The organism is Streptococcus sp. OMI750 (assembly GCF_047463895.1).
Classification (GTDB): Bacteria; Bacillota; Bacilli; order Lactobacillales; family Streptococcaceae; genus Streptococcus.
In genome coordinates this window covers 170755-228425 of record NZ_JASHCZ010000001.1, presented here as the reverse complement: position 1 = coordinate 228425, position 57671 = coordinate 170755, and the positions used below count along the sequence as shown (strand labels likewise).

Genomic DNA, 57671 nt, shown 5'->3' with positions numbered 1-57671 from the left:
GCTGCGTCGTTGGTGCTATGCATAGTTTCGCTGATTTCTTGGATTTTTTGATCCAGCTCTTCCATCTCCGCTTCCAATTGCTCAATGCGACGGGTGATTTTCCGGAGTTCCTTCTGGTTTTGCTTCTGCAAGTGATAATCATTGCTGGTGCCTTCTTCGGTCGAAGAAACAGGCACAGCTTCTGCTTGTGCTGCAGCAAGGGCCTCTAACTCTGCTTTCTTCTCCAGATAATAATCGTAGTCTCCTAGATAAAGGGTCGAGCCCTCTTCTGAGAGTTCCAAGACTTGTGTAGCCACCCGATTGATAAAGTAACGGTCGTGGCTGACAAAGAGCAGGGTCCCGTCAAAGTCAATCAAGGCATTTTCTAGCACTTCCTTGCTATCGATATCCAAATGGTTAGTCGGCTCATCGAGAATCAAAAAATTGTTATTTTCCATGGACAGCTTGGCTAGAAGCAAGCGGGCCCGCTCTCCACCCGACAGCATGCCGACGGTTTTCTTGACATCATCCCCAGAGAAAAGAAAGGCTCCCAGTCGATTGCGAATTTCTACTTCTGGCGTCAGTTTAAAGTCATTCCAGAGCTCATCCAAGACACTGTTGTGAGGCGTTAGTTTACTTTGGGTCTGGTCATAGTAACCCACCTCGACATTTGCCCCAAAACGAGCTTCTCCCTTGATAAAAGGAATCTGCCCGACGATGGACTTGATTAAGGTCGATTTCCCGATCCCATTTGGTCCCACAATAGCGACCGCATTCATCTTGCGGATATCCAGATTGATGGGCTCTGACAGGATTTGATCGTCATAGCCGACGGCTGCCTCTTCTACTGTCAGGACGACATTTCCCGAGGTCTTATCAGAATGGAAGGTCATATGGGCAGACTTACTTCCAGCTTCCGGCTTGTCTAGACGCTCCATTTTTTCCAACTGCTTGCGCCGAGACTGGGCTCGCTTGGTAGTCGAAGCCCGCACCAAATTACGATTAACAAAGTCTTCCAGAGCTGCAATTTCTTTTTGTTGCTTCTCGTAGTTCTTGGCTTCGGTCAACAGTTTTTGCTCCTTTTGCTCCACAAAACTCGAGTAATTACCGACATAGCGGTCCAAGGAATGCTTGGTCAAATCCAAGGTAATAGTTGCGACCTTATCGAGGAAATACCGGTCGTGGCTGACAATGAGAAGGGCCCCGCTATAATTGACCAAATAGTTTTCCAACCAGGCGATGGTCTCAATATCCAAGTGGTTGGTCGGCTCGTCCAGTACCAAGAGATTTGGTTTTTCTAGAAGCATCTTGGCCAGAGCTAGACGGGTATTTTGCCCTCCTGATAGCTCTTCAATCTTCATCTGCCACATGGACTCATCGAACTTAAAGCCGTTGAGAATCGCGCGGATATCTGCTTCATAGGTGAAGCCACCTGCCTGACGGAATTCTTCCGAGAGACGGTCATAGTCCTGCATGAGTTTTTCTAAGTCAGCCCCAGTTTTTTCCCCCATCTCAAGCTCCATCTGCCGCAAAGTTTTCTCCGTTTTACGGAGGTCGTCAAAGACATGGAGCATCTCATCGTAGATGGTATTGGACGACTCAAAGCGGCTATCCTGGGCCAGATAGGAGAGGGAAAGGTCGCGCTTTTTATTGATTTCCCCAGAAGTTGGTTCTTCTTCTCCCACCAAGATTTTCAAGAGCGTAGACTTGCCGGCTCCGTTCTTTCCTACCAGGGCAATCCGGTCCCGTTCATCCACTTGCAGGCTGATATTATCAAAAAGAACCTCCCCTGCAAAAGAGCGTTCAATTTTGTTGGCTTGTAAAATAATCATGTCCTTATTTTACTATCTTTTTTCAGATTAAACAAGGAAAGACGAGCCATCAAAAAAATCCTGAGCCCCTTGAGGCTCAGAACTTTTCAATGATAGATTGTATTTTATTCTTCCTTGTACAATTGTCGAACTGCCTCTACATCGGAATCTTGAATACTATAGAAAGAGCCAGCCGGTTGCATAACCGATTCTCCATCAGTGTGGTCCAAACCAATGGCATGGCCTAGCTCATGCTCAGCTGTATTAACAATTCGTTCATAACTGTAGTTATAAACGTAATTTAACAGATAATGGCGATTAAGACGAATCGTGATATGGGTGAATCGGTTGGTTAAGAGGTTAGTCTGTGATGCAGACTCTCCTGCAGCAGAAACCGTAGCATTGTCCATCTCAGTCAAGACGACATTGGCTTCTTTTTCGTTCGTGACCAATTTAAAGGTAAAGGCTCCTGTTTGGTTCCAAGCCTCAATCGCATCCCGATAAGCTTTTATAAAGGTTTGACTGATATTGGGATCTAGATAAACCGTAGCCTCTGCTTTTTCCCAGCGAGCACCGCTATGCTCATGATTGTCTATCTGCGTCGTCTGTGAACTAGGTGTCATTCCATAGCGCGATGCAAAGCCTTGATCTCCAAACAAATTCCCGACTTGATAGACAACCTTTTGGGCGGCTCGGCCAACTCCATCCATACCAGAACTAGGAGAATCTGTGAAATAGATAATCCCCACTAAAATTAGAAAACTGATCGCAATGGTCCAGAAAAATCCCCAAAAAAGACTCCAAGCCATGCGAAGGCTTCCTCTGACAAATCGAAAAATGGTTCTCATACATTCTCCTCTCTCTTAAAGAAGGTATGCCATTGTAACACCTCATTCTTAAAAAAAGCTTAAGCCAATCCACTTTCTAGCTTATTGATGAACGGTTACTTTTCCTGTCTGGTAATCCAGGCTAATCCCACTTTGAACATTAGGAATAAAAACGTTAAACTCAAGGGTTCCATCACTCGATTTGGCTTCAATCTGTGATCCTAATGGAATCAGATCTTCCGGCTGATTGTAGATCAAGGTGACCCGATAGCGGATCCGCTTGTTCTTATCCAATGCTTTCCGAACTAGGGTCTCATAATAGTTTTGACCAGTGGAATGAGGATCATTAGCTTGATTGGACCAAGCCGTTTGCACAGCGATATTTTTGGGATTACTAGTCGAAGCATCAAAACCTTTGAGATTACCGATCAAGGCATAGCCCAATAGGTGGCCTCGATCAACCGCATGGTCATACTCGCCGGACAGATTGTGGACTTGGTGCCAACCTGCTGGTTTCCAATCCGTTAGACCACTGCCGGTTGCATCCCGATCTCTGTACTGCCGAGTCGCCTTGCTCATGATGGCATTGGCAACTGTCGGTACAGTCTTTCCATTCACTTCTTTTGTCTTGTTATCCGCATAAGGTTGACTAGCCACACTAGCATCTAAATTTGTTCGATTCCCCTTAACTACAAAGGCTCCAGCTCCGTTCCATTCCAACTCATTCCCCAATTGCGAACGGGCAGATTTCGTTAGCACCGAGCTGGCTAATTCCTTACTCGGTGTTTCATTTTGGCTACTAGTCACCACGGAAACAACCTGATCCGTCGCTTCTTTTACCGTCGGTTGATTAAAATAATAACCACCGATTGCTAGGGCTGTTGCCACCACAAACCCCGCTAGTGTTTGTTTCGTACGTTTTGTTACTGTTTGTTTTGTCATGCCTCTCTCCAAAAAAGAGCAGCGCTAGATGGGTCTCTGACTCGATTCGCTGCTCTCCTTTTTACTCTATTTTATTTAAATCTTATTTGCCTGTGAGCTTTCCGATGATCTCTGACCAGGTATCAGGAGAGAGAATGGACCATGGATTTTTTCCATCTCCAATCACCCCATAGCCAATGACCAAACCAACCGCAAAAATGATGATTCCGATCACAGCTAAAAGAAGGACAATTCCTAGCTGTTTGCCTACATAGCGAAGATTAGTTTTCATCGTCTGCTTCCTCTACACGTTTCACGTCTGCACCTAGTGCCACCAATTTCTCATGGAATTGGTAATAACCGCGGTCTAAGTGGCTTAATTTGCTGACTTTCGTCTCTCCTTCTGCCACTAATCCCATCAAAACAAGCGTTGCACTTGCACGCAAATCGGTCGACATGACCTCTGCCCCCTGGAAGCTTTCGCCTCCTACGATGCGAGCTGTATCCCGCATAATGTCTGAGTGAACCCCCATCCGACGCATTTCTTCCAAATGCTGGAAACGATTCTCAAAGACGGTTTCAATCATGGTAGACTCACCTTTAGCCATAGCCATCAAGGCTGTGAATTGAGCCTGCATATCTGTTGGGAATCCCGGGTAGGGAAGAGTCTTAACAGTCACTGGACGAAGCTTACTGATATCGGATTGAATCCGAATCCCATTTTCTTCTTCCGTTACCGTCACGCCCATCTCCTGCATCTTAGACAGCAGCGGACGATTGTGTTCCCAAATGGCATCTTCGATCAAGACATCTCCACCAGTCATGGCTGCCCCAATCATAAAGGTCCCAGCTTCGATGCGGTCTTGCACAACATTGTGGTCTGCCCCGTGCAAGTTCTCCACACCAACGATGGTCAAGGTCTCAGTTCCTGCCCCCTTGACATTAGCTCCCATTTTATTAAGCAAAAGTGCTAGGTCAACAATTTCAGGTTCACGAGCTGCATTTTCAATCACCGTCACTCCATCTGCCAAGGTTGCGGCCATCATAATATTTTGTGTCGCACCTACAGATGGGAAATCCATATAGATATGCGCTCCATGAAGTCGATCTGCTTTCGCTTCGATATAACCAGCTGTTTGGGTAATTTCAGCTCCCATGGCTTCCAGACCTTTGAGGTGGAGGTCAATCGGACGACTACCGATTGTACAGCCTCCAGGCATCGAAACTTTGGCATGGCCATTCCGAGCTAATACAGGGCCAAGGACAACAATCGATGCCCGCATCTTGCTAACATATTTATAGGGTGCTTCCTCTGACAATTCTGCTCGGGCATCTACAACAACCGTATTCTCTTCTTCGTTGAAGATCACTTGGGCATTGAGTCCACGAACGACATTGTTCATTGTGAAGACATCCGATAAAACTGGTACATTTTTCAGGGTTGTCACACCTTCACTTGCTAGAACTGTTGCAGCAAGAAGAGGAAGGACGGCATTCTTAGCCCCTTCGATTTTGACTGTTCCTACCAGTCGATTATTACCACCATTAACGATTATTTTTTCCATACGGGATTGTTCTCCAATTTCTTAAAGTCACGTCTTCTATCATACCATATTTTTTACAAAATGTGGCTAGAACTGGCCAATAAAAATCTGCCGACTCATTTCATACACACTGATAAAAAACGAGCTGGCTAAATAGCCCATTCCAACACTAATCATCAAGATCAAAAAACGGATTTTAACTGCATTTTCGGCATTTACTTTTAAAAACTTTTCCCATTGAACCAAGTTCAAGAGAAGGTAATAAGCAAAAAAGATAAATAATAGATGGCTTGAAAGGTTAAAAATCATTTGAATCATACAGCTATTATACCATAATTCACTCCCACTTTCTTCTTTTGATTCTTTCCTTTCGATCCCAACAAAAAAAGGTGAGGATAAAACCTCCACCTTATTTTAAGTGTTTTATAACCGATTTCCGACATTAATCCGGTTAATAGCACGTTGAAGAGCGATCTTAGCACGACGCTCCATATCAATCGAATGTTGATCTCTTGCTTCTTCAAGGGCCTTTTCCGCACGCAATTTTGCACGCTCAGCCCGGCTAATATCAATGTCTCGGGCGCGTTCAGCTGAATCCGCTACAATGGTAATGACATTATCCACTATTTCGATAATCCCACCATTGACTGCAATCCAATCAATGTGTTTGTCATCGTCGACACGACGAACCTTTACTTGGTCTACAGCCAAAACCGCAATGGTATTGATATGATGAGGTAAAATCCCTAATTCACCATCAATTGTCTTGACAGATACAAATGCGGCATGATGATCATAAACCAGTCCATCCGGTGTAACGATTTGGACGTTCATTTGACTCATCTTTCACCTCTTCTTAGAATCCCATTTTTTCAGATTTGGCGATCACATCTTCGATCGAACCGACTCCACGGAAAGCATCCTCTGGCAAGTGGTCATACTTCCCATCCAAAATTTCCTTAAAGCCACGAACAGTTTCTGCAACTGGTACATAAGAACCTGGTTGACCAGTGAATTGTTCCGCCACGTTAAAGTTTTGAGACAAGAAGAATTGGATACGACGGGCACGAGCCACCAAAGTCTTTTCATCATCAGACAATTCATCCATCCCCAAGATAGCAATGATATCTTGCAATTCATGGTAGCGTTGAAGGACGCGTTTGACCTCAGAAGCCACTGCATAGTGCTCTTCTCCAACGATGTCAGGGGAAAGGGCACGCGAGCTTGATGCCAATGGGTCCACGGCAGGGTAAATCCCTAATTGAACCAATTTACGCTCCAAGTTGGTCGTAGAGTCCAAATGGGCGAAAGCTGTTGCTGGTGCAGGGTCTGTATAGTCATCGGCTGGCACGTAGATGGCCTGGATTGATGTAACAGAACCTTTCTTGGTTGAGGTAATCCGTTCTTGCAATTGACCCATTTCAGTTGCCAAGGTCGGTTGGTAACCAACGGCAGAAGGCATCCGTCCCAAAAGGGCTGATACTTCTGATCCGGCTTGGGTGAAACGGAAGATATTGTCGATAAACAAGAGAACGTCTTGACCTTCTACATCACGGAAGTATTCCGCAATAGTCAAACCAGTCAAGGCTACACGCATCCGTGCTCCTGGTGGTTCGTTCATCTGTCCAAAGACCATGGCTGTTTTTTCGATAACGCCAGATTCCTTCATTTCCCAGTACAAGTCATTCCCTTCACGTGTCCGTTCCCCAACACCGGTAAATACAGAAATACCACCATGTTCTTGGGCAATATTATGGATTAATTCTTGAATCAAGACGGTCTTTCCAACTCCGGCACCACCGAAGAGTCCGACCTTCCCACCTTTCAGGTAAGGGGCCAAGAGGTCAATAACCTTGATCCCTGTTTCAAGAATTTCTTCTGAAGTAGAGAGCTCGTCAAAGGATGGAGCTTTTTTGTGGATGGAGTCACGAGGAGCATCCTCAGCAAAAGGTTGATCCAAGTCAATGGTATCTCCAAGAACATTGAAGACACGTCCCAAGGTTTCTTTTCCGACAGGAACAGAGATTGGACGACCTGTGTCCAAGACTTCCATTCCACGTGTTAAACCATCGGTTGATTCCATGGCGATGGTCCGAACGACCCCATCACCAAGTTCCAAAGCTACTTCAAGAACGACTTTTGATTTTTGTTGGTCATTTTTATAGACTACAAGCGCATTATTGATCTCAGGAAGTTTATCTCCAACGGAAAAGGCAACGTCTACGACGGGACCTACGACCTGAGAAATTTTGCCTAAACTCATGTCATTCTCCTATTCTAAGTAATTTCTACTGCTCAAAAGTTCTCTTTCGAGCATCTGTTTTTGTATTTAAAATTGTATCCGACAACTATTCAAGGGCGCTAGCACCAGCAACGATTTCGGTAATTTCTTGTGTAATCGCTGCTTGACGAGCACGGTTGTATTGAATCGTTAATTCATCAATGACTTTCTTGGCATTGTCTGTTGCAGTTTGCATAGCCATCATCCCAGCAGCATTTTCAGCTGTTTTAGCATCAATAATGGCACCATAGATCATGCTTTCAGCAAATTGAGGGAGCAATTGATCCAAAATAGCATCTCGACTAGATTCCAATTCTAGATTCAATACATAGTCCTCATCCGCTTCATTGGGGTCCAAATCAATAATTGGAAGCATTTGTTCCACCCGCATTTGACTCGTCAAACTGTTGACGTGATGGTTGTAACAGACATACAACTCATCAAACAAGCCTTCTTGATACATTTGGACTGTTTTCGAAATGATCTTGCGAACTTCCTTAAAGCTAGGCTGATCAGGCAAACCACGCAATTCATATACCGGCTGAATCCCACGGGCGCGGAAGAAATCCGCACCGACGCTTCCAATACAGATCACTTCAAAGTCATCTCCAGTTGGATGGTATTCTGTCTTCATTTCCATCATGGTTTTAAGGATGGAAGCATTGTAGCCCCCGACCAAACCACGATCGGATGTAATGACGATATAAGCTGTCTTTTTTACCGGGCGACTTACCAACATAGGATGGGACTTGGCATTTTCTGTTTCATGTCCATGGAGCAAGTCTGTTAATAACTTACGTACCTTAGCGGCATAAACCTGAAAATCCTTGGCTGCTTGCTCAGATTTCCCAAGTTTAGCAGCAGACACCATCTGCATGGCATTGGTAATTTGACTGGTATTTTTAGTGGATGCAATTTTATTCTTTATATCATTTAATGAAACTGCCATCTTCCACTCCTATTTCTATTTGAAATTTGACTGGTTGACAAATTCTGTAAGGGCTGCATCCAGTTCTTCTTCTGCTGGAAGATCATGTGTTGAACGAATCGTCTCAAAGATTTGATTATAATGTGCTTCAAAGTAATCAAACAACTCTTCTTGGAAACGAAGAATGTCATCTACCGGAACACTATCTAAGAAACCATGAGTCAAGGCGTACAAGATCACAACTTGTTTTTCAACCGTCAATGGTTCATGAACAGGTTGTTTCAATACTTCAACAGTTCGACGACCACGGTTCAATTTCGCTTGGGTTGCAGCATCCAAGTCACTACCAAATTTCGTGAAGGCTTCCAATTCACGGTAGGAAGCAAGGTCAATACGGAGAGTCCCCGCAACCTTCTTCATCGCCTTGATTTGAGCAGCTCCCCCCACACGAGATACAGAAGAACCTGCATCAATGGCTGGACGAATACCAGCATTGAACAAACTATCTTGCAAGAAGATTTGTCCGTCTGTGATCGAAATCACGTTCGTTGCGATATAAGCGGAAATATCTCCTGCTTGGGTTTCAATGATTGGAAGAGCTGTAATAGATCCCCCACCCAATTCATCTGAAACTTTAGCTGAACGTTCCAACAAACGGCTGTGAAGGTAGAAGACATCCCCTGGGAAGGCTTCCCGTCCTGGCGGACGACGAAGAAGAAGGGACAATTCACGGTAGGCTACGGCTTGTTTTGACAAATCATCATAGACGATCAAAACGTGTTTACCGTTATACATGAACTCTTCTGCCATAGCAACCCCAGCATAAGGTGCCAAATAAAGCAATGGAGACGGTTGAGAAGCCGAAGCAGTTACCACAATCGTATAATCCATAGCTCCGTATTTACGGAGAGTTTCTACTTGCGTACGAACTGTTGATTCTTTTTGACCAATCGCCACATAGATACAGATCATATCTTGCCCCTTTTGGTTCAAGATGGTATCGATGGCAATCGAAGTTTTCCCTGTTTGACGGTCCCCGATAATCAATTCCCGTTGACCACGTCCAATTGGAACAAGGGCATCAATGGCTTTCAACCCAGTTTGTAGAGGTTCTGAGACAGATTTCCGTTGCATAACACCAGGAGCTGGCGTTTCAACTGGACGGAATTTATCTGTCACAATCTCACCCAAACCATCCACTGGTTGGCCAAGTGGGTTGACAACACGACCAATCAAGGCATCTCCTGCAGGGACTTCCATGATTTTACCTGTACGACGGACAGAGTCTCCTTCACGAATATCCGTGAAATCACCCAAGATGATAATCCCGACATCCGTTGTTTCTAAGTTTTGGGCCATCCCGTATGAGCCATTTTCAAAGATCAACAACTCACCACTCATGGCATTTTCAAGCCCATGAGCGCGAGCAATCCCGTCACCAATGTAGGTTACAACACCTGTCTCAGTGACGTCAAAGTTTGGCTTGAAATTTTCAATTTGTTGCTTAATTAAAGCGCTGATTTCTTGTGCGTTAATCGCCAAAATTCACACCACTTTCTATTTCAATTTAGATTTTATAACTTGCAATTGGTGTTTGAGACTGGTATCCAACGTTTTATGATTGGCTGTCACGACAAAGCCACCAATTAAATCTGGATCGATCTTTTGTTGGATCGAGCGAACTTGAATCCCAAATTTTCTTTCGATAATGGGTACTAGCTTTTGCTCTTGAATGGGATCCAAACCAGCAACTGTCGTAACTGTGACGACAAAAGCGTTGCTCAGCAATTGAATCTGCTCCAAACAAATCGTTACAATGTCATAAAATAAGGCTTCACGATGATTGAGAATAACCACTTCAATCAAATGGTCGAGTAATTGTGAATCAGAGGGTTGAAAAAGCCGTAGACTTTTTGCTTTCTCTTCATCCTCTACACCGATATGAGCTAAGAAGTTCGCAAGTCCAGTCTCCTCAAAAATGCCTTTGATTTGGGTCAATTTTTCAAAGACAAGATCTTGTTCTCCTTTTTCAAAGACCAATTGAACAAAAGGCTGGGTATATTTCTCAATCACCATCAGTTGCTTTTTGTCCATTAGGCTTCTCCTAATTCATCAAGATAGCGATCGATCAGTTGGCGTTGACCTTCAGCATCCAGCTGTTGGCTCAACAATTTGCTGGCAAGATTGACAGTGAGATCTGCCACATCGCCTTTGATACTGTTCAATGCTTCTTCTTTGTTATGCGCAATTTCTTGTTGCGCTTTTTCTTTCAAACGTACTGCTTCTTGAGTGGCTTCTGAAAGAATCTGAGATTTGTTCTTTTCTGCAGTTTCCTTTGCATTTTCGACGATAGACGCAGCTTCTTTGCGGCTACCTGCCAACTCTTCTTCACGTTTACTTGCTAGTTCCTCAGCTTTTTGACGAGCTGCTTCTGCTTCATCAATATCATTGGTAATTTTTTCAGCACGCGCATCCAAAATACTGGTAATATTGCCCCAAGCATATTTCTTTACTAAAAAGATTAGTAATAGGAAGGAACCAGCGATCAGAATAAAGTCACCAATAATGGTACCAATAGTTAAATCCATCTTCTACTCCTCCTCTACTTACTCTTCCTCACCGTTTATTTTTTTACCAATGTACATCGAAGACAACATGGTAAATACATAAGCTTGGATACATGAAATGAAAATCGAAAAGGCTGTCCATAACATGCTTCCAACAAAGGCTGCTGGATACCAATAAAAGGCCCGTTGCGACAAGCTTAGTAACAAGGATGCTAAGACTTCACCAGCAAAAATATTCCCGTAGATCCGAATCGCTAAGGATGCAAAATTAGTCACCTCTTCTAGGAGGTTCATCGGGGTCATAAATCCTGGTGTTGCAAAAGCCTTCAAGTATTCCTTAATGCCTCGGCGACGAATTCCTTCCACATGAGCAATCAGGGTGATCAAAAATGAAAGAGATAGGTCATATCCAAGGTTAGCCGTTGGGGAAGTCCATAAGTTATAACCGTTTGTTGTCTGAATTTTTGCCATCAAGCCAATATTATTGGCTACCAAGATAAAGAGAAAGAGAGAAAACAAAAATAAAGAGTAATCCTTCATATAATGTTCCCCAATGTTTCCCTTGGTAAAACCGATAACAAAATCATAAATCATCTCCAGAGCATTTTGCTTGCCCTTTGGACGAAGGGTCATTTTGCGACTTGCCCAATAGACAAAGGCAAAGACCGTCAAAACAGTTACAAGAGACATGGCAAGTAGGGTCAAATCAAAGGATACTGGTCCAATATTTAGGGTTGGATTCACACTTTCTTCCAAGGTTTGACACCTCCTTTTCTAAATAGAGTTGTCTATTTAATAACGAAGGCCATGGCCAAAGTTACAAAGAAAGTACCTTCGACAAAGGCAACACCAAGAATCAAGAGACTACGCAATTGACCAATAATTTCTGGTTGACGTGATGCAGATTTGAACAGATTGCTCATCATCAAACCTTCCGCAAGTGACACACCAAAACAGGCTAAACAAAGACCTAAAAATGTTAAATTCATGATGAATTCTCCTTAAATATATTTTACTCCCCTAGTTTACTCCTAAAAGATATAATAGTCAAATGTTTGCTTAGAAAGAAAACGTTTTACTATGATTCTGTCACCACTTTTAAAATACTTCTTGCCACTAGCTTTCAAATTAACTTGATCGTTTTTAAACACTTTGTCTATTTTTGTTCTCAATAAAAATTTATACTATTTTCATCAGCAGAAGACCCAATTTTACATAACATAGAAAAACTCACCTGCCGAGCAGATGAGTTTTTCTTCCTATTTAAAAATAGAGGTTTTGAAACTGTCTGTTTGTTGCAGCAATTTCTTAAAGATTTTTTCTTTCAGTGCAACAGTATTGTCAAATTTGACAGAACCGTTTTTCAAACTTGCCTGATCTTTTTCAACCGCAGTTGCGAAGGCTTGTTTTAAGTCTTCATAGCTACTGTACGTCTTCCCATCGATGTCAATAGCCTGCATTCCATTTTTGGCACTGGTAACCACTTCATTGAAGTATGCTTTTTTCCAGTCTTCAAGGGTACTGAATCTTCCATTAGAAATCTTTTGAATGATATAATCATCCCCTAGAGTCGTATGGCCTGCTTGTTTAGATTCTTGTTTATACTTGTTTGAAGCATAACCTAGGAAGCCTTTTTCATAGCCATAATAGCCCCAGATTCTGAAGGTATTGTGTTTGAAGGACATGGCTCCAGGAGCCCCTTCACTAGTGTTCCCACCATAGATCCCTGTCATCATCGGTACAGTCACATAGGCTGAACCAAAGTCTGATGGATTATAGACGCCATTTCCAGGACCACGATTGGTCATGAAGTTGTTAGTGATGAGATCGTCTACTGTATGTAAAGCAATCGCTTTTTCCTCATCACTCAAAGCCCGAACCTTATCGAATTGATTCTTCGTGTTCGCTCCTCGGTATTGTTTATCAACCTTCTTGAACCAAGCATTGTTTAAGTCCTTACTATGTTTGTCCAATACAGCTTCCCCTTCTAGGTAATCCAGAAGCATGAGCGTATCGTTATAACCTTTCATGTAACGATCAATTTCATCGCGTGATTGAAGATTGTTTGGATTGGTATTGTACCATTGGTTGCCATCGTTAGGACGTTCATAGGCCATATTGAGACCTAGGGCCTTGTATTCCCCATTTGGATTGGATACGGATGGTGTTTGGAGCATTCCTTGGGCAAAGGCTTCAATATCTGTCCCTTCGCGATGTCTCCAACCACCTAAGTAAACCATGCGGTCATTGACGTGCGTCGTTTCGTGGGTAAAGGCAGACACCCCAAAGTCACTGACCATATCGGTCACCATGAAGAAGACAGAGTCGTCTTTATATGGATTTCCGTAAATTCGAGCTACAGCCCCCATGCGCCAATCTGTCGCATGGTAACGATCGGTAGGTCCGTACAATTCACGGATTGGAGCGACATCTTTGCCACTATCTGTATGTCCATAACGATCTGTGCTAATACCTTTATAGTTTTGGTTATCGAGAACAGGGGTCGGCACCATATTGTTGCTCTTCAGGAGCTGATTACGAACCTTATCTGTTGCTAGACGTGACCAGAAATCTAGGTAATTTTGTTGCCCTTTAGCGACCTTATCAATTTCCGCCTTGAAGGCATTTCGTTCCGCTTCCGTGTTCTTACCATATTTCTCGAAGGAACTATAAGCCATTGTATTGTAGGTTGAAATCAAGAACATATGGGCATCTTTTAAGTTCAAGAGTGGCAAGATCATTTTACCATGCACATCGTTATTTAATCCTTCGTATGCTCGATGTTTCTTATCGACAAACTCAGGAGTTGTTGTTTTTGGCTCTACAATATAGACATTGTCTTTGGTTGCTTTGATAAACCAATCATTCAAGTCTGTATCACTTGTAAAGAGCTCCATATTGTACTTAAGGAAGTCATTAAGATTTCCAGAAAGAGTCGATTTAGCCACGACTTCACGGAAGGCATCGTGGGTCCGAGTACCTTTGATATAGTCTTCTTTTGAACCAATTTCAATCAAGCGGTCTAAGACATCGACATTCTTACCATAGAAGTCTGGCTTGAACAACATGAGCTGTTTGAGATGGACATCATCAAACTTCACTCCGTAATAACGGTTGAGGTAAGAGAGACCCAAAAGAACTGCCGCCTTGTTGTCTTCAATTTTCTTGATGAGTGCCCGTTTGGCAGCCTCATCCGTGTTCAATTGATGGTCTTGGTTTTCAACCAACTGTTTCACAAAGTGAGTCAGATTGTCCTTGACTTCTTGGAAACTTTCTTCGAGGTAAAGGTTCTTAATAGCATTGACTTTGTTTGGTCCTGTTCTACCAAGATGTGTGTAGATTGGATCTGATTGTAATTCGACAGGACTTAATTTCCCTACGATGGCACTAATAAGATCGCTCCGGTCTTTGTCCACCATATTCGGCGTGTAGACTACTTCACCGAGCTCCGCCACACTGTACTCTTTCACTTGTTTGACTTTAGACTCTTTCGGCGTAATGCTAAAGATATCTTTTGTCTTATCCGAGTAATGGATCAGAATATGGTCGGCATCAGCCAATTCTGTTACAAAATCATTGCCCTTCATGGCCGTCACAGACAAGATTTCCTTGGTCAAGAGGGGACTAGTCGTATCCAATTTATTTCCTTGATCCACAATCCACTCTTTGTTGTAGAATGGTTGCAATTTAGCGATATTGCGGTAGGCACGTTCACGTGTTGCATCATAACCAGTGATTTCCTTGTATTGATCATCTTTGTTAACAAGGTTATTGAGCGTATCTTCAATCGGTTTGCTGCTGGTATATTTATCAGCAGTAATCCCCATTGCTTCAATTTTCTGCTCAGCTTCTGCAAGGGAAATGCTAGGGATTTTACGAGAGTTGTTATAGGTTTTCTTACCTTCACTCACGCCCTCCACACTGTAATTGCGTTTGGTTCTTGAATAGGTGAAGTAATCATCTGCATCAATATCCGAATGTCCGAAGACCATCTCACCTGTTTTGACTTTCATCATGGTGATGTTGTCTTCAATGGCTCCCAAAGCCCAGTTGGTACCCAGTAAGCCACCAGATTGGACCGCTTCTTTGAGTTCAATCGAACCTTTAGCAACTGAATTTCTGAGAACTCCTTCTCTACCTAGTGTATTGTTATTCCCACCATTTTGAGAAGAATAAACTAAACCTGCAGCTTTTGCTTTATTCCCAGTAATTTCAGCATCAACGTAAGCTTTTTCTACGATACCTTTCCAGTTCTCGCCAACAATACCTGCTAGATAGGCACCTTTATTGCCAGCAGCGTGCAGTTTCCCGATGAAGGCAACATTACTTACCTTCCCACTACCATCAATTTTATTGATAATACCAGCTACATCGTTGTTTCCAACAACGCTTCCTATTACTTTAACATTTTCGACAGTCGCATTATTTTTGATGACACCTGCGATTGGTGCTACTCGATCAAATCCAGGCATGTCAATGTTAACATTTTCAAGCAAGAGATTCTTAACAGTACCACCTTCGATGTTACCAAATAACGGTCTCGTAATGTTATGGATGGCAAATGTATTGCCTTCTGTACTTTCCAATATTCCCTTGAAGGCATTGGTTACATAAGACTTGCCAGCTGGTTGCACGTTACTTGCATTCATATTGCTACCAAGCTTAAAGGTTCCAGTCGGATTGGCTTGCATAGCTTTTACAAGTTCATTGAAATCGTAATAAACATCACCTTCATGAGCCTTTGGTTTGGCAAAGTAATGGACATATTCTTCTGCAAACTGATTATCTGCTGTTCGTTGGATGAGATCAGGTGCTTTAGCAGTAACCTTATATAATGCTTTTCCATCAACTGTGACTTCTTCAATCTTATCAACAGCCAGTTTTGTGACCTTATTATCATGAGTGGTAACTTTCAAGTAATAAGGTTTCACATCTGAAGGTGTTTCTGACAAGAGGCTACGATCGGTCTCAAGACCTTGGTCATCCACGCTAATCAAACTGGTTTCCTTGATATTTTTGACTTCAACTTTTTTAAGGTCAAGTCTTAGTGGTTCTTCCTTGAGAACTTCTTCTTCATCCCCATTTCCACGGTCATAGACCATGGTCGTTGCGAGCGTATAATCCTTGTAGTAGTCCAAATCTGCTAAGGCTGCTGCTAAATCAGACTCTGAAAGGGCAAAAGTTTTCACCACTTGATTGCCCTTCTTCAACACCGCCTGGATGGACTTGATGGTCACACCCTCGGGTTTGTCTAAATGATAGAAAGCCCTAGCACTGCGCTTCAATTCTTCCTTATCGACCTGGGTCAAGGTCAAGGTTGGCTTGTCTAGTTCTTTGGTCCCTTTTTGAATGATCCGATTTTGGGCTTGTTCAACGACTTCCTCCGAAACCGTTGGAGCATCCGCAGTTTTTACACCTTTAATGGTCTTATAGACCTTGGTGATTTTCTTCTTCCCATTTCTTCCTGCTTGAGAAACCGTTTCTCTTCCTTTTAGCAAGGTAGCATCTTGTTCGGTAACCGTCTTAAATGGAATTTCCTCAAAAGCAACTTCCTCTGTTTGGCCTTCAATCGCCTTGGTCCCACGACTAATTTTTCCTGTCACAGGAGCTTTTACCGTTTCAGTTGTCGTGCTGAGAGGCTCTCCAACTTTCTCGCCATTGACCGTTTTATAGACACGACGAATTTCCTGGCTCCCTGCCTCTCCTTTTTGAAGGATACTTTCTTCATCAGTATAGCGGTCCGCATCTGGTACATATTCAGTTTCATACGGAAGGAGCACCGTTTCTGTTTCTGTAACTGTTCCTTCCGTTATTTGATAAACTGGGTTCTCTGGCTGAATTGGGGCTTCACCAACATGACCTTCCTCTTGCGTGCCCTTGGCTTCGATGACACCAGTATAGGCTGGGTTCTCTGGCTGAATTGGGGCTTCGCCTACATGGCCTTCTTCCTGCGTTCCCTTGGCTTCGATGACACCGGTATAGGCTGGATTCTCTGGCTGTATAGGAGCTTCGCCTACATGGCCTTCCTCTTGCGTTCCCTTGGCTTCGATGACACCAGTATAGGCTGGATTCTCTGGCTGTATAGGAGCTTCACCCACATGGCCTTCCTCTTGGGTTCCCTTGGCTTCAACGACACCGGTATAAGCTGGGTTCTCTGGCTGTACAAGAGCTCCACCCACATGACCTTCTTCCTGCGTCCCCTTAGCTTCCACCACGCCGGTATAGGCTGGAGCCTCTGCTTGAATCGGTGCCTCACCGACATGGCCTTCTTCCTGTGTTCCCTTGGCCGTTACAACTGGAGAAGGGCTGGGTTGAGGGGTTGGTTGGGCATCTTCTTTTGTCCCGATGGTAAGAACTTGTGAAACTGGTTCTTTAGTGACTTTGCTCTCAACTACTCTGCGAACTTCTTGTCCATCTACTATACTCACTTCTGTCAAAATGGTCCGCTCCCCATTTTGGCCAGCTGTCAGCACCTTGGTTTGCCCTTTGGCTAATGTAGGATCAGCTTGGTTGACGATTTCAAATGGTACAGGTTCAGTTGAGACTTCAAGCCTTGGTTTTTCAACTATTGGAAAGGCTGGAGCGACTTCTGGTGTCACACGCGCCTGAGGATTTACCTGTTGAATCCCTTTACGCGTTTCAGAACTTGTAACTACGGGAGATTGACTTTCCTGAATAGCTTTTGCTTTTTGAGAGCCAGTCTTTTGCACTGACGAATAGCGCAAATAGCCAACATAGTCATAACCGTCAATTTGAATCACACCATCTACAAGATCTTTGCTGGATGCGATCGAAAGATTCTGATTATAAGCGCGTAAAATTTGGTTTTGCAAAGCTGCAACTTCAATTGGTAGAAGAAGACTTTGTCCCATAGCTCCAATTAAAAGGACAGCCATGACTTTCTTTCTGTGCTTTTTAGAAAGCAAGAGTACCGCAAACGAAGCAGTGGCTAAACTTAGACCTAACAGTGCCACTTCCTGACTTCCAGTTTGGGGAAGAACTGGCTGGGTAGACTCTTTCTTCTTATAGACTAGATAGAAAGTATCTTCATTTTGATATTCTTCAGGGATTGCATGAATCACCTGTGACTTTTCTTCAGCAGTTAACTCTTCTTCTGTCACATATCCTAAGTGCACATTAGCAGATAGAGTTACCTGATCGGCTTGGACAGGACGAGCTCCTAAGAGAGTTCCCCCTAATAAAAAGGCTCCAATGGCAACAGGACCAACACCGACAGATAATTTCCGAATCGAATATTTGGTCATTTTTTCAAAAGTTTGTTTCGCTTTTTTCATCCTAAAATTCCTATATAGTAATATTTGAACCTCATGTAGGGTCCTTATTGTTTGAAGAGGATGAGACCATCTCCAAAAACAAGGACCTTCCCGGGATTTTTTACCTTTACCTATCTTATCTTTTTTCTTCTATTTTAGCAAGCTTCATAGCTCAAAAATTTAAAACGTTTTCTTTATAGGAAGAACGTAACACAAAAAAACGCCTCGAAAGGCGTTTTTACACTTAGATTTACTTATAAGGACTGGTACAAATCGTTGTATCGTTGACTAGCCGTATCCCATGAGAAATCACGAGTCATGGCTTGCTCTTGCAGACCATACCAAGCCTGTTTGTTATTGTAGTAGACAGCCAGGGCTTGATCAACTGCCCAGTTAAACCAGTATCCAGATAAATTATTGAAGCTAAATCCTGTTCCACTTCCATCAACAACATTAAATGGCTGAACCGTATCACGAAGTCCACCAACTTCATGTACCAATGGAAGAGTTCCATAACGCATGGCCATCATTTGAGAAAGGCCACATGGCTCAAAGCGGCTTGGCATCAAGAAGACATCTGACGCTGCATAAATTTCTTGGGCCAATTGAACATCAAAGGTGATATTAGCTGACAGTTTATCCGGAAAAGCATGACCAAACCAAGCAAAGGCATTTTCAAATCCAGGATCTCCTGTACCGAGCAAGACAATCTGAATATCCTTTTGCAAGAGTTGATGCAACTCTTCTACCACAACATCAAAACCTTTTTGGCGTGTCAAACGAGAGACGATCCCAAACAAAGGTACATCATCGCGAACGGGTAGACCGACACGTTCTTGAAGAGCTCGTTTACTAGCTGCTTTACCTGAAAGATCTGAGAGACTGAAGTGATGCGTCAAGAGTGGATCCGTTTCAGGATTATAGAGATCTGCATCAATTCCGTTGACTATTCCGGTCACCTTGCCAGATTCCATCCGAAGGATCTGATCCAAGCCACAACCATATTCAGAAGTCATAATTTCATGTGCATAACTAGGAGATACGGTTGTCACACGGTCAGCATATAGAATACCGGATTTCATCCAATTCAGGCAATCATTCCACCGAAGGGTTCCGTCTGCATAGCGTTCAAATCCCACTCCGAATAAATCCCACAACATTCCTGGGTCAAACTGACCTTGGAATTCCAAATTATGGATGGTCAATACGGTTTTAATCCCATGGTAAGCTTGAATCCAACGGTATTTTTCCTTAAGCAAGAAAGGAATCATCGCTGTATGGTAATCATGGGCATGAATAACATCTGGAATGAAGTCAACCCGCTCCATCGTTTCTAAAGCCGCAAGCTGGAAAAAGGCAAACCGTTCGCCATCATCAAAGTCACCATACACATGGCCTCTAAAGAAATAGTGTTGGTTATCAATAAAGTAAAAGGTGACCCCATCTCGCACAATCCGTTTCACACCTACATATTGACTTCTCCAGCCAACTTTGGTCTCAAAATGCAAGACATCTTCGATTTGATCCCCAAACTTTGCTTCTATCATATCATAGTATGGAAGCATCACGCGCACATCATGGCCACATTTAGCTAAGGATTTAGGAAGAGCACCAATAACGTCTCCCAAACCACCAGTCTTTGAAAATGGAGCACCTTCTGCGGCAACAAATAATAGTTTCATTAGACAATATCCTCTGTAACAGTCGTTCCTTTTTTAATCACTATCGGTGTTCCTTCACTTCCGCGAATCGTCACACCAGCAGTCACTTCGACACCTTTATCCAGAATTGCGTTTTCAACGATTGCATTTTCATGAACCACAACACCCGGGAAGAGAAGACTATTTCGAACCACTGATCCTTCATGCAGATGAACCCTACGAGAAACAACAGAACGTTCTACCGTTCCTTCTACAATACTACCCGAAGCAAATTGAGACGCTTTAATGTTTGAAGTCTTGGAATAATACGTTGGCTCTTCATTCTTCACTTTCGTATACACTTTTTGATTTGGTGAGAAGAGTTTCATGAATTTTTGATTTTCCAACATATCCAGGTTTGCTTGATAGTAGGATTCAACTGAGTGAATATTTGCTAGATAGCCTGTATACTCAAAGGCAAATGCATTGTATTCTACAGCCAATTCACGCAAGATATAGCGAAGTTTTTGTGGATATTCTTTCTTGGCTTCTTCTTCTAATTTTTCAATCAACCAAGGAGTATCCACAATAAAGACATCTGTTGACATGTTGTAAGCTTCATCAGGTGACTTGCTGTCAAACAGTTTTTGTTCCGTAATATGGTCTGTCTCATCAATCTGTAGAATAGCATTCACTTCAGAGATATTTTGAGGATGCAACTTTTTATAAACAACTGTAATCGGACGGTCAATGGTATTATGCAGGTGGAAAACTTGATTGAGGTCGATATTCATCAAAATATCACAGTTCAAAGCAACCGTTTGGTTTGAGCCAGACCGTTTCAAATAAGTCAATAATTGTTGGTAGTATTCTGGTCCTACGTTTGTATTTTCCACTGGAGTATTATAGATTCCAAGGTAATAGTGGCTCAATAAAGTAGACAAGCCCCACTCACGACCTGAACGAATATGGTCAAAAACCGAACTAATATTTTCTTGTTGGAAAATACCAAATACACTACGAATACCAGCATTCGCAAGACTAGACAATGGGAAGTCAATCAAGCGGTACTTCCCATCAAACGGTAGGGATGCTACCGGACGATGGCTAGTCAAAGTGGACATATCATGATACCCAACTGTATTTCCTAAAATGGCTGAATATTTATCAATCTTCATCTGTTGCTACCCCCACTTTTTCATTGTAACCGACAACTTGTACTTCCTCTGTTCCATCAATCACGACACCTTCTGCAATAACTGCGCCTTCTCCGATAATGGCGCGTTTCACAACAGCTCCTTTACCGATAATGGCATTGCTCATCACGACAGCATCTTCGACAACTGCTCCTTCACGAACTTGAGCTTCTGTTGATAAGATGGAGTGTTTGACTGTACCGTCTACCGAACAACCGTCGACGACAAGAGAATCTTCGATGTGGCCATGTTCCCCAAAGAAGTTCGGTGGAGAAATGAGGTTGCGTGAATAGATTTTCCAGTGACGATCGCGACTATCCAAAGCATTATTGGGATCGATATATTCCATATTGGCTTCCCAAAGAGACTCTATCGTACCAACGTCTTTCCAATAACCATTGAATTCATAAGCATAAACACTTTCGCCTGATTCTAGATAAGTTGGAATGACATTTTTACCGAAGTCTGACATATCGATATCACTCTTTTCAGCAGCAACCAACATATTGCGCAGACGAGCCCAGTCAAAAATATAGATTCCCATTGAAGCCTTAGTTGATTTTGGTTCAGCTGGTTTTTCTTCAAACTCAACAATCCGATTATTAGCATCGGTATTCATAATTCCAAAACGGCTTGCTTCCTTCAAAGGTACATCTAGGACGGCAACGGTCAAGCTCGCATTATTATCCTTATGAGATTGAAGCATATCATCATAGTCCATCTTGTAGATATGGTCACCAGAAAGAATCAAGACATATTCAGGATTGATGCTGTCGATATAGTCGATATTTTGGAGAATGGCATGGCTAGTTCCTTCAAACCAACGATTTCCTTCACTAGCTGAATAAGGTTGCAAAATGGAAACCCCTGTGTTGATTCCATCCAAGCCCCAGCTAGAACCATTACCAATATGACTATTGAGGGCCAGTGGTTGGTACTGTGTAATCACGCCAACATTGTGAATTCCTGAGTTGGCACAGTTTGATAGGGCAAAATCGATAATCCGATAGCGCCCACCAAATTGAACCGCAGGTTTTGCGATGTTTTTGGTTAATTTTCCAAGACGAGTTCCTTGCCCACCAGCAAGGATTAAAGCGAGCATTTCATTCTTCATTGACTACTTCCTCTTTTCAAAGCCTGGACTCCCATAGAGTCAACCGATCATCATTTTTTATCTACTGTTTTAGATTTTGTTTTGCGCACCTTACGCTTCACCTTCCAAATGCTAGCTCCTAAAGCCGGCAAGGTAAAGGTCAAGGTTTGTTCATAATCCTTCCACAGTCCATCTTGAGACTGAACTGTCGGATTATGCTCTTTCCAGACACCTCCCCATTCTTCTAATTCTGTATTCCAAATTTCTTCATAGACTGCTGATACAGGCACACCAATCGTAAAGTCCTTGCGTTCTACTGGTGCCATATTGAAAACGCACACCAAAAGATCGCCCTTACGATTTTTCCGGACCATAGACAAGACGCTCTGATCCCGGTTGTCTGCATCAATAATCTCTAAGCCATCAAAGCTATCATCAATCTCCCACAATTCCTTGTGTTCCTTGTAGAAATGATTGAGCTGAGAAGTGAAACGACGCATCTTAGCATTCATTTCATCCTCTAGATTGCCCCATTCCAGTTGCTCTTCTGACTTCCATTCCAAAAATTGACCAAATTCCGAACCCATAAAGAGTAATTTTTTTCCTGGATGGCAGATCTGATAGGTTAAGAGATTCCGAAGCCCAGCAAATTGATTGTAACGATCTCCCCACATCTTGTGCATCAAACTCTTCTTACCGTGCACCACTTCATCATGTGAAAATGGTAGTAAGAAATTCTCAGAAAATGCATACATGTAACTAAAGGTTACCAGATTAAAGTCAAATTTCCTGTAGACCGGGTCTTCCTCATAGAATCGTAGAATATCATTCATCCAACCCATATTCCATTTATAGTCAAAGCCTAGACCACCTTCTTCTTCAGGGCCTGTGATCTTTTGACCAGCAGAACTTTCTTCTGCAATCATCATAACATCTGGGTGTTCGTTCTTGATAATCGCATTCAAACGTCTGAGGAAATGAACCCCTTCATAGTTGAGGTTTCCCCCATCAATATTTGGTGTCCATGGACCACTATCATAATCGAGGTAGAGCATATTGCTCACAGCATCGACCCGAATTCCATCTAAATGATAGGTGTCAATCCAAAATTTTAAACTAGAAATCAAGAAAGACTGTACTTGATTCTTTCCTAAATCGAAGTTCAAAGCCCCCCAACCATAATTATGGGCCCGATGTTCATCCTGATACTCAAAAGTTGGTGTTCCATCATAATATGCCAAAGCATCATCATTAATGATGAAATGGCCAGGCACCCAATCCACGATCACTCCGATATTGTTGAGGTGACATTCTTCCACGAAATCTTGAAATTCTTCTGGGCTACCATAAGTCTGCTCGAGGGCAAAATAGCCCATGAGCTGATACCCCCAGCTCAATCCCAATGGATGGGCCATCACTGGCATAAATTCTACGTGGGTGTAGTTCATCTCAACCAAATAAGGGATGAGTTCTTCTTTTAGTTGTTTGAAAGTATAGGAACTATAATCATCATTTCGTTTCCATGATCCTGCGTGAACCTCATAGATATTAACAGGTCGTTCCTTAAAACCAAGTTTTTTACGGCGTGCTCTCCAAAGACCGTCTTTCCAGTTCTTTTCCGGAATGGTCTTAATGATAGCCCCTGTATTAGGTCGTTTTTCCATCCATAACGCTAGAGGATCAATTTTTTGAACCTGATGACCATTATTTCGTGTCACCAAATATTTGTATATATCTCCCTCTTTTGCATCTGAACAGAAGACTTCCCAGACGCCTCCTTCATTACGAACCATTGGAATTTTCCGTGCTTCCCAATCAGTAAAGTCACCAATCAGATCGACCGCCTGGGCATTGGGAGCCCAAACACGGAAGGCATACCCTTCTTGTTCTCCCCTTGTTTCCTTGTGAGCACCTAAATACTCTTGAAGCTGGAAATTATCCCCTCTTCCAAATGTCCATAAGTCTGTGCTTCTATCCATATACTCACCTCTTTTATTTTTTGAAAGCGTTTTCTAATTGTTTTTATTTTACTATAAAATCACTTAATTTTCAAGTTGATTCCAGGAAAATCATGTAAATTTATCAAGAAAAGTTCTTTCATTTTCTTTTCCGAACCTTTTACTGCATTCCTTCGCTTTCCTCCTATTCTTACTTACGATTATACTACATATCTAAGGAAATTTAAACAAAAAACCGAACATTTAAGTTAATATTTTTATTACTAACTAGTTTATTACGAATAAAATGCACATTTTTATAAACAAAGTAAAAAAATTCATAAAAAAAGACTAAGACAGATGTGTCTTAGTCTTGATTCATTCTTAGTCGACGTTCACGTATTCTTTAGAAAGTTCAAGCACTTCTTCCATGGTTGAACATTCTGTAAGAGCACGGTTAGCGTATTCTTGCATTTTAGCTGTGTCCAATTTCTTCATCAAGCTACGTGTACGAAGTACAGATGTAGCTGACATAGAGAACTCATCCAAGCCCATTCCGACAAGAAGTGGAACAGCTGTTTGGTCACCAGCCATCTCACCACACATACCAGCCCATTTACCTTCAGCGTGAGCTGCTTTGATAACGTTGTTAATCAAGCGAAGGATTGATGGGTTATATGGTTGGTAAAGGTATGAAACTTGTTCATTCATACGGTCAGCAGCCATTGTGTATTGGATCAAGTCGTTTGTACCGATTGAGAAGAAATCAACTTCTTTGGCAAATTGATCAGCCAACATTGCTGCAGCAGGGATTTCAATCATGATACCAACTTGGATATCGTCTGCAACGGCAACACCTTCAGCAATCAATTTCGCTTTTTCTTCTTCCAGAATACCTTTAGCGGTACGGAACTCCGTCAACAAAGCAACCATTGGGAACATGATCCGCAATTTACCGTGAACAGATGCACGAAGCAAAGCACGCAATTGTGTACGGAACATTTGGTTCCCCGTTTCAGAGATTGAAATACGCAAAGCACGGTAACCTAAGAATGGGTTCATTTCTTTAGGAAGATCGAAGTAAGGAAGTTCTTTATCCCCACCGATATCCATTGTACGAACGACAACAGGTTTACCGTTCATACCTTCAAGAACTGCTTTGTAAGCTTCATATTGGTCATCTTCAGTTGGGAAGTCTTGAGAATCCATATACAAGAATTCTGTACGATAGAGACCAACAGCTTCTGCACCGTTATCATTTACACCTTCAACGTCTTTAGGTGTACCGATGTTAGCAGCCAATTCGAAATGTTTTCCATCAGCAGTAACTGTTTGAGCATCTTTAAGGAGAGCCCATTCAGCTTTTTGTTTAGCGTAAGCTTCACCAGCTGATTTGAAGGCTGCAATTTGCTCTTCAGTTGGGTTGATAACAACTTCACCAGTAATACCTGAAACAGCCAAAACATCACCATCTTTGACAAGTTCTGTGATGTTATTTGTTCCAAGAACGGCTGCGATTTCAAGTGTACGCGCCATGATGGCTGAGTGACTTGTACGTCCACCAATGTTTGTAACAAAAGCTTTAACAAACTGTTTGTTCAATTGTGCTGTATCTGATGGAGTCAAGTCATGCGCAACCACGATTGCTTCTTCGTTAATGGTTGCCGGGTTTGGCAATTTCTTACCAAGCAAGTTTGCAAGTACACGTTTGGTCACGTCACGGATGTCTGCTGCACGTTCTTGCATGTAAGGATTGTCTTCCATTCCTTCAAAGATCGCAATAAACATGTCCGTGACTTCTTTCAATCCAGCTTCTGCATTGATTTTTTTCGTACGAATCGTTTCTTTGATCTGACCAACCATTTCGGGGTCAGAAAGCACCATCATGTGAGCATCAAATACTTGTGCTGCTTCTTCACCAAGGCTCGCTACTGCATTCTCCCGAATAAGAGAAAGCTCGTTTTGTGAAGCTTCAAGAGCTGCATCCAAACGAGCTTCTTCTGCATTTGTATCTTCAACTGAGATTGTTTCAAATGACAAGTCGGGTTGAACAAGTAGATATGCCTTAGCAACGGCAACACCATCAGATGCTGCAATTCCTTTAAGCATTTCTGTCATGTTTAAGCCAATCCTTCTTTTTCCATTGTTTCAGCAATTGCTGCAAGAGCGTCATCAGCGTCAGCACCTTCAGCTGAGATTACAACGTCAGCTCCTTGACCAACACCAAGGCTCATAACACCCATGATTGATTTCAAGTTAACGGATTTACCTTTGTATTCAAGAGTAATATCTGAAGCAAATTTGCTAGCAGTTTGAACCAACAAAGTTGCTGGACGCGCGTGGATACCTGTTTCTGCCACGATGTGGAAATCTTTAGAAGCCATAGTTTGACTCTCCTTTTAAAATTAGTTTTGAGTTATCTGTGATAACCCTTACAATTTGGTATTATATCATCTTTTGAAATTTTTTTCAAGATTTTTATTACTGCCTTACAGAAAAAAAACTGCGAGAAATCCCTATCTAGATACATTTTAAAGAGCGATCCAGAAAGAAATAACAGGTTTCTTTCAATTTTTCTACTATATTATAAGTAAAATTTTCTTCCGCTTTCAATAAAAAGATGCAGCTAAAACCACAGGATATTGATTCACCCAAAAATTATAACTAATTAAAGATGCTTAAAAGCCTATCCCTATCCCATTTCTTACAATGTCATACTTTCCACCTACCACAATATATTGTGCTTTAAAAACCTCATTTTATTTCTTTGCACAATATTTAGTTTTATTTTGTTGACAAGTTGGTGGATTTTGTTTATACTGTTTACAGATTTATATTTCGATAGGAGAACGAAAAAGAAATGGTAACCATTTATTCAAAAAATAATTGTGTTCAGTGTAAAATGACCAAGCGATTCCTCGATAGCAATCACGTGGAATACCGCGAAATTAACTTAGATGAACAGCCAGAATTTGTAGATCACGTTAAGAATCTCGGATTCAATGCTGCTCCAGTTATTCAAACACCGGATGAAGTATTTTCTGGTTTTCAACCAGCTAAGTTGAAGAAACTTTCTTAATAAACACAGTATTTTGCTTAAATAGGGTCTAGCGTTAGCAACCTAACACTAGACTTTTTACTTGTAAAGAGAGGACTTCTTCTCTTCATTTTTTGAACTAGAAAAGGATTATTATGGGATTAAAATCTCTTGAAGACGTAACCTACTTCCGTCTTAATAATGAAATCAACCGTCCAGTTAACGGTCAAATCATGCTTCATAAAGATAAAGAAGCCTTGGATGCTTTCTTCAAAGAAAATGTTGGACCAAATACCATGGCCTTTGATTCAATAACGGATAAAATCAACTACCTTATTGAACACAACTATATCGAAACAGCCTTCATTCAGAAGTATCGTCCTGAATTTTTGGAAGAATTGGCCCAATTCATCAAAGATCAAAACTTCCAATTCAAGTCCTTTATGGCTGCCTATAAATTCTATAACCAATATGCTCTGAAAACAAATGATGGAGAATACTATCTCGAAAGCATGGAAGACCGCGTCTTCTTCAATGCTCTCTATTTTGCGGATGGAAATGAAGACATTGCCAAAGACATCGCAAATGAAATCATCCACCAACGCTACCAACCAGCTACTCCTTCTTTCTTGAATGCTGGACGTGCCCGCCGTGGGGAATTGGTCTCCTGTTTCTTGATCCAAGTAACCGATGACATGAATGCGATCGGACGCTCTATCAACTCTGCCCTTCAACTTTCACGTATTGGTGGTGGGGTTGGGATCTCCCTCAGCAACCTTCGTGAAGCTGGAGCACCGATCAAGGGCTATGAAGGAGCTGCCTCTGGGGTCGTTCCTGTTATGAAACTCTTTGAAGATAGCTTCTCTTACTCAAACCAATTGGGTCAACGCCAAGGAGCTGGGGTGGTTTACCTCAACGTCTTCCACCCAGACATCATCGCCTTCCTTTCTACTAAGAAAGAAAATGCCGATGAAAAAGTCCGGGTCAAAACCCTCTCACTTGGTGTCGTCGTACCTGACAAGTTCTATGAGTTGGCTCGTAAGAATGAAGAAATGTATCTCTTCAGCCCATACTCTGTAGAACGTGAATACGGAGTGCCATTTAACTACATCGACATCACTGAAAAATACGATGAGTTGGTCGCTAATCCAAACATCCGCAAGACAAAAATCAAGGCGCGTGATTTGGAAACTGAAATTTCTAAATTGCAACAGGAATCTGGTTACCCTTATGTAGTCAACATCGATACTGCTAACCGCGCAAACCCTGTCGATGGAAAGATCATCATGAGTAACTTGTGTTCAGAGATCCTCCAGGTTCAAGAGCCAAGCTTGATCAACGATGCCCAAGAATTCATTAAAATGGGGACTGACGTCTCCTGTAACCTTGGTTCAACCAACGTGGTTAATATGATGACTTCCCCTGACTTTGGTCGTTCGATTAGAGCTATGGTTCGTGCCTTGACCTTCGTCACAGATAGTTCTCATATCGTCGCTGTTCCTACTATCGACCACGGAAATAGCCAAGCGCATACCTTTGGTCTTGGTGCTATGGGACTTCACAGCTATCTTGCCCAACAATTGATTGAATACGGATCACCTGAGTCTGTTGAGTTTACGAGCATCTACTTCATGCTCATGAACTACTGGACTCTCGTGGAATCAAACAACATCGCGCGTGAACGTGGCGTTACCTTCCACAACTTTGAAAAATCAGACTATGCCAACGGTAGCTACTTTGAAAAGTACACGACCGGAGAGTTTGTTCCAAAATCTGATCGCGTCAAAGAACTCTTTAAAGATATCTTCATCCCTAGTGCAGAGGATTGGGCAGAACTGCGTGCTAAAGTTCAAGCAGATGGTCTTTACCACCAAAACCGCTTGGCTGTCGCACCAAATGGTTCTATCAGCTACATCAATGACGTATCTGCTTCTATCCACCCAATCACACAACGGATTGAAGAACGCCAAGAGAAGAAAATCGGGAAGATCTACTACCCTGCTGCTGGTTTGTCAACAGAAACCATTCCTTACTACACTTCTGCCTACGACATGGATATGCGCAAAGTCATCGATGTCTATGCTGCCGCAACTGAGCACGTAGACCAAGGACTTTCACTCACTCTCTTCATGCGCAGTGACATTCCAAAAGGGCTTTACGAATGGAAAACTGAAAACAAACAAACCACTCGTGACTTGTCTATCCTTCGCAACTACGCCTTTAACAAGGGAATCAAGTCTATCTACTACGTCCGTACCTTTACAGATGATGGTGGGGAAGTCGGTGCTAACCAATGTGAAAGCTGTGTCATCTAAGACGGCCCCAAGGTTCGCCATTAAAAGTCGGTTCGCCGACTTTTTGTGCGTATTCTATCCATTTATGGTAGAATAGTAACGATTGAATGAATAGAAAAAGAAAGTGATGAAAATGGAAACTTACTACAAAGCCATTAACTGGAATGCTATCGAAGATGTCATCGATAAATCGACCTGGGAAAAACTGACCGAGCAATTCTGGTTGGATACACGTATCCCTTTGTCAAACGACCTAGATGACTGGAGAAAGTTGTCTAATAAAGAAAAAGACCTCGTTGGTAAAGTCTTTGGTGGATTGACGCTCTTGGATACCATGCAGTCTGAAACTGGTGTGCAAGCTCTTCGTGCAGATATCCGTACTCCCCACGAAGAAGCTGTCTTTAACAACATCCAATTTATGGAATCTGTCCATGCTAAATCCTACTCTTCCATCTTTTCTACCTTGAATACCAAGTCAGAAATCGAAGAGATTTTCGAATGGACCAATACCAATCCTTATCTTCAAAAGAAGGCAGAGATCATCAATGAAATCTACCTCAATGGAACCCCTCTTGAAAAGAAAGTCGCCAGCGTCTTCCTTGAAACCTTCCTCTTCTACTCTGGTTTCTTCACACCACTCTACTATCTTGGAAACAACAAGTTGGCTAATGTGGCCGAAATCATTAAGTTGATCATTCGGGACGAATCTGTTCACGGAACCTATATCGGCTACAAGTTCCAACTTGGATTTAACGAATTACCAGAAGACGAGCAGGAAAAACTCAAAGAATGGATGTATGACCTGCTCTACACCCTCTATGAAAACGAAGAAGGCTACACAGAGAGCCTCTATGATGGTGTGGGCTGGACAGATGAAGTTAAGACCTTCCTTCGTTACAACGCCAATAAAGCCCTCATGAACTTGGGACAAGATCCACTCTTCCCAGACTCAGCGGATGACGTCAACCCAATCGTTATGAACGGAATCTCAACCGGTACATCCAACCACGACTTCTTCTCTCAAGTCGGAAATGGTTATCTTCTCGGTGAAGTAGAAGCCATGCAAGATGACGATTATAATTATGGTCTATAAGACAAAAACCTTTCCAGACGGAAAGGTTTTTTTGTTGCAATCTTTTTCTGATTGGAGCTACTTCTTTTTTGAAAAAAGAGGTCGGACAACCATCCAACCTCTTCTCTTTATTACAATTTACCTGATACGGCATCCAACAATTCTTGGATTTTCGCTTGGTTGCTTCCTCCTGCCATGGCCATGTCTGGTTTACCACCACCACGTCCATCAACGATTGGAGCCAATTCTTTAATCACATTACCTGCGTGTACATCTTTTGTCTTGCTGGCTACAAGGACATTCACTTTGTCACCGATGGCTGCGACAAGCACAAGGACATCAGAGTAATCTTTTTGTTTCCAATTATCCGCAAAGGTACGAAGAGCACCTGCATCTGATACTGAAACTTGGCTGGCAATGTAACGGTATCCGTTTGCTTCTTGAACATGTTTGAAGACATCACCTGCTGCCGCTGCTGCTGCTTTTTCCTTCAATTCTGCATTTTCTTTTTGTAACTGACGGAGTTGTTCTTGAAGTCCTTCAACCTTGTGAGGTACTTCTTTGAGTTGAGGAGCTTTCAAGGTTGCTGCGACTGCTTTCAGAGCATCTTCTTGTTCACGATAAGCTTCAAAGGCTTCCTTACCAGTCACTGCCAAGATACGACGAGTTCCTGATCCGATACCTTCTTCTTTGACAATCTTGAAGAGACCAATTTCAGAAGTGTTGCCTACGTGGGTACCACCACAGAGTTCCACTGAGTAGTCCCCGATGGTCACAACGCGGACTTCCTTACCATATTTCTCACCAAAGAGGGCCATAGCTCCCATTTCTTTAGCGGTGTCAATGTCTGTCTCAACAGTCTTGACTGCAATAGCTTCCCAAATCTTCTCATTGACTTCTTGCTCAATAGCGCGTAATTCTTCAGGAGTGACAGCTTGGAAGTGAGTGAAGTCAAAGCGAAGGAATTCTACTTCATTAAGTGAACCTGCTTGAGTTGCATGGTGGCCAAGGATATTATGAAGAGCTGCATGGAGCAAGTGAGTAGCTGTGTGGTTTTTCATGACACGGTGACGACGATTGCTATCAATCGCCAAAGTGTATTCTTGGTTCAAAGCAAGCGGTGCAAGAACTTCAACTGTGTGCAATGCTTGTCCGTTTGGTGCTTTTTGAACGTCTGTCACAGTCGCTACCACGTTTCCTTGAGCATCTAAGATTTGACCGTGGTCCGCAACCTGTCCACCCATTTCAGCGTAGAAAGGTGTTTCTGCAAAGATCAGTGATGCAGTCCCTTCAGATACGCCTTCTACTTCTGCATTATCCGCTACGATAGCCACCAACTTAGAAGGCAATTGGCTAGCATTGTAGTTGAAGACACTTTCTACAGTGATGTTTTGAAGGGTTTCATTTTGCATCCCCATGGATCCACCTTTGACAGCAGATGCACGCGCACGTTCTTGTTGCTCTTTCATGGCTGCTTCAAAACCTTCACGGTCAACCGTCATTCCAGCTTCTTCAGCAATCTCTTCTGTCAATTCCACTGGGAATCCATAAGTATCGTAGAGTTTGAAGACATCTTGACCAGCGATAACCGTTTGGCCTTTTTCTTTCAAGTCTGCTACGATACCTTGGGCAAAGTGTTGACCTGAGTGAAGAGTACGAGCAAATGACTCTTCTTCGCTCTTAACGATTTTCTCAATAAAGTCACGTTTTTCAAGCACTTCTGGGTAGTAGCTTTCCATGATTTTTCCAACAGTTGGAACGAGTTTGTAAAGGAAAGGCTCATTGATACCCAATTTTTGACCATGCATAGAGGCACGGCGGAGAAGACGACGGAGGACATAACCACGACCTTCATTTCCAGGAAGGGCACCATCACCGATAGCGAATGAAAGAGAACGGATGTGGTCTGCAATAACCTTGAAGCTCATGTTGTCGCCATCTTGGTCGTAGACCTTACCAGACAATTTCTCTACTTCACGAATGATCGGCATAAAGAGGTCTGTTTCAAAGTTTGTCTTCGCCCCTTGGATCACTGCTACCAAACGCTCTAGACCAGCGCCCGTATCAATGTTCTTGTGAGGCAATTCCTTGTACTCGCTACGAGGTACAGCTGGGTCTGCGTTAAATTGTGACAAGACGATGTTCCAGATTTCGATGTAACGGTCGTTTTCGATATCTTCTGCGAGAAGGCGAATACCAATATTTTCTGGGTCAAAGGCTTCTCCACGGTCAAAGAAGATTTCTGTATCTGGTCCAGAGGGTCCCGCACCGATTTCCCAGAAGTTGTCTTCGATTGGGATCAAATGACTTGGATCCACGCCCACTTCGATCCAGCGATTGTATGAATCTGTGTCATCTGGATAGTAAGTCATGTAAAGTTTGTCTTTCGGGAAGTCAAACCATTCAGGACTTGTCAAGAGTTCATAAGCCCAAGTAATGGCTTCGTCACGGAAGTAATCCCCGATGGAGAAGTTCCCCAACATTTCAAACATGGTGTGGTGACGCGCTGTCTTCCCTACGTTTTCGATATCGTTGGTACGGATAGCCTTTTGCGCATTGGTAATCCGTGGGTTTTCAGGGATGATGGTTCCGTCAAAGTATTTCTTAAGGGTTGCAACCCCTGAGTTAATCCACAATAGGGTTGGATCATTTACTGGAACCAAACTTACTGATGGTTCTACTGAGTGACCTTTGGTCGCCCAGAAATCAAGCCACATTTGGCGAACTTGTGCACTAGATAATTGTTTCATATTTTTCTCCTAATTCTTATTTAATTAATTGGCGCCAGTTTCCAACATTTCGACGTAATTGATGGCGACACAAAGCGAGATGACTAAATCCGCATACTCATCCTCATAGACCGATACTTGATAGGTCGAGGTGAGATGAAAGAGTTCTTTGCTAATCTCAGCGACGATTTGATCCCGATCATCGAATAGTTTAAAATCTAGATCCCAGATATTTCCTTGTACCCGAAGGCCCAAATCTTCAATATCATATTTGTCTCTAAAGACCGTCAACTTTTTATGGATAAAAAAGCGATCCCCTTTTTTCAACTCAACCACAAACTTGGGAAGAAAGCTGATTGGTTTTTTAGTAATGTGGCTCACTTCTTGTCCATTCTTATCATAGATGGTAAAAGTCTTGGGAATCTTAAGAAAAGATCCCTCAACCTGGTACTCAACATTTCCCAACTCATCTTTGATATCGAACCGCTCGCCACCCAATCGAAATTTTTGTTTCACTTGATAGGTTCGCATCTTTTGATCTCCTTTAAAAAGCTCCAGACAACTGCCCATATACAAAAGACAAGCCACTAAACGAAGGGCGAAAAACCGCGGTACCACCTTCATTCAATGAACTTGTCATTCTTCATTTTGTATGCAATTGTCTCAGCCGAGTAGCAAAATCATTTCTCTTCCATGGCTCGCACCCCCGCCACTTCTCTGACTCCGATATACAATGATTTATTCTCAACTATTTCATTATACAAGTTCCATAGGGAACCGTCAACTATTTTTTAGATGATGAGCTACTACCACTTGTTTCAACACCGATATTTTGTAAATATTGGTTAAAGGTTGATTTGAAGGCATCATCTTTAACCTTGATATTGGCATTGGTCATCGCTTTGGCAATGATACTTCGGATGTAGTTGGTATCTTGCTTACGACCTTCGACAATGATCTCTTTCAGACGTTTTTCGTAGGTCTTCCAATCAGAAGCTTTTTCTGTCTTCTTATTTAATTTGACAATATAGTAGCTAGCAGAATAGTTTTGACCTGCTGAAACTGTAATCACGTCTGAAATCCCATTTTCATCCAACTTAAAGGTAGCTTCTTTGACTTGAGATGGGATATCTGTTGTTCCGGAATCGAACGTCACTTCGCCACCCTTGTCTTTTGTAGCGGTATCTGTTGAATTTTCTTTTGCGATTTGAGCAAAGTCTGCACCTTCCGCTTTAGCTGCTTCCAATACTTCTTTTGCTTTATCTTCAGAATCCAACTTGATAATTTGTGCAGTTACTTCCGGAGTGTAAGATTCAAAAGCTGTCTTATAGTCTGACTCTTTGATATCTTTCTTAGCAGCTTGGTTGACTGCATATTCTAACAACATATTGCTGCGGATTTGCTTCTTAGCTGTTTCTTCCGTCAATCCTTGTTGTGCCAAGTAAGCATCGAATTGGTTACCCAATTGTTTCTTTTGTTTATCCAATTCTTTTTCAACATCTTTATCAGAAACTTTTGAGCCATATTCTTTTTCAAAGACCTTATTGATGGTCATTTGGAAAAGAACTTGTTGAGCTCCTTGGTTGTTCTTGATTTCATCATAAAAATCAGAAACTGTGATCGTGTCCCCTTTCATGGTCACGACATCTTTATTTGTGCCATTGGCACATGCTGCTAGTGTTACGACTGATAGCAAGGTCACAGCACCTGCTACAAGTTTTTTCTTCATGAAATTTCTCCGTTCCTTTTTAAACTTCTTCTATTTTACCACAAATTAGAGAGAATACCTTAAAATTGCCTAAAATGAGCTAGGATCTGGCAAGGTGACTGATTCTGCATTTTTTCGAATCATCAAGATCCCGTCCCCCAATGGTACCAAGCTAGCGGTCAAATCTGGGTGGTTGAGTGTCGCATCAAAGAGGTTCTGAAGGCCACGGTAAATGGTTCGTTGCCCACGACGAACTTCCATGATGTCCTTGGCAACATCTCCCCCTTGGAAAATATCATCCAGTACCACGATTCCTCCAACCTCTAGGAGTTCGAGGATGCGGGGCAAAAAGACAATGTATTTAGACTTGGCTGAGTCCATAAAGACAAAGTCATAGGTCTCTGTTAAATCCTGTAAGACATCTACAGCATCTCCTTCAAGCAAGGTGATTTGCTTTCTCTGATCGTATTTAGCCAGATTTTCCTTGGCAAAGCCGATCATTTCCTCATTCCGATCAATGGTTGTTATCTGTGCGTTGGGAGCATTTTCAGCCATTAAGAGAGCTGAAAATCCAATTGCTGTCCCAATTTCAAGGATTTTCTTTGGTTGTAAAGCTTGCAAGAGTAGTCTAAAGTATGCTACCGTTTCATGCGGGATAATGGGAATATTTTCCTTGCGGGCAAATGCTTCTAATTCCTTCAGGGCACCAGCTACCGGCTTTTGACGGGTCCGCATAAAGTCAACGATCTCGTCTTTAACCACTGGACGACGCATATTGTGGTTGGCATTTTTACTATAAGACTCTACCATTTTATGCGAGTCCTAATTTTTCTACTAGGGCTTCAAATTCGTTCAGACGACGTTCAAAGACTGCAAAGGCCGCATCCAAATAGTCTTCTTTTTCCATATCGACACCAGCTTTGCGGATGACATTGAGTGGATAGTCAGAGTTTCCTGCTTTCAAGTAATCGATGTACTTATCACGGTCTTCTTGGGTACCATAAACGATTTTTTCAGCCAAGGCTGAAGCTGCAGCAAAACCAGTTGAATATTGGAAGACATAGTAATTATAGTAGAAGTGTGGAATCCGAGCCCATTCATATTGGATTTCAGGGTTATCTTCTTTTGAAAGACCGTAATACTTCTCATTCAGTTCCGCATAAAGGTTGTTTAAGAACTCACTGGTCAAAACCGTACCTTCTTGGTCTGCTTTGTGAATGGCATGCTCAAATTCAGCGAACTGAGTTTGACGGAAGACCGTTCCACGGAAGCCATCCAAGAAGTGATTCAAAATAGCAAAACGAGTTGCATCGTCTTCTACTTCTTCTAGGAGACGTTCTGTCAAGATATTTTCATTGGTTGTAGAGGCAATTTCAGCAAGGAAAATAGAGTAGTCTCCATAGACATAAGGTTGGGTTTCACGGGTATAGCTGGAATGCATACTGTGGCCTGTCTCATGCACCAAGGTGAAAAGATTGTCCAGTGTGTCTTGCCAGTTTAACAACATGAAGGCGTTGGTATCATAAGAGCCGCCTGAATAGGCCCCTGAGCGTTTGCCTTGGTTGACATGTACATCAATCCAACGTTCGCTAAAGGCACGTTTCACACGAGAAAGATAGTCCTCCCCCAAAACAGCCAAGACTTCTTCTGCTTTGGCCAATGATTCTTCATAAGTAAACTTGTAGTCTGTATCAGATAATGGGGTATACATATCGTACATTTTCAAGTCTGAGATTCCAAGAATTTTTGAGCGCAATTGCACATACCGATGTAAGAGTGGCAAATGTTTGTTTACGGCTGCTACCAAACTCTCATAAACACTTTCTGGTACAAAGTTTTCAGAAAGCGCTGCTTCACGAGCAGATGAGAATTTGCGAACTTTGGCATTAAAGTTATGAACTTTCACATTAGTTTGTAAGGTTTTAGCATAGGTGTGTTGGTACTGTTCATAGACCTTGTAGAGCCCTTCATAAGCTTCTTTACGAACGGAACGATCTTTTGATTCTACTAAAGAAATATAGTTTCCATGTGTTAACTGAACTTCTTCACCCTTGTCATCATGCACAGTTGGGAAGACAATATCCGCATTGTCCAAGATTTCAAATGTTTCTCCACCAGCTGCAAAGATCTCACCCGCTCCTGCAAGTAATTCCTCTTCTTTTTGAGACAAGACGTGTTCTTTTTTCTCCAGCAAGCGATCAAAATAATGACCATATTGTTCCAAGGCTGGAACCTCACTTACAAAGGCCTGGTACTGCTCATCCGTAATGGCCATGAATTCAGGCTCATAGAAGGCAAAGGTTTCTCCTAACAAGCTATAAAGAGACATCCCTTTTGATTGGTATTCTTGGTATTTAGCCACTCGTGTATCTTGGTCATTTTTCATATGGGCGTAAACGTAGACCTTTTCCAACCGACGGCTCAATTCCAAATAAGCATTGGTTGTATCCAAGAGCGTTTGTGCAGAATCCAACAAATGACCAGCATAGTGGCTGGCAGCTTTAATATCCGTAGCTAAGCTAGCTGCTTCTTCTTCCCAATCTTGATCTGTCGCAAAAATTGTCGACAAATCCCATTGGTATTTTTCATCAATTTCATTACGTTGTTTTACCATTTCGATTAATCCTCCAATGGTACTATTTTAGCATAAAAATGAACATTTCGGGAGGATTTCTATTCTAGAAAATTACCTTTTCTGTTGAGCATAAAAACGAGGAGGATAGAGGATTTGAACGTCTTGGATTCCTTGCAACTGATAATAAGTCATAAATTGCTGGTAGTATTCTTCTATATTATCTTCAATTTGAAATAAGTTTTGTGAACGGAGCGGACGACAAAGAGGATAAAAGAAATCCAGTCCCAGTTCCATTAGATGGTGTCCCTGCAAATAAAGTTGCTCCTGTAACTTCATCCATTTTGGGTGACGGTAAAAGAGTTGTTGCTGGATATAGGTTAAAAATGTACGATCCAGCACGACGGCCATTTGCTGCATAGGTTGTGAAAGATAAGGGGTTCGCAAGACTTCAAGCAGGTCCCTTTGACCAAAAGGAAAAATTTCCGTTTGATAATGTAAACGTCCACGTAAATCCTCATGAATAAGGTATTGCAAGCGTAGCTCTTTCTTTGTTTGATCCAATTCCCAAAGATGAAACCCTCGATTGTGACTAAAATAAAGAAAACCAGCTTGTAGTTTACTTAATCTTTCCTTAAGCCACAATTTTTTGCCCAGTAACCAATAAACCTGATAACTGTGGGCTCGATAAGCATCGCTCCTCTCCTGCAACCGTTCTAAAGATAAGGAACTGCACTGAACTTCCAAAGCTAACTTCTTATCTACTACTAAGAGATCTGCAATTTGCTGAAAATCTGCTAAATAACTTTCGACTTCTGTTCTAGATTCCCGCGAGGCCCAATCATAAAGGCTGGCTTTTAATTCCAGGTGTTCCAAGCTCTCCGCTTCGTGATGATAGGGACAATGCTGTAACTCTACATGAGCAAAATGAGCCCGCAGAACCGAGCCATTTTTGAGTCGCACTGGTCCATGACAAGCTAAGCAATAGAAGGGTCCTTCAGTCACAGCTGGTATCTCTTCTATACAGTTCCAACGCTTTTGATTTTTATCCATAGCAATAAACATCATCCCATCTCCTTACTTATATAATTCGAAAAAAATAAGAAAAAGGCTGGACATTTCCAACCTTTTTCTTCATCTTATTCTTCTGAATCTGAATCTGATTCATCGCTGTCATCTTCTGCAACAGGAGATTTACTTAATTCTTTCTTCAAATCTTCCATCTCTTTTCGAGAACTTTCCAACTGGTCACGGGCTTCTTTTAAGCTGTCAATCAAACCTTCTCGTTCATCTTTAGGAACGACCGTACTGTCTGATCCAATGCTTTCTAATGCTTCATTGAAGATTTCTTTTTGACCTTCCATTTGTTCCTTCAAAGCACTAACAGTCGCATCGTAACCCTCTTTTGCGGAACCTGTCACTGAAGAGCCTGCTTCTTCCGTAAGAGAAACTGTCTGATCCATTAATTTTGCATACAACTTTTTGAAGTCGCCCACTGTTTTTGCCTTACTGATGTCCTCATCTGTAACGACACTTGAAGTTGACCCTTTTTCTGAATCTGATGAAGTATCCTTACTTTTTGAAGTGTTAGCAGATTTGCTGGTCACTTTTGTAGTTGATTGACTATTAGAAGTTTCCTTCTTTGTTTCTTGCTTGTTTGAACAAGCAGCTAGTGAAACAAGCGTCAAAAGAGCAGCTGTCAATAAGATCATTTTCTTCATAAAATGGTCTCCTTTATTTTTTTTACTTCATTCTAACACCAGATACTTTGATTGTCAAATTAATTACTAGTTCTTGATATTCTCAAAAAGAGTTGGATAGAACACTCTAAAACCAGTGTTTTATCCAACTCTTCGAGATCGAATCATACTATGGCATCGATTTATCTATTCTACAGTTCCACTAAAAAGACTCTGAACCTTCCCTTGGGGCATTTTTAAGGCAAAGCTCAGCAGAAATACGGTTCCTAAAATCCCTGCTAACAAGAAACTCATGACTTGGTAGCCTCCTTTTTCAATACAGAAGGCAGCGACTGGCTGCAAGAGAATGGTCCCCAAATATCTCGCACCTTGAACAATGGCCATGGCAAGAACCTGATCTTTTCCATTCACCTGTTGAGCAATAAAGCGTAAAGATACCATAATTAAAACCATACCAGTCGTATGCTTGGACAAAAGTGTCAGGACTACTTTTAAGAAGACCGGACTGGGTAGCGCGTAGACGGCATATTGAGCAAAGAGAATCCCGATTGGAAGAGCGATCAAAACTCGTAGAGACCAGTGATCCATAAACCGATCGGAGAAAAAAATCAAGGGAGCTTCTACCACGACCGAAAGAGCTACTACTGTTGACGCAAGCTGAACGGGTAGACCGCTATCCATCAGCAATTCAGGAATATAGGTATGACCGATATTTCCAACTCCTGAAGCCAGACCAATCAAAATGATAAAGAAAAGATAGGGTCTATTATTTAGGAGAGGACGGATAGATACCGGCTCTTTCATCTTTTCTTCCCTTTTTTTACTTGTCTTCATTCGAACGGCACTTAAGCAGAAGAGGCTTAGAACAATAGTTAGCAAGACCGTGTAATAAACCGCTTGGGGACTAAACTGATGATAAACCCAACCGGCTATTTGGACACCAACTGAGTAACCAATAGTTCCCCAAACACGAATCTTCCCAAACGCATAGGGACTTTGCGTCGCAAAAATCTCCATCATAGGAGCTGTCCCATTTAAACAAACTAGCACAAGTCCATAAAAGACAGTCAGCCAAAAGAGATTGGGAGCCCAAAGAAAACCAAAGACACCACCGATAATGAGACTCAAACTGAAGGTCGTCATTTTTACGATTCCAAATCGCTCATTGATATAGCCAAAAAAAGGTTGAGCTATCATCGATAAGAAAAAAGCAACCGATACCAAGGTCGACACTTGAGTAGCACTATAGTGCTTCCCCATCAAATAAACAGAAATCAATGTCGTAAAGAGGGAAGTGGACATAAAATAAAAACTGTAGAGCAACATATAAGCCGCATAGGAATTATGGAATTTTTTCATCAGAATCCTTTTCTAAATAAGTAGTAATGGAAGAATGACAAAACTCAACTGCTCAACAGTTGAGTTTCTATCTATTCTTTATTATAGCGCTTTTGAGCCTCTTTTTTGCGTCTCTCACGACTTTGTTTTTCAATCGAGAGAATGATGAGGAGAATAAAAATAGGGATCAAAATCAGGAAATGGTCTATTGAAAGCCAATTACTTTTCTTGGTAGACGTTTTTTTCCCACTTGCCGTTTCTTGGACAAGTTCTGGCTTAGAACCTTCTTCCACTTTCATATCATCTCGGATATCTTCAGAGAGAGTATAGAGATCATTGTCCACTGTCAAATACCCATCTTTTACTGCTAGGGTAGGCTCTTTAGCTCCCTTTTTCACAGTTGCATAGAATGGTTTTTTGAGTGTATAGGTCTTGCCATCAATCTGCTGGACACCCGCATCCAACAATTTCTTATAGCCAAAATCTTTATAGGCTTTTTCGATTAAGGCATTCCCAAATGGGTGGCGGTAGTATTCCCCATCCTGGTCTGCCCAATCTCCTACCCCCATAATGACAGCAATTAAACGCTGATTGCCCCGTTTGATGGTTGCAATATAGTTGAAGGCACCACGAGGGCTTGAACCAGTTTTCAAACCATCCACACCTTTTAAAGCATACTTGGCTCCAGGCAAGGAATAATTGTAGGTATCAAAGGTTTCCTCATAGGGAGTCCCTTTTTTAACCGTGACCTGGGCTTGATTGGTGTAGTTTAAAATATCCGGGTATTGATTGATAAAATGATAGACCAAAATCCCCAAGTCACGCGCCGTTGTTTGGTTGGCCGCATCGTTTGGATAATTGTTTACCTGGTAGTAGCCTTGCAAGGTTGAGATGGCAGCCCCGCTTGGGTTATTCCAGACTGTATTGGTCATGCCCAATTCCTTAGCCTTGGCATTCATGCGCTCAATAAAGGCGTCTGGATCATTGTTGGACATAAGATTGGCCAACATGAGGGTCGTTACATTTGAGGATGGAACCACTGTCATGGTAATCAACTCAGGAATTGTATAGTCTACTCCAGCAACAATATTATTGTTGGAGATTTCATAGATCTTACCGATCGCTTGATCTGAAGCAGTTGCCTTGATCACTGCATCCTTACTAATCTTGCCATTGGCCATATCTTCAAACAAGAGATAGAGCGTCATGAGTTTACTCATGCTGGCAGGATCCCTGACTTCATCGATATTGTCTTTCCAAAGAACATTTCCCGTATTTCCGTCAATAATAAGCGAAGAATGCGGACGGTTAATGGCTTGGACATTGTCATTTGGATACATCTTTTGTGCCATATCCACCAATTCATCCGCACTCGCTAGAATTGGCTGGCATAAGATACTTAGAAGGAGGCAAATACGGATCAAATATTTTTTTATCATAAACTTTTCCTTTACAACAGACTAATCCGCTGGAGGTTAGAACAACCGTCTCCTTTCATCTTGTCTCCCAGTAATTGAAAAGAGGAAATTTCAGCAGATAATTACTTGTATTGTACCATACTTTTGAGAAGAAAAAAACCTATCTAACCCGAATAAATCGGCGATAGGTCCTGTTTTTAACAACTTAACAAACTCAAAGCTTCCTTATCGGCAATAATGGTCACATCTGGATGTCCTTGAAGGGCACTAGCTGGCACTTCAGGTGACTTTTCCCCTTCTACTGTCCCCTTGATTGCTTGGGCCTTTGATTCCCCATAAGCAAACAAGACAATCGATTTTGCAGCTAGGATATTGGCAATTCCCATCGAGATCGCCTGAGTTGGTACATCTTCGATTTTATCAAAGAAACGGGAATTGGCTTCAATCGTAGAGGCATCCAACTGGACTAGGTGGGTCTGACTATCAAAAGGAGTACCTGGCTCATTAAAACCGATATGGCCATTGCGTCCAATTCCTAAAATCTGAAGATCCACTGGATGTTCATGGAGGATTTGATTGTAGCGTTCAACTTCTTGATCAGCCGTTTCCTCCACACCTAATGGAAGATAGCTTTCTTTGAATGGTTTGGCATCAAAAAGATTTTTTTCCATGAAATAACGATAAGACTGAGGGTCATCACCTGTTAGCCCTACATACTCATCCAAATTGACACTGGTCAGACTGGAAAGATCCAAATCACTTTCACGAATTTGTTTATAAAATTCAAGAGGACTGCTTCCAGTCGCCAAGCCCAAGGTTTGAGCACCTTCTTGTAATTTTTCTTTCAACAGATCAAAGGCAATTTTTCCACCCTCAACTTGGTCCTTCACTTCAATAATGTTCATTGGATGACCTCCTATTTCTCTATGCTTATATTATATGGTATAGACCAATTTTTGTCAATCGAAACCGCTGTCTTTTTCTTCTATTTTTTCATTTTCACCTTGATTCGTGATATAATGAAAGGTATGATTGTATCCTACTTATTCATCATTTTTTTGATCGGACTCCTTGTTTTTCTCTTGTCTTTTTTGATTCACCAAAGGAAAATTCTCAAGGTCCTGATCATATTGATAGGAACTTGTCTGATGCTCTTGGCTATCGGAACAACCATCTATCTACTCACAAATTTACTGTAAAAGGAGCGCAAATGAACACAAACGATTTTGATTTTGATTTGCCTGAAGAACTGATTGCCCAAACCCCTCTTGAAAAACGAGACGCCTCAAAACTCTTGATCCTCGATCGAAAAACGGGTCAATTCCAAGATCGTCATTTTGATGCAATTTTGGATGAGTTGGAAGCGGGAGATGCTCTCGTCATGAACAATACGCGTGTACTTCCTGCACGTCTCCACGGCATCAAGCCTGAAACCGGAGGTCACGTCGAATTCCTTCTCCTCAAAAATACGCAAGATGACTGTTGGGAAGTCTTAGCAAAGCCTGCTAAACGATTAAAAGTAGGCGCTTCCGTAAGCTTCGGAGATGGTCGATTGACTGCCACTGTCGAGGAAGAATTGGAACACGGAGGCCGTATCGTTCGCTTCCACTATCAAGGCATCTTTTTAGAGGTCTTGGAAAGTCTTGGTGAAATGCCACTTCCTCCCTATATCCATGAAAAGCTGGCTGACCGCGAACGCTACCAAACCGTTTATGCTAAAGAAAACGGTTCTGCTGCAGCCCCAACGGCAGGTCTTCATTTCACCCAAGAATTACTCCAAAAGATCGAAGCCAAAGGGGTTCACCTGGTCTATTTGACCCTTCATGTGGGCCTAGGAACCTTCCGTCCAGTATCTGTGGACAATCTTGAAGACCATGAGATGCACTCTGAATTTTACCAACTTTCTGAAGAGGCTGCTGCGACCCTTTGTCAGGTAAAAGCTGCAGGGAAACGCATCATAGCTGTTGGAACGACTTCTATTCGAACCCTTGAAACGATTGGCAATAAATTTGAAGGAGACATCCAAGCCGATTCAGGCTGGACCAATATCTTTATCAAACCAGGTTATGAATGGAAAGTCGTCGATGCCTTTTCAACCAACTTCCACCTTCCAAAATCAACTCTGGTCATGTTGGTTTCTGCCTTTGCTGGCCGTGAATTAACCCTTGAGGCATACCACCATGCTATTCAAGAACGCTACCGCTTCTTCAGTTTTGGGGATGCTATGTTCATCAAGTAAAGGAGTCTCTCATGAATAAAATTGAAAGCCGCCACCGCTTGATCCGCTCTATCATTTCTGAGCGTAGGATTCATACCCAACAAGAACTTCAAGAAGCCTTAGAAGCCAATGGTGTTCTCGTTACCCAGTCCACCCTTTCACGGGATGTCAAATCCTTGAACCTAGTAAAGATAAACGAAGGAGATAGTTCTTACTATGCTATGAACACTATCGCTCCTTCCCGCTGGGAAAAGCGCCTGCGGATGTATATGGAAGATGCCTTAGTCATGTTGCGGCCCGTTCAAAACCAGGTCGTTGTAAAAACTCTTCCAGGACTCGCTCAATCCTTTGGAGCTATCTTAGATGCACTGGAACTGGATCAAATCGTAGCTACCATCTGTGGGGATGATGTCTGTTTGGTCATCTGCGAAGACAACCAAGGAGCTTTGGATTGCTTTGAAAAATTAAAAGAATTCACCCCACCCTTCTTCTTTAGTAAATAAAAAGTTTGGAAAGCAAGTTTCCAAACTTTTTTATCTTGTCGCTAAGCTCTGAATCGCTTCTCGATAGATTTCCATTGCAGCATAGAGATCGTCAATCTTTGCTCGTTCATTGGCCTGGTGCTCGGTCTGTTCTGCACCTGGGAAAAGAGCGCCAAAAGCGACACAGTTTTCCATGGTCCGCGCAAATGTCGCACCACCCGAAGACATGGCTGGCGTCCTATCCCCAGTTTCTTCCTGATATACAGCCATCAAAGAGCTGACTAAAGGACTATCTAACGGCACATATAATGGAGCCAAATAGTCAAATTCTTCATACTCCAACTGATAGCTTGCCGCAATTTCTTGCAGACGAGCCACTAAAGCTTCCTTGTCTGCTAAAACTGGAATTCGAATATCAATCCCGATTTCGGATTGCTCTTGATCAATTACAAGGGTCGCAAGGTTGAAGGAAAGATCGCCACTTGGTTCATCTTTGATTTCACCGAAGAGAGCTGCTCCTGTCGCGTCTTCCCCAACGGCATCTGCGATGAAAAGCAAGGCTGGATGAGGCTGAATCAGAGAAAGACTTTCCGCTAAACCGACAATGGCATTGACTCCTTCAGCTGCATCTTTAGAATGCTTGGACACACCCATAACCGTTACAGAATTTTCTGTTTGGCTATACTGAACCCCACTTTGATCCAAAACAGGGAGCAATTCTTCCAAACGATGACCAGCATAAGTTGCTTTATCTGGAACTACGTTGAGAGCTTGACCAGCCTGTAAGAGAAGATCATCCCAACCTGGACCATGCAATTTCACTTGTAACAAACCTTTTTCAGCATAGGTTAAAGGGAAAGAGGAATCCGGTGCAAAGCCAAGATCTGCTTGTTCTTCCATTTGATTGTAGCGGTTCATACAGCGCCATAAGGTTTCCTCATCTGTTCCAAAGATAAAACGAATCCGTTTGGTAAACTGGATGCCATCATCCAACAAACTCTTGACAGCATAGAGGGCAGCAAGGGATGGCCCCTTATCATCCTGTACCCCTCGGCCTACTAAATAATCACCGACAATGGTCGCTTCAAAAGGTGGCGTTTGCCAATCTTCTAAATCACCGGCTGGAACAACATCCAAGTGACAAAGAACGGCCAGGAGTTCTTCCCCCTGACCGATCTCTGCATATCCATAGTATCCTTCAGGATCTATATAGGTTTGAAAACCTAATTCTCGAGCAAGCTCTAAGGTTTTTTCTAGGACATCTTGGATAGCTTGTCCAAACGGTGTTCCATTTTCCCTTTCATTTAATACAGAAGGATAAGAAATGATGGTTTGAAGCGAGTTTAAAAACTGCTCTTTTACATCGTCCTTAATTCTTTTTTTCATGAAACACCTACTTTATTCTATTGCAAGAATGGAACCACAGTTCCTAGTAGAAGAAGGGCAATAGTAATCACAACAATTGCTACGACCAATTTACCCATGAATTTCCACCATGCACTCAAGTCAACACGTCCAAGAGCAAGAGCTCCCATTACGATACCTGAAGTTGGTGCGATCAAGTTCAAGACACCAGATGCAGATTGGTAAGCTGTAACAATCAAGCTACCTGGTACATTGACGAATTTACCAAGAGGTGCCATGATACCCATTGTCGCGCTGGCAAGACCAGATGATGATGGGATCAAGAATGACATTGGCAAGTAGAAAATGTAAGTCAAAACAATAAACAATTGAGATGAGAGACCTTTCAGTCCTTCTTCACCCCAGTGAAGAATTGTCGCAGTGATCATACCGTCATTCATGATGACTTGGATACCACGTGCTACTGCTACGATAAGCGCAACACTCAAGAGGTCAGCTGCACCATTCATAAAGGATGAAATAATTTTATCTTCTTTCAAGCCATAAATGATACCAACAAGGATTCCCATGAAGGCAAAGAGCATAGCTGTTTGAGGGAAGTACCAAGTACCAAGAGCATCTGTATTACCGATCAATTGACCAAGGTAAGGAACTTTATGGAGAGATTCGTTAAAGCTGTCAAAGAATGTAATACCCAAATCTTTGAATGGGATAAATCCAGCAACCATGATGACGAATGTTGAAATGAAGACGAGCAAGACACGTTTTTGTTTCTTGTTCATTTGTGAAGGAATTTCTTCACCACTATCAACGTTGAAGTGTTTCAAATCTTCTTCACGAGTTGCATAGGTGAGAGATTTGGTTGGATCTTTTTGAACCTTGTCTGCATAACGGTATACGTAATATGTGCTAAGTCCTGTCAAAACGATCCAGAAGATCACACGAAGTAAGAGACCAGAGGCACTTGAGATACCTGCAGTATCAGAAGCGATAACTGTCGCAAATGGGTTCAAGGTTGAGGCCAAACATCCGATTTGTGATCCTAAGAGGATAATAGCTACCCCTGTCAAGCTGTCAAAACCAACGGACATCATAACAGGTACAAGAAGTGGATAGAAGGCCATGGTTTCTTCACCCATACCATAAGTTGTCCCACCAAGGGCAAACAATGGCATCAAGATCAAAATCAACATTTTTTCGCGGCCTTTGTATTTGCGAACAATTGAAGCAATCCCTACATCAAGGGTACCTGTTTCGTTCACAACACCAAGGAAACCACCGACCATCAAGATAAAGAAGGCTACGTCAATCGCTGCACTGGTTGGTGCTTTACCAAGCATGGCATTGATTGGGGCCATCAAGACGTCCCAAATCCCTTGAGGATTTTGTTTCACAGCTTCATAACTACCTGCGATGATGGCACCACCATCGTCAACCTTGTATTGACCAGCTGGAATAATCCAAGTTAACACTGCCATAATGGCAATGATGATTAACAACACGGAAAAAGATGAAGGCATCTTAAATCCTTTTTTCTTTTTTTCACTCATTTGTCTTCCTCCTAACGCAACAAAGTGTGAGTGATATCTTACAAGGTTTCCCTTGTAAAACGCTTACCTATAGGTTTATTCTATCACAATAAGCTTTAAAATACTAGTTTTTTCCTAATCTTTCATTAGTCTTTTTGGATGATTGTTCCGCTTTCAGACTCAATCAAAGCACCAAGGTTTTCAAGTGAAGTGATGACTGCTTTTCCTTCTGGACGACCGTTTACAAAAGCGATGGCAGCTTCTACTTTAGGAAGCATGCTTCCTGGTGCAAATTGATCTTGTTTGATGTACTCTTCCAATTGAGCGACATTCACATGTTCCAATTTTTCTTGGTCTGGTTTGTTGTAGTTTACAAAGACATAGTCTACACCGGTCAAAACGATGAAGAGGTCTGCTTCTACTAATTCAGCCAAACGTTGAGATGCAAAGTCTTTATCGATAACGGCTTCAACACCAGTCAAGCTACCATTTGCTTCTTTCACAACTGGGATACCGCCACCTCCAGCAGCGACAACGACTTGACCGTCGTTCAACAAGGTACGGATAGTATTAATTTCTTTGATATCCACTGGTTTTGGTGAAGCCACAACTTTACGCCAGCCACGACCAGCATCTTCTTTGAAGGTTGCTCCAGATTTTTCAGCTTCTGCTTTCGCTTCTTCTTCTGAGTAGAATGGACCGATTGGTTTGCTGAGGTTAACGAAGGCTGGGTCGTTCTGATCCACAACGACTTGTGTTACAACTGAAGCCACGTCTTTTTCAATTCCTTCTTCAAGAAGAGCATTTTGAAGAGCATTTTGAAGCCAGTAGCCAATGCTTCCTTCGGTCATAGCAACTAATGAATCCAATGGGAAAGCTGGGTTCTTTTCAGAGTTTGCTGCCAAGTGTTGGAGCAAGAGGTTTCCTACTTGAGGACCATTTCCGTGAGTGATGATCAAGTCATCCCCATTTTTGATTAATTTTACTAAGTGTTTTGCTGTTTCTACAAGTGCTTCTTGTTGAGCTTTTGCAGAAGGATCAGATGAAAGGATGGCGTTTCCTCCCAAAGCAACGACGATTTTTCTTGACATAGGTTTTCCCTTTCTATAAAAAATAGGGGCAGGACTAAAGCTAGCAGTCCAGCCCCTATAGCTGTTGGTATACGGTTATAAAAGTCTTAAACTTTTGGAATGTACAAGTTACCAAGAGTAGCTGCCATCACCGCTTTGATGGTGTGCATACGGTTTTCAGCTTGGTCAAAGTGACGAGCATATTTGCTGCGGAACACTTCGTCAGTAACTTCCATTTCTTCTACGCCGAATTTTTCAGCAACATCTTTACCATAAACAGTGTTTGTGTCGTGGAAAGCTGGCAAGCAGTGCAAGAAGATCAAGTCTTCGTTATCAGCTTTCTTAACCAATTCCATGTTTACTTGGTAAGGTTTCAAAAGGGCAACGCGTTCTGCAAATTTGTCTTCTTCACCCATAGATACCCAAACGTCAGTGTAAAGTACATCTGCACCTTTCACAGCTTCGTCAGCATCTTCAGTGATCAAGATATGAGCGCCACTTTCTTTTGCGAATCCTTCTGCCAATTCAACAATTTCTTGTTCTGGGAAGAGTTCTTTTGGTGAGAAGATGTGTACGTTCACACCAAGGATAGCACCTGTTACAAGAAGGCTGTTTGCAACGTTGTTACGTCCGTCACCACAGTACACAAGTGTCAAACCTTCAAGGCGTCCAAAGTTTTCTTGAACAGTCAAGTAGTCTGCAAGCATTTGTGTTGGGTGCCATTCATCAGTCAAACCATTCCATACTGGAACACCTGAGAATTCAGCCAATTCTTCAACCATACGTTGGCTGAAACCACGGAATTCAATACCGTCAAACATACGTCCAAGAACTTTTGCAGTATCTTCTGTAGATTCTTTTTTACCAAGTTGGATGTCGTTTGCACCAAGGTATTCTGGGTGAGCACCAAGGTCGATGGCTGCAGTAGTGAAGGCAGCACGAGTACGAGTTGAAGTTTTTTCAAACAAAAGCGCAATGTTTTTACCAGCTAGGTAGTGGTGTTGGATGTTGCGTTTTTTAAGGTCTTTCAAGTGAGCTGAAAGTCCGATAAGGTATTCTAACTCAGCACGTGTAAAGTCTTTTTCTGCCAAGAAGCTACGTCCTTGGAACACTGAATTTGTCATTCTAATTGTCTCCTATTTTCTTTCTAGTATTGATGAGTAAGAAGGCTGAGCTGATACACTAAGACCAGCTCGCGATTTCCTACATTAGATTTCTTCACGTTCAAACGGCATTGACATACAACGAGGTCCACCACGACCGCGAACCAATTCACTTCCGCGGATCTTGATCAAACGAAGGCCGTATTCTTCTAATTTCTTGTTGGTAACAGTGTTACGGTCGTATACGACTACCACACCTGGTGCGATTGTAAGAGTATTTGATCCGTCGTTCCATTGTTCACGCGCAGCAGCAACGATGTTGCCATCTCCACATGGAATCAAAGTAACTTTTTCAACACCAAGGTTTTCAGCAAGCAATTCAGCCAAATCACCTTTTTCTTCAACGATCTTCAATTGTTCGTTTTCGTAAGTTACAGAGAAGACGCGAAGGTTACCTTGGATTTCTGGGTGGATTGTGAATTTATCGTAGTCCACCATTGTGAATACTGTATCCAAGTGCATGAATTTACGGTTGTTAGCAAATTCGAAGGCCAATACTTTTTTGAAGCCAACGTTCTTCTTGAAGATGTTTACCAACAATTTTTCGATTGATGCAGCATCTGTACGTTGTGAGATACCAACTGCCAATACATCTTTAGAAAGGACCAACTCATCTCCACCTTCGATACGAGTATCTTCTTCACGGTTGTAGACAAGTTCAACTTTTCCACCGTAAACTGGGTGGTATTTGAAGATGTATTTACCATACAAAGTTTCACGGTTACGTGTATCTGCGTACATGTGGTTCAATGATACTGCATTACCAATTGTCGCAAATGGGTCACGAGTGAAGTACAAGTTTGGCATTGGGTCGATAGCAAATGGATAGTCAGATTCAACAAGGTCTGTCAATCCTTTTGCTTCTTCAGGAATTTCTGGAAGTTCAGCTTTTTGAACCCCTGCCATTGTTTTTTCAACCAATTCTTGGTTGTCTTCAATGCTGTGAAGCAATTCACGGATCGCAATTTTTGTTTGGCGTCCACGAATGTTCGCTTCTTCAAGGTATTCTTCGATGAACTGATCGCGAATTTCTGGAGAAGTCAATGACTCAGCAGCTAACTGTTCAAGATAAAGTACTTCGATACCTTCGTTACGAAGTGCTTCAGCAAATGCATCGTGTTCTTTTTGAGCATCTTCCAAGAATGGAATATCATCAAAAAGAAGACGTTCAAGATAGTCAGGCATCAAGTTTTCCAACTCTTTACCTGGACGGTGCAAACAAACTTTTTTCAGTTTTCCAATTTCTGAGAAAACATGAATTGGGTGTGTAGACATCTATAGTCCTCCTTTTTCTTGCGGTTTAGTGTTACCTAATCCCGTTTACAGGTTTTATTTTATCACCAGTTGGTACCGTTTTCACAAAGGATTCTACTTTCCAAAAGCAAAGAATTTGGCATTTTTTTGAATGATTCTTATATTTTAGTTAATATGAAGCGTTTTCTTTGCATATTTTATCCTTAATATTATTTTTATGAATATATATTTTTTTGTAAAATTAAAAAAAGATCAACTATTAGTCGATCTCTTCAAAACTCTTTAAAAAGTAGCTGCTGTCTATAAATCTTAATTGCTTTCTCTCATACTGTATCTTTTGAGAATCCATTAATTTCTTTAAAACTTGATTAACCGTTTCTCGTGTTGTTGCGGCCAACTTGGCCATTTCCTTCATGCTGATTGGAAATGGGAGCTGATTCCCAAGGGCTTCATAATCCTTGCAAAGAATCGCTAACGATTGAATGACACGCTCACTGGCACTGGCTGTTACAACATTGCGCAGCCGTAACTCCTGAAATTTTAAAATAGAGGAGAGCTTTCTCGTAATAAAGAGCAACTGCTCCTTGCTCTCTTGGGCATACAATTCATAGAGATTAACAGGGATGACGAAACAACGCAAGTCTGTTACTGCACTGGCTGTATAGTGATAGCGCTCATCCTGGAACATCCCACCATAAGGGAACATGGCCCCCTTCTTTATATAATCCATATAGGAGAATTGATCCGCTGAATCGAATTGCTCAATGCGAGCAAAGCCTTTTTCAAGAAGAAAAATACGATCTCGCTTATCTCCTGCAAAAAATAGAATTTGTCCTTTTGGGATATCCCTGGCATGAATTTCAACAGCTAATTTATCAAATAGCTCCACTGGTATCGCAGAAAAAGCTGGATGCGAGCGAAGCAACTGGTAATCATCTTTTGTAATCATGTCTATACTCCCTCTTATTTCTAATATTAGTATAACATACTTTTTGATAGATAGGTAGAAGAAGCCCACTGTTATCAGAAAACTAGTAAGAAATACCAAGTTAATTTACTCTTTTTTATATAAACTAAAAGAGGCTGGGACAAAAGTCCTAGCATCTCAATTATTTTTGGATTGTCGAGCAAGACGCAGTGGTTGAGTGGGCTCTATTACACTGATTTCATCAGCTTTTACAGCCCTACTCAACTGTGCGGAGGTGGGACGACGAAATCGAATTCTAACGAATTACCGATTTCTGTCCCACTCTCTCTCAATGATTTTATTCATTCATATTGACACGATGCCATTCATTGATGACATAGGCCAATTGACCTAGTTGATAAAGACCGTAACCACTGATCTCAGAACTTTCCGGAGTTGTTCCTCCGAGACCTGCAGTATAGATGGCAATCAAATAAGGAGTCGACTCATGGACAATAGCATCCACATTTAAAGCTTCAGCGACATAACCTGGTTTTTGCTGAATAACCAAATCCGGTAAGAACTTCTTATAGTACTCATCTGGGAAAGACTCCCCAATCAATTCTAGCAAATCTGCATATCTTTCTTGATGGTTCCATAGATATTCCAATACATGAATATAGTAGTCCGTTGTTGTTTTGTTATTTTCACTAAAAGTCTTCACTTCCGGTGAACGGGATTGACCATAGCGACTGAATAACTTACGTACTTGCTCCATACCACCCAAACGATCAGCTAAGGCATAAGCTGGGGTATTTTCTGAATAAACCAATGAATACCGCTGCATATCAGGGATAGACATAGCACCATCAAAGGCGGCTACATAATTGTCATGTTCCCCTACATATTCATAGTAGGTATTGGTGATGTCAAACCGATCCGTTAAATTAAGCTTGCCTTTTGCAACCTCATCTACCACTAGCATATTTAATGGTAACTTATAGGTACTCCCTGCCGTCATCGGTTGGAGATCATTCATGGCAAACTGCTCGCCTGTAATGGCATTGCGATAGGTGAAGGCGATTTGTGACGGGTCAATTCCGCTTTCTGCTAGGAAATCTTGAACAACCTCTACCAAACCTTTATTGGCATAATCATAAACCAGTCCAAATGCAGTCATCGTTTCCATATCTGCATCCACTACCGCTTGCTTAGCTTCTGGAGATTTGACACGCGGTTTCTTGGTCTGAGGAGTTGACTTTTCTATATCTGGTTTTTTTGTTTTCTTTGCTTTTTTTTCAATAGCTGATGCTGTTGGTTGCGTAAGATGCAAGTAGCCTAGTGCACTGGTTCCCCCTATACACAAAAGGATACCGATCGCAATCATGATCGAGCGTAGATTAAAATATTTTTTCATACGAGATTAATTATAAAAGATTCTATTGAAAATAACAAGAATTATCAGAAAGAGAAAACGGTTTCTTTCTAAAAAGTTTTTTTCTTCTGCTAATAGGGGTTATTTCCTTTTAAAGGAGCCCATAATCAGCTTAGCGATCTCACGCGCAATGGTCCGGAATAAAGAACTAAGGAAGGAATCCTTTGCTTTTTCAAGACTCGATTTTCGAGGACGACCTGGGCTACCTTTTTGAGCTGCCTTCTCCGCCGCAGCCTGTTCTTTTGCGGCTTCTTTTCTTTCTTCTTCTTGGGCTTCCTTGTTTGCTTTCTCTGCTAATTTTTCATAAGCGGATTCTCGATCAATCGGCGTTGCATATTTCTGATGGAAAGGCGACGTTGTAATCAAGGCCAACTGCTCACTTTCATTTAAGAGATCAAAACTCGATTGAGGAGAAAGAATATAGGAACGTTCCACAACACTCGGTTGCCCCTTTTCATTTAAGAAAGAGACTAAAGCTTCCCCTGTCCCTAATTCTGTAATCACCGTTTCCGTATCAAAGTTTGGATTGGGACGAAAACTTTGGGCAGCTACCTTAATGGCCTTCATTTCTTTCGGAGTATAGGCCCGAAGAGCATGCTGAACCCGATTCCCAAGTTGTGCCAAAACAGACTCTGGCAGGTCTTGAGGATTTTGAGTAATAAAGTAAATCCCTACCCCCTTAGAACGAATCAAACGCACGACTTGCTCGACCTTCTCAAGAAAAAGCTTGCTAGCATCCTTAAAGAGGAGATGCGCCTCGTCAAAGAAGAAAACCAATTTTGGTTTTTCTGGATCACCGACCTCAGGAAGGGTTTCAAAGAGGCGTGATAACATCCAAATTAAAAAGGTCGAGTACAATTTTGGTGAATGAAAGAGCTTGGTAGCTGAAAGAATATTGATATAGCCACGACCAGAAGTATCTAGTTGCATGAAGTCACTTAAATCTAGAGCCGGCTCACCGAAAAACTGATCTGCTCCTTCTTCTTCCAGTACCAACAAACTTCTTTGAATGGCTCCAACAGACTGTTTGGTAATATTGCCGTACTGGGCAGAGTATTCCGAGCTGTGTTCATAGACTTCCTTTAACAGGCTCTGTAGATCTTTCAAATCAATCAAGGGCCAATTTTTCTCTTGAGCCAATTTAAAGACAATGGCTAGAATTCCTGTCTGGGTTTCATTCAAATCAAGTAGGCGAGAAAGCAACAAGGAACCCATCCCCTCAACTGTCGCACGAACTGGGTGACCTGCTTGACCAAAGACATCCCACAATCGAACAGGGAAAGCTTGTGGCTCAAAAGGATCTGTAATTCCTAAAAGTTTGTAGCGTTCTTCCAGCTTGGGAGTCCATTGACCTGCTTTTGCTAAGCCAGATAAATCTCCCTTGATATCTGCAAGAAAGACCGGAATGCCTTCCTTGCTTAATTTTTCCGTTAAGACTTTAAGGGTAACTGTTTTTCCTGTCCCTGTCGCTCCTGCAATCAAACCATGGCGATTCAACATCCGTAAATAGATGGGGGTATCAACTGCTCCTTTGGTAATGGTGATACTAGTCATTTCACTTCTCCCTGAACTTTCAATTTCTTATTCCTTTTGTTTGCCTTGTCTCACCTATTTCTAACAAGCCTCAGACAAGCAAAACACACTCCCTCTAGTGTATCATTTTCCTGTTCAAACGCAAGAAATTATACTTCAATTTTCGGATGAGATCACAAAAAAATCTATAAGAGCCATTGCGCGCTCTTATAGATTCCATCGTTCTATTATTTTGCTGCTGCAAACAATTCATCTACCTTGTTCCAGTTGATGACTGAGAAGAAAGCTTTGATGTAGTCAGGACGTACGTTACGGTATTTTACATAATATGCATGTTCCCAAACGTCCAAGCCCAAGATTGGTTTTTTGCCTTCTGAAATTGGGTTATCTTGGTTTGCAGTTGAAGTCACTTCAAGTTTCCCTTCTTTGTTGACAACCAACCATGCCCAGCCTGAACCAAAGCGTGTCGTTGCAGCTGCAGTGAAAGCTGATTTAAAGTCATCGAATGAACCAAAGGCTGCATCAATCGCTGCAGCAAGTTCTGCTGAAGGAGCTGTTTGTTCTGGAGTCATCAATTCCCAGAATAGAGCGTGGTTCAAGTGACCACCACCATTGTTGATCACCGCTTGACGGATATCAGCTGGGATGGATTCAACATTTGTCAACAAAGCTTCCAAATCTTCTCCAATTTCAGGGTGTTTTTCAAGAGCCGCATTGACGTTGTTCACATATGTTTGATGGTGTTTATCATGGTGCAAATGCATGGTTTCTTCATCGATATATGGTTCCAATGCATCGTAAGCATATGGTAATTCTGGTAAAATGATTGCCATTTTATGGTCCTCTTTTCTTTATTACTGACTTGATAATAACGCAAACAGCTAAATTATTCAACTAATCTGCTTACTCTATTATACGTTTTTAGACAGCATTGGCTACTTTCAAAAGTGCCAAATCGAATAAGTAGTCCTTATCATAAGACCCATTTTTAATAGCATAATCAGTCTCAATGAGGATCATCATAGCTTGCTTCAGGAAGGCCAGGGAAATCCTACGGCTATCCCGCAAGGCAAACTTCACCTGGTAAGGATTGATCTTGCGCCCTGACAACTCTGATAAGCTCGTCACAATTTGGCTTTCGGATTGGCCTTCTTCTGAAAAAATTTTTACCTGGCTAAACATCCGGAATTGGCTCAATAGAATAGCGATCAATTTTATTTCATCTTCTCCTTGCAAGCGGAGGTCTTTGACGAGGGTCTGCGCTTGATCAATACGACGCTGAAGAATCATTTGGGTCAGATCAAAAATATTATCTTGCAGGGTCTTGGGGACAGCCTCCTCAATATCTTCCAGACGAATCTGCCCATCCTCTTTATAGGCCTTTAAAAAGGCGAGATTCTTCTGTAATTCCCCAAAGTCATAGCCTGATTTTAAGAGTAATTGATCGAGTGCATCGCCGACAAACTGCAAGCTCATTTCTTGGGCCTGACTTGAAAAATAGCGCTTTAAGTCTTGTTCCTTAGGAGTTGCTGCCTCAATGATTTGAGCATCCCGTTTTAGGAGTTTAACTAGTCGTCGCTTACTATCTAACTTTCCTTCCGCAAAAATCACCAATCGGGTCGACTCAGAAGGCCTTTCCAGATAACTTTCAAATTGCTTTAGTTCTTCATCGGTTAAATAGCGTTTTTTAGCAGTCGTCAGATCCAACAAGTGATCCAAGATCACGATTTTTTCATCCGCAAAAAAAGGGAGACTAACCAAATCCAGCTCTACATCAACGTAGGAGGCTTCCTTCATGTCAAAATAAGAATAATTCAAGTCTGAGGTATCATAGCCTATATTTTTTGAAATTTCTTTTTTTAGCCATTCAAATTGACCAACATCCTCACCTGTTAAGACAAGAATAGGAGGTAGAGATTGAACCGTCAGATTTTTGATATCGGTAATTGCTTGCATGAAACTCTCTTCTCTTTATCAGCTTAGCGCACTTGGTGTTCAGTAGCCATTTTTTGTTCCAATGGAGGTTTATTATCAGACAAGTCTGGGGCTGCTACAAAACTAGGAATTCTCTCAAATGGGTCAGCAACGAAGCTATCCACTGCCTCTGTTACAGTTGGACTGGCAGTTCCTTCCATTGAATTTCCTTCTGATTGCAGGGAAGTCGATTTCCCTGGAAGCATCATGAGAATCAATAGGGAAACAACTGCAATCAGCCAGACAAATAGAAAAATATCCAATCCCGTCAATAAATAGAGCAGGACGGGCCCAAGGTTTAAAAAGATCCAAGCCCAATGGATTCCTGCATCTCGCAAACGACGCACACAGATGGCTTGACTGGGTACTAAAATGAGAAAATAAAAGAAGGCTAACAAAGTAATCGCCCATAAAACTGGTACAGAATGAAGATCTGAAAAATTGAGTGGTTCCTTAGGATTTTGTTGGTTTAAGGAGATAACGATGTAAAAGACCCAGAGGGGCAAAGAAAGGAGAAAATTCCAGAAAAAAGCTAGCCAAAAATGGGCCCGACTGGTCTTACTTGAAAAATCTGCATAGTGTGTCCAAAATTGCTTAAATGCGTTCATACGATTCTACCTTTAAATTGATTTCAACTTCTATCATAGCAATTTTCAGCATAGAAAGCAAACCTCTCCTCGTCTCTAGCGGACCGTTTCCACCCTCCAATAGTCCCATCCGATCAAGCGAATCGCTCCCCTTTCATCGGTACGAAGGTAAGCAATGGACCGTTTTTCTAAACGATCGAGCAATTCTTTATGAGGATGGCGGTAGCGATTATTTTTTCCAACGGAGATCAAGGCCAATTGAGGATGTACCTGATCTAAAAATAGGTC

48 protein-coding genes (2 of these 48 only partly in view) are annotated in these 57671 nt (G+C 42.0%); 5 read left to right on the top strand and 43 right to left on the bottom strand.

Annotated elements, in window-relative coordinates; translation table 11 throughout:
- The 21 genes from QM830_RS01205 to QM830_RS01105 form a co-directional block, all read right to left on the bottom strand.
- Nucleotides 1–1811 carry the 5' portion of an ABC-F family ATP-binding cassette domain-containing protein gene (locus QM830_RS01205; protein WP_045759258.1) on the bottom strand. Its footprint begins 97 nt before the window's first position, so 1811 of the gene's 1908 nt are visible here — the first part of the coding sequence; it begins with the start codon at nt 1809–1811; its stop codon lies beyond the left edge, outside the window.
- A gap of 104 nt (nt 1812–1915) precedes the next feature.
- On the bottom strand, nt 1916–2638 hold the full coding sequence (locus QM830_RS01200; RefSeq protein WP_414325233.1) for a M57 family metalloprotease: 723 nt from the start codon (nt 2636–2638) through the stop codon (nt 1916–1918).
- A gap of 81 nt (nt 2639–2719) precedes the next feature.
- Nucleotides 2720–3559, bottom strand: a complete 840-nt coding sequence (locus QM830_RS01195; RefSeq protein WP_414325232.1) for a DNA/RNA non-specific endonuclease — start codon at nt 3557–3559, stop codon at nt 2720–2722.
- Nucleotides 3560–3641: 82 nt separating this feature from the next.
- The gene (locus QM830_RS01190) at nt 3642–3830 is read right to left on the bottom strand and encodes a DNA-directed RNA polymerase subunit beta (RefSeq protein WP_003006464.1); all 189 of its coding nucleotides are present in this window, start codon (nt 3828–3830) and stop codon (nt 3642–3644) included.
- A complete protein-coding gene (gene murA / locus QM830_RS01185; RefSeq protein ID WP_414325231.1) occupies nt 3820–5103 on the bottom strand; it encodes a UDP-N-acetylglucosamine 1-carboxyvinyltransferase in 1284 nt (427 codons plus the stop codon). The genes QM830_RS01190 and murA overlap by 11 nt, the downstream gene beginning before the upstream one ends.
- Nucleotides 5104–5169: 66 nt before the next feature.
- Entirely contained in the window at nt 5170–5400 is a 231-nt protein-coding gene (locus tag QM830_RS01180; RefSeq protein WP_414325229.1) for a DUF1146 family protein, read from the bottom strand.
- Between the two features lie 105 nt (nt 5401–5505).
- A complete protein-coding gene (locus tag QM830_RS01175) occupies nt 5506–5925 on the bottom strand; it encodes a F0F1 ATP synthase subunit epsilon (RefSeq protein WP_414325227.1) in 420 nt (139 codons plus the stop codon).
- Between the two features lie 13 nt (nt 5926–5938).
- Nucleotides 5939–7345, bottom strand: a complete 1407-nt coding sequence (gene atpD, locus QM830_RS01170) for a F0F1 ATP synthase subunit beta (RefSeq protein ID WP_414325225.1) — start codon at nt 7343–7345, stop codon at nt 5939–5941.
- A gap of 85 nt (nt 7346–7430) precedes the next feature.
- On the bottom strand, nt 7431–8312 hold the full coding sequence (locus QM830_RS01165) for a F0F1 ATP synthase subunit gamma (RefSeq protein WP_414325223.1): 882 nt from the start codon (nt 8310–8312) through the stop codon (nt 7431–7433).
- Between the two features lie 15 nt (nt 8313–8327).
- Nucleotides 8328–9833, bottom strand: coding sequence for a F0F1 ATP synthase subunit alpha (atpA, locus tag QM830_RS01160; RefSeq protein ID WP_003006447.1), 1506 nt, complete (start codon nt 9831–9833; stop codon nt 8328–8330).
- 15 nt (nt 9834–9848) lie between these two features.
- The gene (locus tag QM830_RS01155; RefSeq protein ID WP_414325221.1) at nt 9849–10385 is read right to left on the bottom strand and encodes a F0F1 ATP synthase subunit delta; all 537 of its coding nucleotides are present in this window, start codon (nt 10383–10385) and stop codon (nt 9849–9851) included.
- Entirely contained in the window at nt 10385–10879 is a 495-nt protein-coding gene (gene atpF / locus QM830_RS01150; RefSeq protein WP_414325220.1) for a F0F1 ATP synthase subunit B, read from the bottom strand. The genes QM830_RS01155 and atpF overlap by 1 nt, the downstream gene beginning before the upstream one ends.
- 18 nt (nt 10880–10897) lie before the next feature.
- Entirely contained in the window at nt 10898–11614 is a 717-nt protein-coding gene (gene atpB / locus QM830_RS01145) for a F0F1 ATP synthase subunit A (RefSeq protein ID WP_414325219.1), read from the bottom strand.
- A gap of 32 nt (nt 11615–11646) precedes the next feature.
- The gene (locus QM830_RS01140) at nt 11647–11847 is read right to left on the bottom strand and encodes a F0F1 ATP synthase subunit C (protein ID WP_023022742.1); all 201 of its coding nucleotides are present in this window, start codon (nt 11845–11847) and stop codon (nt 11647–11649) included.
- Nucleotides 11848–12117: 270 nt separating this feature from the next.
- Nucleotides 12118–18153, bottom strand: a complete 6036-nt coding sequence (locus tag QM830_RS01135) for a ZmpA/ZmpB/ZmpC family metallo-endopeptidase (RefSeq protein WP_414325217.1) — start codon at nt 18151–18153, stop codon at nt 12118–12120.
- A gap of 233 nt (nt 18154–18386) precedes the next feature.
- A complete protein-coding gene (glgA, locus tag QM830_RS01130; protein WP_414325216.1) occupies nt 18387–19814 on the bottom strand; it encodes a glycogen synthase GlgA in 1428 nt (475 codons plus the stop codon).
- Entirely contained in the window at nt 19814–20950 is a 1137-nt protein-coding gene (gene glgD, locus QM830_RS01125; RefSeq protein ID WP_414325215.1) for a glucose-1-phosphate adenylyltransferase subunit GlgD, read from the bottom strand. The genes glgA and glgD overlap by 1 nt, the downstream gene beginning before the upstream one ends.
- Nucleotides 20940–22082, bottom strand: coding sequence for a glucose-1-phosphate adenylyltransferase (locus QM830_RS01120; RefSeq protein ID WP_009732550.1), 1143 nt, complete (start codon nt 22080–22082; stop codon nt 20940–20942). Before QM830_RS01120 ends, glgD begins: the two co-directional genes overlap by 11 nt.
- A gap of 50 nt (nt 22083–22132) precedes the next feature.
- The gene (gene glgB, locus QM830_RS01115) at nt 22133–24040 is read right to left on the bottom strand and encodes a 1,4-alpha-glucan branching protein GlgB (RefSeq protein ID WP_414325212.1); all 1908 of its coding nucleotides are present in this window, start codon (nt 24038–24040) and stop codon (nt 22133–22135) included.
- Between the two features lie 342 nt (nt 24041–24382).
- Nucleotides 24383–26116: a phosphoenolpyruvate--protein phosphotransferase gene (ptsP, locus tag QM830_RS01110; protein ID WP_414325211.1), complete on the bottom strand. Its 1734-nt coding sequence runs from the start codon at nt 26114–26116 to the stop codon at nt 24383–24385.
- Between the two features lie 2 nt (nt 26117–26118).
- A complete protein-coding gene (locus QM830_RS01105; RefSeq protein ID WP_006596636.1) occupies nt 26119–26382 on the bottom strand; it encodes a phosphocarrier protein HPr in 264 nt (87 codons plus the stop codon).
- A 476-nt stretch (nt 26383–26858) separates the two neighbouring features.
- Here QM830_RS01105 and nrdH point away from each other — a divergent pair, with 476 nt between their 5' ends.
- From nrdH to nrdF, 3 genes are all read left to right on the top strand, one after another.
- Complete coding sequence (nrdH, locus tag QM830_RS01100; protein WP_009732547.1) at nt 26859–27077, top strand: glutaredoxin-like protein NrdH; 219 nt, start codon at nt 26859–26861, stop codon at nt 27075–27077.
- Between the two features lie 113 nt (nt 27078–27190).
- Nucleotides 27191–29350 carry a class 1b ribonucleoside-diphosphate reductase subunit alpha gene (gene nrdE, locus QM830_RS01095; RefSeq protein ID WP_009732546.1) on the top strand — a complete coding sequence of 720 codons (2160 nt, stop codon included), beginning with the start codon at nt 27191–27193 and terminating at the stop codon, nt 29348–29350.
- 112 nt (nt 29351–29462) lie between these two features.
- Nucleotides 29463–30422: a class 1b ribonucleoside-diphosphate reductase subunit beta gene (gene nrdF, locus QM830_RS01090; protein WP_009732545.1), complete on the top strand. Its 960-nt coding sequence runs from the start codon at nt 29463–29465 to the stop codon at nt 30420–30422.
- 110 nt (nt 30423–30532) lie between these two features.
- Here the strand turns inward: nrdF and alaS are convergent, their stop codons facing one another.
- From alaS to QM830_RS01040, 10 genes are all read right to left on the bottom strand, one after another.
- On the bottom strand, nt 30533–33151 hold the full coding sequence (gene alaS / locus QM830_RS01085; RefSeq protein ID WP_414325208.1) for an alanine--tRNA ligase: 2619 nt from the start codon (nt 33149–33151) through the stop codon (nt 30533–30535).
- Between the two features lie 24 nt (nt 33152–33175).
- On the bottom strand, nt 33176–33661 hold the full coding sequence (locus tag QM830_RS01080) for an LURP-one-related/scramblase family protein (RefSeq protein WP_414325206.1): 486 nt from the start codon (nt 33659–33661) through the stop codon (nt 33176–33178).
- Nucleotides 33662–33914: 253 nt separating this feature from the next.
- On the bottom strand, nt 33915–34859 hold the full coding sequence (gene prsA / locus QM830_RS01075; protein ID WP_414325205.1) for a peptidylprolyl isomerase PrsA: 945 nt from the start codon (nt 34857–34859) through the stop codon (nt 33915–33917).
- A 69-nt stretch (nt 34860–34928) separates the two neighbouring features.
- The gene (locus QM830_RS01070; RefSeq protein WP_414325204.1) at nt 34929–35648 is read right to left on the bottom strand and encodes an O-methyltransferase; all 720 of its coding nucleotides are present in this window, start codon (nt 35646–35648) and stop codon (nt 34929–34931) included.
- 1 nt (nt 35649) lies between these two features.
- Nucleotides 35650–37452, bottom strand: coding sequence for an oligoendopeptidase F (gene pepF, locus QM830_RS01065; protein ID WP_414325203.1), 1803 nt, complete (start codon nt 37450–37452; stop codon nt 35650–35652).
- Nucleotides 37453–37524: 72 nt separating this feature from the next.
- The gene (locus tag QM830_RS01060; RefSeq protein WP_414325780.1) at nt 37525–38475 is read right to left on the bottom strand and encodes a competence protein CoiA family protein; all 951 of its coding nucleotides are present in this window, start codon (nt 38473–38475) and stop codon (nt 37525–37527) included.
- 74 nt (nt 38476–38549) lie between these two features.
- On the bottom strand, nt 38550–39131 hold the full coding sequence (locus QM830_RS01055) for a hypothetical protein (RefSeq protein ID WP_414325202.1): 582 nt from the start codon (nt 39129–39131) through the stop codon (nt 38550–38552).
- A 165-nt stretch (nt 39132–39296) separates the two neighbouring features.
- Nucleotides 39297–40469 carry an MFS transporter gene (locus QM830_RS01050; protein ID WP_414325201.1) on the bottom strand — a complete coding sequence of 391 codons (1173 nt, stop codon included), beginning with the start codon at nt 40467–40469 and terminating at the stop codon, nt 39297–39299.
- 71 nt (nt 40470–40540) lie between these two features.
- Nucleotides 40541–41887, bottom strand: coding sequence for a DUF1958 domain-containing protein (locus tag QM830_RS01045; protein WP_414325200.1), 1347 nt, complete (start codon nt 41885–41887; stop codon nt 40541–40543).
- Between the two features lie 176 nt (nt 41888–42063).
- The gene (locus QM830_RS01040; RefSeq protein ID WP_414325198.1) at nt 42064–42771 is read right to left on the bottom strand and encodes a glucosamine-6-phosphate deaminase; all 708 of its coding nucleotides are present in this window, start codon (nt 42769–42771) and stop codon (nt 42064–42066) included.
- A gap of 305 nt (nt 42772–43076) precedes the next feature.
- On the opposite strand from QM830_RS01040, the gene queA reads away from it, so the two are divergent.
- Both queA and QM830_RS01030 read left to right on the top strand, forming a co-directional pair.
- Nucleotides 43077–44105 (top strand): tRNA preQ1(34) S-adenosylmethionine ribosyltransferase-isomerase QueA, encoded by a 1029-nt coding sequence (gene queA / locus QM830_RS01035; RefSeq protein WP_414325197.1) that lies wholly within the window; start codon nt 43077–43079, stop codon nt 44103–44105.
- Between the two features lie 11 nt (nt 44106–44116).
- Nucleotides 44117–44587: an arginine repressor gene (locus QM830_RS01030; protein WP_009732532.1), complete on the top strand. Its 471-nt coding sequence runs from the start codon at nt 44117–44119 to the stop codon at nt 44585–44587.
- Nucleotides 44588–44617: 30 nt separating this feature from the next.
- On the opposite strand, the gene QM830_RS01025 is transcribed toward QM830_RS01030, so the two are convergent.
- From QM830_RS01025 to QM830_RS00970, 12 genes are all read right to left on the bottom strand, one after another.
- Nucleotides 44618–45952, bottom strand: a complete 1335-nt coding sequence (locus QM830_RS01025; protein ID WP_414325196.1) for a dipeptidase — start codon at nt 45950–45952, stop codon at nt 44618–44620.
- 17 nt (nt 45953–45969) lie between these two features.
- Nucleotides 45970–47481 carry a YfcC family protein gene (locus tag QM830_RS01020; protein WP_414325194.1) on the bottom strand — a complete coding sequence of 504 codons (1512 nt, stop codon included), beginning with the start codon at nt 47479–47481 and terminating at the stop codon, nt 45970–45972.
- Between the two features lie 125 nt (nt 47482–47606).
- Complete coding sequence (arcC, locus tag QM830_RS01015; protein ID WP_414325193.1) at nt 47607–48551, bottom strand: carbamate kinase; 945 nt, start codon at nt 48549–48551, stop codon at nt 47607–47609.
- A gap of 86 nt (nt 48552–48637) precedes the next feature.
- A complete protein-coding gene (gene argF / locus QM830_RS01010; RefSeq protein WP_049472137.1) occupies nt 48638–49654 on the bottom strand; it encodes an ornithine carbamoyltransferase in 1017 nt (338 codons plus the stop codon).
- Between the two features lie 84 nt (nt 49655–49738).
- Nucleotides 49739–50968 (bottom strand): arginine deiminase, encoded by a 1230-nt coding sequence (arcA, locus tag QM830_RS01005; protein WP_006596658.1) that lies wholly within the window; start codon nt 50966–50968, stop codon nt 49739–49741.
- 238 nt (nt 50969–51206) lie between these two features.
- Nucleotides 51207–51896: a Crp/Fnr family transcriptional regulator gene (locus tag QM830_RS01000; RefSeq protein WP_009732526.1), complete on the bottom strand. Its 690-nt coding sequence runs from the start codon at nt 51894–51896 to the stop codon at nt 51207–51209.
- A 316-nt stretch (nt 51897–52212) separates the two neighbouring features.
- Complete coding sequence (locus QM830_RS00995; RefSeq protein WP_414325191.1) at nt 52213–53271, bottom strand: serine hydrolase; 1059 nt, start codon at nt 53269–53271, stop codon at nt 52213–52215.
- 99 nt (nt 53272–53370) lie between these two features.
- Nucleotides 53371–54843 (bottom strand): helicase HerA-like domain-containing protein, encoded by a 1473-nt coding sequence (locus tag QM830_RS00990; RefSeq protein WP_414325190.1) that lies wholly within the window; start codon nt 54841–54843, stop codon nt 53371–53373.
- 206 nt (nt 54844–55049) lie between these two features.
- The gene (sodA, locus tag QM830_RS00985) at nt 55050–55655 is read right to left on the bottom strand and encodes a superoxide dismutase SodA (RefSeq protein ID WP_009732523.1); all 606 of its coding nucleotides are present in this window, start codon (nt 55653–55655) and stop codon (nt 55050–55052) included.
- A gap of 88 nt (nt 55656–55743) precedes the next feature.
- On the bottom strand, nt 55744–56778 hold the full coding sequence (gene holA, locus QM830_RS00980; RefSeq protein WP_414325188.1) for a DNA polymerase III subunit delta: 1035 nt from the start codon (nt 56776–56778) through the stop codon (nt 55744–55746).
- A gap of 23 nt (nt 56779–56801) precedes the next feature.
- Entirely contained in the window at nt 56802–57404 is a 603-nt protein-coding gene (locus QM830_RS00975) for a DUF805 domain-containing protein (RefSeq protein ID WP_414325187.1), read from the bottom strand.
- 75 nt (nt 57405–57479) lie between these two features.
- Nucleotides 57480–57671: the final stretch of a DNA internalization-related competence protein ComEC/Rec2 gene (locus tag QM830_RS00970; RefSeq protein WP_414325186.1), read on the bottom strand. Its footprint extends 2055 nt past the window's final position; only the last 192 of its 2247 coding nucleotides appear in the window; the start codon falls outside the window, past its right edge; the stop codon is at nt 57480–57482.

Excerpts from the sequence above, each read along its gene's own strand:
- QM830_RS01200 (WP_414325233.1), bottom strand. The coding sequence starts at position 2,638 with ATGAGAACCATTTTTCGATTTGTCAGAGGAAGCCTTCGCATGGCTTGG.
- QM830_RS01195 (WP_414325232.1), bottom strand. The coding sequence starts at position 3,559 with ATGACAAAACAAACAGTAACAAAACGTACGAAACAAACACTAGCGGGG.
- QM830_RS01190 (WP_003006464.1), bottom strand. The coding sequence starts at position 3,830 with ATGAAAACTAATCTTCGCTATGTAGGCAAACAGCTAGGAATTGTCCTT.
- murA (WP_414325231.1), bottom strand. The coding sequence starts at position 5,103 with ATGGAAAAAATAATCGTTAATGGTGGTAATAATCGACTGGTAGGAACA.
- QM830_RS01180 (WP_414325229.1), bottom strand. The coding sequence starts at position 5,400 with ATGATTCAAATGATTTTTAACCTTTCAAGCCATCTATTATTTATCTTT.
- QM830_RS01175 (WP_414325227.1), bottom strand. The coding sequence starts at position 5,925 with ATGAGTCAAATGAACGTCCAAATCGTTACACCGGATGGACTGGTTTAT.
- atpD (WP_414325225.1), bottom strand. The coding sequence starts at position 7,345 with ATGAGTTTAGGCAAAATTTCTCAGGTCGTAGGTCCCGTCGTAGACGTT.
- QM830_RS01165 (WP_414325223.1), bottom strand. The coding sequence starts at position 8,312 with ATGGCAGTTTCATTAAATGATATAAAGAATAAAATTGCATCCACTAAA.
- QM830_RS01155 (WP_414325221.1), bottom strand. The coding sequence starts at position 10,385 with ATGGACAAAAAGCAACTGATGGTGATTGAGAAATATACCCAGCCTTTT.
- atpF (WP_414325220.1), bottom strand. The coding sequence starts at position 10,879 with ATGGATTTAACTATTGGTACCATTATTGGTGACTTTATTCTGATCGCT.
- QM830_RS01140 (WP_023022742.1), bottom strand. The coding sequence starts at position 11,847 with ATGAATTTAACATTTTTAGGTCTTTGTTTAGCCTGTTTTGGTGTGTCA.
- QM830_RS01135 (WP_414325217.1), bottom strand. The coding sequence starts at position 18,153 with ATGAAAAAAGCGAAACAAACTTTTGAAAAAATGACCAAATATTCGATT.
- glgA (WP_414325216.1), bottom strand. The coding sequence starts at position 19,814 with ATGAAACTATTATTTGTTGCCGCAGAAGGTGCTCCATTTTCAAAGACT.
- glgD (WP_414325215.1), bottom strand. The coding sequence starts at position 20,950 with ATGAAGATTGATAAATATTCAGCCATTTTAGGAAATACAGTTGGGTAT.
- QM830_RS01120 (WP_009732550.1), bottom strand. The coding sequence starts at position 22,082 with ATGAAGAATGAAATGCTCGCTTTAATCCTTGCTGGTGGGCAAGGAACT.
- glgB (WP_414325212.1), bottom strand. The coding sequence starts at position 24,040 with ATGGATAGAAGCACAGACTTATGGACATTTGGAAGAGGGGATAATTTC.
- ptsP (WP_414325211.1), bottom strand. The coding sequence starts at position 26,116 with ATGACAGAAATGCTTAAAGGAATTGCAGCATCTGATGGTGTTGCCGTT.
- QM830_RS01105 (WP_006596636.1), bottom strand. The coding sequence starts at position 26,382 with ATGGCTTCTAAAGATTTCCACATCGTGGCAGAAACAGGTATCCACGCG.
- nrdH (WP_009732547.1), top strand. The coding sequence starts at position 26,859 with ATGGTAACCATTTATTCAAAAAATAATTGTGTTCAGTGTAAAATGACC.
- nrdE (WP_009732546.1), top strand. The coding sequence starts at position 27,191 with ATGGGATTAAAATCTCTTGAAGACGTAACCTACTTCCGTCTTAATAAT.
- nrdF (WP_009732545.1), top strand. The coding sequence starts at position 29,463 with ATGGAAACTTACTACAAAGCCATTAACTGGAATGCTATCGAAGATGTC.
- alaS (WP_414325208.1), bottom strand. The coding sequence starts at position 33,151 with ATGAAACAATTATCTAGTGCACAAGTTCGCCAAATGTGGCTTGATTTC.
- QM830_RS01080 (WP_414325206.1), bottom strand. The coding sequence starts at position 33,661 with ATGCGAACCTATCAAGTGAAACAAAAATTTCGATTGGGTGGCGAGCGG.
- prsA (WP_414325205.1), bottom strand. The coding sequence starts at position 34,859 with ATGAAGAAAAAACTTGTAGCAGGTGCTGTGACCTTGCTATCAGTCGTA.
- QM830_RS01070 (WP_414325204.1), bottom strand. The coding sequence starts at position 35,648 with ATGGTAGAGTCTTATAGTAAAAATGCCAACCACAATATGCGTCGTCCA.
- pepF (WP_414325203.1), bottom strand. The coding sequence starts at position 37,452 with ATGGTAAAACAACGTAATGAAATTGATGAAAAATACCAATGGGATTTG.
- QM830_RS01060 (WP_414325780.1), bottom strand. The coding sequence starts at position 38,475 with ATGTTTATTGCTATGGATAAAAATCAAAAGCGTTGGAACTGTATAGAA.
- QM830_RS01055 (WP_414325202.1), bottom strand. The coding sequence starts at position 39,131 with ATGAAGAAAATGATCTTATTGACAGCTGCTCTTTTGACGCTTGTTTCA.
- QM830_RS01050 (WP_414325201.1), bottom strand. The coding sequence starts at position 40,469 with ATGAAAAAATTCCATAATTCCTATGCGGCTTATATGTTGCTCTACAGT.
- QM830_RS01045 (WP_414325200.1), bottom strand. The coding sequence starts at position 41,887 with ATGATAAAAAAATATTTGATCCGTATTTGCCTCCTTCTAAGTATCTTA.
- QM830_RS01040 (WP_414325198.1), bottom strand. The coding sequence starts at position 42,771 with ATGAACATTATTGAAGTGAAGGACCAAGTTGAGGGTGGAAAAATTGCC.
- queA (WP_414325197.1), top strand. The coding sequence starts at position 43,077 with ATGAACACAAACGATTTTGATTTTGATTTGCCTGAAGAACTGATTGCC.
- QM830_RS01030 (WP_009732532.1), top strand. The coding sequence starts at position 44,117 with ATGAATAAAATTGAAAGCCGCCACCGCTTGATCCGCTCTATCATTTCT.
- QM830_RS01025 (WP_414325196.1), bottom strand. The coding sequence starts at position 45,952 with ATGAAAAAAAGAATTAAGGACGATGTAAAAGAGCAGTTTTTAAACTCG.
- QM830_RS01020 (WP_414325194.1), bottom strand. The coding sequence starts at position 47,481 with ATGAGTGAAAAAAAGAAAAAAGGATTTAAGATGCCTTCATCTTTTTCC.
- arcC (WP_414325193.1), bottom strand. The coding sequence starts at position 48,551 with ATGTCAAGAAAAATCGTCGTTGCTTTGGGAGGAAACGCCATCCTTTCA.
- argF (WP_049472137.1), bottom strand. The coding sequence starts at position 49,654 with ATGACAAATTCAGTGTTCCAAGGACGTAGCTTCTTGGCAGAAAAAGAC.
- arcA (WP_006596658.1), bottom strand. The coding sequence starts at position 50,968 with ATGTCTACACACCCAATTCATGTTTTCTCAGAAATTGGAAAACTGAAA.
- QM830_RS01000 (WP_009732526.1), bottom strand. The coding sequence starts at position 51,896 with ATGATTACAAAAGATGATTACCAGTTGCTTCGCTCGCATCCAGCTTTT.
- QM830_RS00995 (WP_414325191.1), bottom strand. The coding sequence starts at position 53,271 with ATGAAAAAATATTTTAATCTACGCTCGATCATGATTGCGATCGGTATC.
- QM830_RS00990 (WP_414325190.1), bottom strand. The coding sequence starts at position 54,843 with ATGACTAGTATCACCATTACCAAAGGAGCAGTTGATACCCCCATCTAT.
- sodA (WP_009732523.1), bottom strand. The coding sequence starts at position 55,655 with ATGGCAATCATTTTACCAGAATTACCATATGCTTACGATGCATTGGAA.
- holA (WP_414325188.1), bottom strand. The coding sequence starts at position 56,778 with ATGCAAGCAATTACCGATATCAAAAATCTGACGGTTCAATCTCTACCT.
- QM830_RS00975 (WP_414325187.1), bottom strand. The coding sequence starts at position 57,404 with ATGAACGCATTTAAGCAATTTTGGACACACTATGCAGATTTTTCAAGT.